The sequence below is a fragment of the Exiguobacterium sp. Helios genome (genome assembly GCF_014524545.1).
Classification (GTDB): Bacteria; Bacillota; Bacilli; order Exiguobacteriales; family Exiguobacteriaceae; genus Exiguobacterium_A.
Genome location: NZ_CP053557.1, coordinates 2,288,966 through 2,346,636, shown reverse-complemented (window position 1 = coordinate 2,346,636; position 57,671 = coordinate 2,288,966). Strand labels below are relative to the sequence as shown.

Here is a 57,671-nt window from a genome sequence, read left to right as displayed (position 1 = left end):
TATGAATGGCACAAATCGAATTGAGTTGCTGAGGTGATTCAATGATTTGGTAATAAGCAGCTGGAAGTCTTTTTTTTAGCATACCACGAAATCTTTTGCTCGATGCCTGGATCTGCTGATTTTCCTCAAGATAACGATGACACGCCATCAGGAAAGCAGCGATGCCGGGGACGTCGACAGTTCCGGGACGAATTCCGAACTCATGGTGCGCCTCATAATAGGGGCTGAACAGGGGACGTCGCAAATAGACGGCTCCGAGTCCTTTCGGTCCATAGACCTTGTGGCTACTGATGGTATAGGCCTCGACGTCCGTTAAATCAACCGGATCTTTCAAAAAACCTTGAATCCCGTCGCAGTGAAACAAAATGCCTTTTTTTCGGCAAAAGGCAGCGATGTCAGAAACCGGAAAGATAAAACCTGTTTCTGAATTGACGTGTTGGATTGAAACGACGCCGATTTCTTCCGTACACGCTTTTTCGAACAACGCCCAATCGAATTCGCCAGTCGTTTGTAAATCGATTGCCTGCCAGTCATGCTGCCACCGTTTCAAGGGTAACAAGACAGAATCGTGTTCCGATTTAAGTGTCAAGACAGTTGTCTTATTGGTTTGACGGAGGAGATGACTTAAAGCGATGTAGTTGGCTTCAGATCCGCTCCCCGTAAAGACAATTGTTCCTTCGGTCACACCAAGCCATTCCATTAATTTATTCCGTGCCTGCTCTAACAATCGGAGGGCGGTATCTCCCGTGTCATGAAGCGACGAACTGTTGCCATATGCATGTTCTGCCGTGTATCGATACTGTTCAAGGGCGTCCGGGTGCATGGGGGTCGTTGCCGCGTGATCTAAATAAATCATTCATTATCGTATCCTTTCGTCTTGTCACTCAGCTAAAAATATGCCAAACTTATTGTCAAGTCAATAGTAAATATTTAAGTATAGAGGTGTTTATCATATGTCTTTACATAATGTAGAGGAAGTTGATGTCTTAATCATCGGCACAGGATTAGCAGCCGTTTCAGCTGCCCTGCATCTCCCGTCTCACTTGAAGGTCATCCTTGTCTCAAAAGGGACGAAGACGGAAACGAATTCGATGCGGGCACAAGGCGGGATTGCGTCGGCATATCTGGAGGAGAACCATTTCAGTCATCAAGTTGACACGGAGCAGGCCGCGAAGGGACGGACAGATGAAACGATGATTTCATTTATCACCGCGACCGGCAGGCAGGTCATTCAAGAACTTGAAACATTTGGTGTCGTGTTTGACCGTGAAGTGACGGGCGAATATGCCTTAGGTCAAGAAGGGGCGCACTCAAGACCCCGTATTTTTCACATTGGAGGAGACCGGACAGGTGAACGAATGATGACACAACTGCTTCAGCAATTGGATCATCCTGTCATCGAGGATACCGTCATTACGGAATTGTTGATGAACAGACAACAGGTCGTCGGCGCACGCGGGTATCGCGGTCAAACGCCGGTCGTCTTTTCTGCTCGGGCTGTCATCCTGGCGACAGGCGGAATCGGCGGCTTGTTCACGGCTTCGACGAACGAACCGGACCTGACGGGTGACGGTCTGGCACTCGCGGCGCAGGTCGGAGCACGTCTATCCGATTTAGGGTACATCCAGCATCATCCGACCGTGCTTCTTCATGACGGTGTCAGTCAAGGCTTGATTACGGAGGCATTACGCGGAGCGGGTGCGTATTTGATGACAACAGACGGTCGCCGTGTGATGGCGGATCATCCGCAAGGAGACTTGGCCGCCCGGGATGAAGTCGCAAGGCGCATCACGACAGTACGCGAACAAGAACCGGTTTATCTCAATACGACGTCTGTCGAACAATTGCACCGACGCTTTCCGACGTTTGTTAAGAAATGTGAAACGTTGAACATATCACCTGGTATCGTTGAAGTGACGACCGGTGTTCACTTTTTAATGGGCGGGATTAAAACAGACCGTCTCGGGCGGACGACCGTTCCGGGACTGTATGCAGTTGGTGAGACGGCATCAACAGGATTGCATGGAAAAAATCGATTGGCCTCAAACTCGCTGCTCGAATGTTTCGTAATGGGCAAGGAATTGGCATTACGGCTTCAGTTGCCGACACGCCAGCCGTTACCGGACATAGAGATCGTACAGGAGAGAGAGCCGGAACCACTCGATTCCTCCTGGGCAGAAGCGTTAAGCGTTCAGCTCGATGAACGCCTGCTTAAACAAACGCTGGAAACCTTCCAACATCAACCGGATGAACAAGGATCCGGACGGGACGCTGAACTGAGGCGTCTGCATCGGATGACGGCAAAGCTGTTACTTGAAGGAGCAATTCAACGATTAAAAGGAGAACAACCACATGAACAGATGGTACCTACGACGACAACTTGAAGATTTTTTAGTGGAGGATATCGGTCATCAGGACGTGACGAGTGAAGTATGTCTGATTGGCGATGAACAAGGAACCGGTCAATTCATGGCGAAAGAGTCCGGTATTTTTTGCGGTGAAGCTGTATTGGGCGAATTAGCCCGACTGCTCGAAGTCGAACACGAAACGATCGTCCGGGACGGACAACCGATTTCCCGAGGACAAGTGGTCGCGAAATGGTCCGGTCGCCTGCAGGCGATTCTGACGGGAGAGCGGGTCGCTTTAAATCTCATACAACGAACGTCGGGAATCTCGACCTTGACGCACCAGGCAGTAAATCTTGTCGGTGGGAAAGTCCGGATTGCCGATACACGGAAAACAACACCGGGTCTCCGGATGCTTGAAAAACATGCAGTTCGGATCGGGGGCGGATTTAATCACCGCGGTCGACTCGATGATGCCGTCATGATCAAAGATAATCACATCACCGTCGCCGGTTCAATTACAGCTGCCGTCAGTCGGGCGAAGGCACAAGTCGGTCACACGACACCGATTGAGGTGGAGGTCGAGACAAGTGAAGAGGTCAAGGAAGCAGTCGCAGCCGGTGTCGATATCATCATGCTCGACAACCGAACACCGGAAGAGATCAAGTTGTTCCGGTCATGGATTCCGCGAACGATTACGGTCGAAGTATCAGGCGGAATCACACTGGATACGTTACCGGCATATGGTGAGTGCGGAGCAGATTATATCTCACTTGGTGCATTGACCCATTCGGCACCGGCGTTAGACATCAGTATGAAAATTGCGGGAGGAAAAAAAGATGAGTCTTAATTTATTTACAGAGCAAGGGATTCCGAGAACATACTTAGAAAAAACAGATGCAGAATTAGTGGCAATCATCGAAGGGGTCAAACAGCGGATGGGATCAAGGCTATTTTTACCGGCGCATCATTATCAAAAAGATGAGGTCGTTCAGTTTGCGGATGCAACAGGAGATTCACTCCAACTCGCGCAAGTGGCGAAACAGATGACGGATGCCGACTATACAGTTTTTTGCGGTGTTCATTTCATGGCAGAGACGGCGGATATGCTGACGGATCAACAGCATACGGTCGTCTTGCCGGATATGCGGGCCGGCTGTTCAATGGCTGATATGGCGAACGGCTTTCAGACGGAACGGGCATATGGCGTGTTGACGAACCGGTTGGGGCGATCGATTCTCCCGTTGACGTATGTCAATTCAACAGCTGAAATCAAAGCGTTTGTCGGTCGTCACGGCGGAGCAACCGTTACTTCCTCGAATGCAGTTCGAATGGTCGAGTGGGCACTTGCTGAACGCGACATCCTCTTCTTCCTGCCCGATCAACATCTCGGACGGAATACGGCGCATGCCTTGGGAATTCCGCTCGAACAGATGGCTGTCTGGGATCCGATTACCGATCAGTTGGTGTTTGACGGAGCGGATGAGGACATCCGGGTCGTACTGTGGAAGGGACATTGTTCTGTTCATGAGAAGTTCACGGTCGAACAGATTGAGCAGTTCCGTAAAGCAGATCCCGAACGGAAAATTCTTGTTCACCCGGAATGTTCCTTTGAAGTCGTCGCAGCGTCAGATTTGAATGGTTCGACAGCGTATATCATTGATCAAATCAGACAGGCGGAACCTGGAACGAAGTGGGCCATCGGGACAGAAATGAACTTAGTCCAACGGCTGGCAAAAGATTATCCGGAACTCGACATCGTGTCCTTGAATCCATTCATGTGTCCGTGTCTGACGATGAACCGGATTGATTTACCGCACCTCGCCTGGTCACTCGAACAAATTGAATCCGGTCAGCCGGTCAATGTCATCACCGTCGATCCGGAAACGACACGCTATGCAGTCCTCGCACTCGAACGGATGCTGGAACGCTCGTAACAGTACGAAAAGTAAAGCGGACTCGAACAATTCACGCACTACGAAACAGGGCAACGGAATGCGACATCCGTTGCTCTGTTTCATTTTTTTGAGAGAAGTAGAATACGCAAATTTCCATCGTGACAGTCTCAGTTATGGAGAATTACGTTTTGAAGAGCCTCCTCGTTATATGCTACAATAACACGAGAGTTTGTTAATGGATGGGAGCGTGCAAAAGTGATAGAATTCGTACGCGGCGAAGTCGCTTATGTCTGTGCGGAATTCGTGACGATCGAGGTCGGGGGGATTGGCTACAAAATCGTAGCACCGAACCCGTTTTTTTATCGGACCGGAGACGAACAGGTTATCGTATATACGTATCATTATGTCAGAGAAGACCAGGAAGTCTTGTTCGGATTCCGTTCAAGACGTGAACGGGCGCTGTTTACGAAATTGCTTGGCGTAACAGGGATTGGTCCTAAAGGATCACTTGCCATCGTGGCGTCAGGAGATGTCGATGCGCTTGTTGAAGCAATCGAGCAGGAGAAGGAAAGTTATTTGATTAAGTTCCCGGGTGTCGGTAAAAAGACAGCGAAGCAGATGACGCTTGATTTAAAAGGGAAACTGGCTGAGCTCGCACCTGACTATATTCCAAGTGAAGGATTATTTGCCCAGGGAAATGCGGAATTGAATGAAGCATGTGAAGCCTTGACGGCACTCGGATACAGTGAACGGGAAGTCGAGAAAGTCAAAAAAGCACTTCAAGGTGAAGTGTTGTCGACGGACCAATATGTGAAGCGGGCGTTGCAGTTGTTATTGAATGTGAGGTGAGAACGTGGAAGAACGGATTTTGTCAGAATCCGCACATGCGGAAGATCAGGAAGAGTGGAGTTTACGTCCTCAGACACTGGATCAGTACATTGGTCAGGAAAAGGCGAAAGGCAACTTGAGTGTCTTTATCCAAGCGGCAAAAATCCGTCAGGAAACACTGGATCACGTGCTTTTATACGGTCCTCCCGGTCTTGGGAAGACGACACTTGCGACAATCATTGCCAACGAGATGGGCGTCGGCATCAAGACGACAGCTGGCCCGGCGATTGAACGGCCGGGGGATCTCGCGGCAATTTTGTCTTCGCTCGAACCGGGAGACGTCTTGTTTATTGACGAAATTCACCGGTTGAGCCGGTCGATTGAGGAGATTCTTTATCCGGCTATGGAAGACTATTGTCTTGATATCGTCATCGGTCAAGGGGAGTTGGCACGCAGCGTACGGATTGATTTGCCACCGTTTACGCTAGTCGGAGCAACGACACGGGCAGGCATGTTGTCGGCTCCGCTTCGTGACCGCTTTGGTGTGACGCTGAAACTGGAGTACTATACGATGCCGGAACTGTCGGCGATTGTCACACGGACATCCCGTTTGTTTGGCTTTGAAGCAGACCGGATGGCAGCAGAAGCCATTGCGCTTCGTTCCCGCGGGACACCACGGGTTGCCAACCGGTTGTTACGACGTGTCCGTGATTTTGCGCAAGTCGCGCATCAGACCGCAATCGACGCGACACTTGCGACGAGTGCACTCGATCGTTTGCATGTCGATGCGCTTGGACTGGATGATGTTGATCACCGTCTGTTACGTTCGCTTGCCGAACGGTTTGCCGGAGGACCGGTTGGTCTTGAGACGATTGCAGCGACGATCGGCGAAGATGCGCAGACGATTGAAGACGTCTACGAACCTTATTTACTACAACAAGGATTTTTACAACGGACACCACGCGGTCGTGTCTTGACGCCGTTTGCGCGGCAACATTTAGGATTGAAAGAAGGAAACTAAAGATGGATGTAAATTTATTTGATTTTCATTTACCGGAAGAACAGATTGCCCAAGTGCCATTGCTCGATCGGACAAGTTCAAAGTTGATGGTCGTCAATCGGGAAACAGGCGCCCTTCGTCATGAAAAATTTCATGATATCGTCTCGTATTTTAACGCAGGAGATACGCTCGTCATCAATGATACGAAGGTCTTACCGGCCCGACTGTTTGGTGTCAAAGAAGAGACCGGCGGTAAAATTGAACTGTTATTGCTCAAGCAGACGAGCGAAGATGTCTGGGAGACGCTCGCAAAACCGGCGAAACGCGTTAAACCGGGAACTGTCCTGTCATTCGGTGACGGATTGCTCCGGGCGGAATGTGTCGAAGCACTCGACGATGGCGGGCGAATCCTGAAGTTCTCGTACACCGGCATTTTTTATGAAGTACTCGATCAGCTCGGGACGATGCCTTTGCCACCTTATATCCATGAACAACTCGAAGATCAGGACCGTTACCAGACGGTCTACGCCCGGGAACGGGGGAGTGCGGCAGCCCCGACGGCAGGTCTGCATTTTACACCGGAACTGTTGCAGGCACTGACGGATAAAGGCGTTCAGCTTGCACCGTTAACATTACACGTCGGACTCGGGACATTCCGTCCGGTCTCCGTCGATGACGTGGACAGTCACAAAATGCACAGTGAATACTACGAATTACCGGAGTCCTCTGCGAAGATTTTACGGGAGACCCGTAAAAACGGCGGACGGATCATTGCCGTCGGAACAACTTCGACCCGGACACTTGAAACCGTCATCCGGGATCACGGGGATTTCGTCGAAGCATCCGGTTGGACGGATATCTTTATCTATCCGGGGCAGGAAATCAAAGGAATCGACGGCTTGATCACGAACTTCCACTTACCGAAGTCGACTTTGATCATGCTCGTATCCGCTCTATCGACCCGTGAACACATATTACATGCCTATGAAGAAGCTGTTGCGCAAAATTACCGATTCTTTAGTTTCGGAGACGCAATGTTCTTAACGAGAGAGGAATTAAACCGATGACAAAACATGCAGTAACGTACGAACATATCAAGACTTGTAAACAATCTGGTGCGCGGTTAGGAATCGTCCATACGCCGCACGGCAGCTTCGAGACACCTGTTTTCATGCCGGTCGGGACACAAGCGACAGTCAAGACGATGGCGCCGGAACAGATTAAAGACATGAATGCGAACATCATTTTGTCCAATACCTATCACCTGTGGGTCCGTCCGGGCCATGATGTCATTAAAGAAGCCGGCGGTCTGCATAAATTCATGAATTGGGACGGCGCCATCTTAACCGATTCCGGTGGATTCCAAGTCTTTTCTCTCGCTGATTTACGTAACATCACAGAGGAAGGTGTCCATTTCCGGAACCACTTGAATGGAGATAAACTGTTCCTGTCACCGGAAAAAGCAATGGAAATCCAAAATGCCCTTGGTTCTGACATCATGATGGCGTTTGACGAGTGCCCACCGTTCCCGGCTTCTCATGAATACATGAAAGCTTCTGTCGAGCGGACAAGCCGCTGGGCGGAACGTTGCCTTGAAGCACACGAACGGCCGCAGGATCAAGCATTGTTCGGTATCATTCAAGGCGGCGAGTATGAAGACTTACGCCGTCAAAGTGCCCGTGATCTTGCATCACTTGATTTCCCGGGTTATGCGGTCGGTGGTCTTTCAGTCGGAGAACCAAAAGACGTCATGTACCGCGCCCTTGATTTTACGACACCACTCATGCCGGAAGACAAGCCGCGTTACTTAATGGGCGTCGGTTCACCAGATGCCTTGATCGAAGGTGCCATTCGCGGTATCGACATGTTTGACTGTGTCTTGCCGACTCGAATTGCACGCAACGGTACGTTAATGACATCAAGCGGACGTCTTGTCGTCCGGAATGCGAAATATGCCCGTGACTTCCGTCCACTCGATGAGAAATGTGATTGCTATGCGTGTAAGAATTACTCACGTGCTTATATCCATCACTTGATCCGGGCACAGGAAACATTTGGTCTTCACCTCTGTTCGACACACAATCTTCACTTCCTCGTCAAGTTGATGGAAGGCGTCCGTCAAGCGATTCGCGAAGACCGTCTGCTTGATTTCAAAGACGAATTCTTTGAAGAATACGGTTATAATTTACCGAACGCAAAGAATTTCTGATAAATGGTCTGACAATTCCATTCTTTTTACGGTATAATGAACGTGATTTGAATGAAAAGGAGCTGACTCAGATGCAACAACTATTGACTTTCCTCCCGATGATCTTGATCTTCGTGGTGTTTTATTTCTTGTTGATTCGTCCACAGAACAAACGCCAGAAGCAAGTGCGTGAGATGCAAACCCAATTATCACGCGGTGACTCGATCGTAACGATCGGTGGCCTTCATGGGGTCGTACAAAAAGTAGATGAGACAACCGTCACATTGAAGTCGGGTAACGCGCAATTGACGTTTAACCGTAGTGCGGTCGCAGAAGTTACGAAAAAAACTACGACTGTCATGGACGACGAAATCGTCGAATAAGGCTCGAAAAAGACGCTTTCCGAATTCGGAAGCGTCTTTTCTGTTTATATATGAGAAAAACGATTGCTAAGATTACCAATTCTTATGTAAGCTAGGATAGGATAAGAAAGTTGTCTGAAAATATACAGGGATTGAGAGAAAGGACAATGTAGCATGATTAAGAAGGGAAAACTGGCCACGTTCTTCATTATCGTCGCCGCGCTGCTCGTTTTGATTGGCACGACATCGAATTGGCTCTTAAAAGACACCAAACTCGGTCTGGACTTAAAAGGCGGATTTGAAGTCTTGTATGAAGTACAACCACTAAAAGAAGGCGATGTCATCGATTCCAATGCGATGAGCGCGACGCTGACGGCAATCGAAAACCGGGTTAACGTACTGGGTGTTTCGGAACCGGACATCCGGATCGAAGGAGACAACAGGATTCGTGTTCAACTGGCAGGTGTCAAAAATCAAAGTGAAGCCCGTCAGATTTTATCCTCGACTGCCGAACTGTCATTCCGGGACATCAACGACAAAGTGTTACTTGATGGATCAGACTTAAAGGCAAAAGGAGCGAAAGTCGGATACGATCCGCAAACAAACGCACCGCTCGTCGAACTGACAATGAAGTCGAAAGAAAAATTTTATGAAGTGACACAACAAGTGTCTAAAATGCAACCTCCTGCAAATCGTCTTGTCATCTGGCTCGACTATGAAAAAGGGGATACGTACGAAAAAGAGATTCAAAAAGAAAATTCAAAAATCGTCTCCGATGCTTCGGTCCAACAGCCGATCAACTCGGATAAAGCCATCATCTCTGGTGGTGACATTACAGCAGAATACGGAAAACAACTATCGTCAATCCTAAATGCCGGAGCACTACCCGTCAAACTGGATGAAATCTATTCGACGTCTGTCTCGGCCGCGTTTGGTCAAGATGCCCTCGATCAGACATTGTTTGCGTCAATGATCGGTGTTGCAGCCGTCTTCCTCTTCATGTTGCTGTTCTACCGGGTATCTGGTTTAGTGTCGATCATTACATTGTTGTTCTATATCTATCTCGTCATGATTTTCTTTAACGGGATCAATGCAGTCTTGACATTGCCGGGTATCGCTGCGCTCGTACTGGGTGTCGGGATGGCAGTTGATGCGAACATCATCACGGCAGAACGGATCAAAGATGAACTCCGAAGCGGGAAATCCGTCTTGTCCGCCTTTAAAGCCGGTAACCGCCGCTCATTTGGTACGATTCTTGATGCCAACTTGACGACGTTGATTTCAGCAGGCGTGTTGTATTACTTCGGAACAAGTACCGTCAAAGGATTTGCCATCATGCTGATGGTCTCGATTGCCGTTACGTTCATCACGAATGTTTTCATCTCACGTTACTTGATGCAACTTCTCGTCAGCAGCCGCTGGTTTGATAAGAAAAAAACCTGGTTTGGCGTAAAGGAGGATGAAATTCGTGAACTTTAATCCAACGAAATTTGATTATGTGAAGCATCGGAAAGTTTACTTTGCAATCACGATTGCGCTTGTAGTCATTTCGATTCTACTGTTGGCCTTCCGCGGCTTGAACCTCGGAATCGACTTTACAGAAGGAACACGCGTTGAAATTTCTTCAACGAACACGATCAAAGAAGCAGAGGTTCGTTCCGTCATTGAAGAGGCCGGAATTGATGCCGCTGAAATCAATGGTGTGCAATTCGCGCAAGGCGGAAAGCTCGCGAACGTGACGTTCGTCGGAGAATTCGATCAGGAGCAAATCTCGAAAATGAAACAAACGATTGAAGCAAAATATAAAAAAGAACCAAGCATCTCGACAGTGTCGGCACAAGTCGGTCAGGAAATCGCCCGTAACGCGATTTATGCCGTCTTGCTGGCTTCACTTGGAATCGTTATTTACGTCTCGTTCCGTTTCCAACCGCTATACGGGATTGCGACTGTCCTTGCTTTGCTCCATGATGCGTTGATGATCATTGCCTTCTTCTCGTTGTTCCAGATTGAAGTTAATCTGTACTTCATCGCAGCGATTTTGACGATCATCGGTTATTCGGTCAATGATACGATTGTTACCTTTGACCGGGTCCGGGAAAACTTGGGTCTTGCTGAAAAAGGTGGCCGTCAAGTGACGTTCAGTGAATTGTCGCATATCGTCAATGAATCGATTCAACAGACAATCATTCGTTCAATCAACACGGTCGTCACAGTCATCATGACGGCAGCGGCACTCTACATCTTCGGTAGTGAAGCGATCCGTGGATTCAGTCTTGCCTTACTCGTTGGTCTGATCATGGGCATGTATTCTTCGATTTTCATCGCAGCCCAACTGTGGCTCGTCATGAAAGGTCGGACACTGAAATCAACAAAACAAGCCTCATAACCTGACCCGTGTTAGCTATCGCTAACGCGGGTTTTGTTCTATAATGATGAAGTTGATTGGAGGGATTAGATGTATCATTCAAAGAAAACATGGATCGATAAGCAAGTCGATTCCGTTAAAATAGACGAACTGGCTGGCCAGGTGAACGTTTCCCATCAAGTCGCACACTTGCTCGTGCAACGTGGCTTTGAGACAGCGGATCAAGCTAAAGCGTTTTTGGAAACCGATCAAATGGCGTTTCATGATCCGTTCTTGTTCCAGGACATGAACAAAGTAGTCGCCCGGATCCAGCAAGCGGCTGATGAAGGTGAGATGATTTTGATTTACGGAGACTATGATGTCGACGGCGTCAGTTCCGCTGCGATTTTATGGCATGCGTTGATTGAAATCGGTGCGATGGCGGAATGCTACATTCCGAATCGGTTTACAGAAGGTTACGGACCAAACGAGGCAGCGTTCCGCTGGGCGGCAGAAGAAGGATTCGGTCTCGTCATCACGGTCGACTGCGGAATTTCCGGTATCGAGGAAGCCGCCGTCTTAAAAGAACTCGGCGTTGATTTAATCATTACCGATCACCATGAAGCAAAAGACGTCTTGCCGGACGCTTTCGCCATGATTCATCCGGGTGTTGATTCCAATTACCCGTATTCGAAGCTTGCCGGTGCCGGTGTTGCCTTTAAGGTCGCCCATGCGTTACTGGGACGTGTGCCGGAAGAATTGCTTGATTTGGCTGTACTCGGAACGATTGCCGACTTAGTGCCGCTCGTCGGTGAAAACCGGTTGCTTGCAGCGAAAGGGATTGAAGCGTTAAATGCCAGTGAACGACCGGGTATTTTAGCGTTACGGAAAGTCTGCAGTCTCGTCGAAGACGAGTTGACGGAAGAGTCGGTCGGGTTTGCCTTTGGTCCCCGGATCAATGCAGCCGGTCGACTCGACTCGGCGATGCCGGCGCTTGAGATGTTACTCGCGGAAACAATAGAAGAAGCCAGCCTGCTTGCAGAACAACTCGACCAACAAAATAAACAACGGCAGGATATCGTCAAAAAGATTGCCGAAGAAGCGACCGACCTCGTGGAACAGCATTATCTGGCAGACCGTGTCTTAGTCGTCGATTCGGATCAATGGAATCCGGGTGTCGTCGGAATCGTAGCGTCCCGGCTTGTTGAAAAGTATCATCGACCTGTGATTCTTTTGTGTCATGATGCAGAAAAAGGGACGGCAAAAGGTTCTGGCCGTTCGATTGCCGCATTTGATCTCTTTGCCGAGTTGAATCAGTCGGCTGATATACTACCGCACTTCGGAGGACATCCGGCTGCTGCCGGAATGACATTGTCATCAGAAAACGTCAGTGTTTTACGGGAACGATTGAATGCCCAAGCGGCAAGTTTGCCGGAAGAAGCGTTCATCGCGACGACAGAAATTGATTTACGCCTGAATGTTTCGGATGTCTCCATCGGCTTGATTGAAGAGATGGGACGACTCGCACCGTTCGGTATGGGGAATCCGTCACCGCGTGTCGTCGTGGAAGATGCCAGCATCCGAGACTTAAAACGGATTGGCCGTGATTTGACCCACCTGAAGGTTCTCGTGACCGACGGAAAGACCGAACTGGATGGAATCGGATTCGGTTTTGGTGACGCCGTCGACGAAGTGTCATCACTCGCAGAAGTGTCGTTAATGGGGAGTCTGAATATCAATGAATGGAACGGTTTCCGTAAACCGCAACTGATGATTCAGGATTTAGCAGTCGTCGATTACCAACTGTTTGATTACCGTGGTGGCAAGAAACCGTTGACGGATGTGTTTGAACTTCCGCATGATACGACGACGTTTGTCGCCTTCTCGGAAGAAACACAAACCAAATATGCCGAGCGTACGCTAAATGGATCTGCTAAGGCAAACGTCGTCTTTTTGGATCTGCCGGAAGAAGAATCGGCCTTCTTGCCTTATTTGAACGAAGCCGAACGGATTTACTGTGCGTTTAAAGACGAAGGATACTATTTCGAGACGATTCCATCCCGGGAAGAATTTAAGCATTACTTTAATTACTTTGCGAAATGCCCCCGTGATGAGCTCCGAATTGGACTTGTTCGTTTGTCGAAATCGCGAAAATGGTCGAAACGTTCGATTAACTTTATGCATTCAGTGTTTTCGGAACTTGATTTTCTTGTTACAATGGAGGACGGGCTGCCGGGTGTGAACCCGAACGCTGAAAAACGAGACTTGACGGAAGCTGCGACGTACAAGCGTCATGAGGAACGTCAACGTCTTGAGCAACAATACATTTATTCGTCACTCGCTCAGTTGAAAGAGCGTTTTGATACTTTGGTAGAAGCGGCGAAGCAGGAGGAAATGACATGGAGTTCAAACAGCATATAAAAGAGGTCGAAAACTGGCCGAAAGAAGGAATCAGTTTCAAAGATATCACATCCCTGATGCAAAACGGTCCTGCTTACAAGCAGTCGGTCGATGCCTTGATCGATTATGCCCGTAAACAAGGAGCGGACGTCATCGCTGGACCGGAAGCACGCGGATTTGTTGTCGGCTGCCCGGCAGCATACGCGATGGAAATCGGATTTGTACCTGTCCGTAAAGAAGGGAAATTACCACGTGAGACGGTCCGTGTCGAGTATGGTCTTGAGTACGGAAAAGATGTCTTGACGATGCATCACGATGCGATTCAACCAGGACAACGCGTCGTCATCCTGGATGACCTACTGGCAACAGGCGGAACAATCGAAGCGACAATCAAAATGATCGAGCAACTTGGTGGAACGGTTGCCGGAATCGGATTCTTGATCGAGCTCGACGGTTTAGGTGGACGTGAAAAATTAGAAGGATACGATATTCTTTCCTTAATTCGTTACGCAGATTAATGAATCGCAAGTACCTTCCCGACAGTGGTCGGGGGGGTATTTCTTTTTATTTTGACATATTATCAAAATTTCACGATAATAGAGGATATATATTAGGGATTCAGCGTAATCAATCCCGGGGACTGGGTGAGGATAAGGGATGACAAATAAACAAATCGTAAATGTAGAAGACCTTCTCGCTCGATGTGCGGAGTACATGACAGAGGCAGAAGTTAAAGATATCGAACGCGCCTATCAATTCGCAAAAGACGAGCATGACGGACAATTTCGTCGATCGGGTGAACCTTACATCATTCACCCCGTTCAAGTAGCGGGGATACTAGTGGATATCGGTTTGGATGCGACAACGATTGTTGCCGCGCTTCTTCATGATGTCGTCGAGGACACCGATATTACGCTGGAACAACTGACGGAACGATTTGGAGCAGATGTTACGATGCTCGTCGATGGTGTGACGAAGCTTGGTAAAATCAAATACAAGTCGAAACGGGAAGAACTGGCCGAGAATCATCGGAAGATGTTCATCGCGATGGCCGAGGACATTCGGGTCATCTTGATCAAGCTGGCCGACCGTTTGCACAATATGCGGACTTTGCAACACATGGTCAAAGAGAAGCAAGTACAAAAAGCGGAAGAGACACTTGAAATCTTTGCCCCGCTTGCTCATCGTCTCGGGATTTCGACGATCAAATGGGAACTGGAAGACATCAGTCTGCGTTATATCAACCCGCAACAGTACTACCGGATCGTCTCGATGATGAAACAAAAGCGGACCGAACGGGAAGCACTCGTCACGTCTGTCATCGATGAAGTCAATGAGGTCCTGGAAGAAGTTGAGATTGCAGCTGAGGTCGATGGTCGTCCAAAACATATTTATTCCATCTATAACAAGATGCAAAACTCGAAAAAAGAGTTCAGTGAGATTTATGACTTGATGGCGGTCCGAATCATCGTCGATTCGATCAAGGATTGTTATGCGGTGCTCGGAATTATTCATACGCAATATAAACCGATGCCCGGTCGCTTCAAGGATTATATTGCGATGCCAAAACCGAATATGTACCAGTCGTTGCATACAACGGTCATCGGCCCGAAGGGTGAACCGCTTGAAGTGCAAATTCGGACACGCGATATGCATTTCATCGCCGAGTACGGAATTGCCGCTCACTGGGCGTATAAAGAAGGAAAAGAGCAGGAAGCCAAATCAGGTTTTGAAGATAAAATTGCTCATTTCCGTGAAATCTTGGAACTCCAAAAAGATACGGCGGACGCGGAAGAATTCATGGAATCAGTCAAAGTCGATTTCTTCAGTGATATGTTATACGTCTTTACGCCAAAAGGAGACGTCATCGAGCTGCCGAAAGGTTCGGTCCCGATTGATTACGCGTACCGGATTCATACAGAAATCGGTCACCGGACAATCGGTGCCAAAGTCAACGGACGGATGGTGCCGATTGACTATAAATTGAAGACCGGTGACATCATTGAAATCGTCACATCCAAACACAGTTATGGTCCAAGCAAAGACTGGCTGAAAATTTGTGTGTCGAGTCAGGCGAAAAATAAAATCCGTCAATGGTTCAAACGCCAGCAACGGGAAGAAAATGTCTCAAAGGGCCGCGAATTAATTGAGGCGGAAGTGAAGAAACTCGGTTTCGAGCCAAAAGACGTCATCAATGAAAAGACGCTCGAAGACGTGACACGGAAGTTTAACTTCGGTCAGGAAGAAGATATGTATGCGGCAGTCGGCTATCATGGACTGACCGCGGCTCAAGTCGCCCATAAATTGACGGAAAAATTGCGCAAAGACAAAGAATCGAAGAATATGGAATTAAACGAAGCCATCAGCGGGATGAAGACATTTGACCGGCCGCAGAAACAGAATCCGGAAGGGGTTCGCGTCAAAGGGATCGACAATATGTTAGTCCGCATGAGTCGTTGCTGTAATCCGGTTCCGGGTGACGACATCGTCGGCTATATCACCCGTGGCCGCGGGGTTTCGATTCACCGGTCCGATTGTCTGAACGTCATTCATGAACAGAATCCGGAACGGTTGCTTGAAGTCGAATGGGAACACGAAGGAAAAACAGTCAAGAGTTATAACGTCGAAATCGAAATCTCCGGTTTTGACCGGGCAGGTCTGTTAAATGACGTTCTCCAATCGGTATCCGCGATGAATACGAATATCGTAGCCGTCAGCGGGAAGGGAAACGACAGCAAACAGGCGAAGATTTCAATGACGATTGCAATCGACAACGTCAACCATTTGCAAAAGGTCGTTGATCGGATTAAACAAATATCAGACGTCTATGCGGTGCATCGCGTCATGATGACATAAGGAGCGGATAGAAATGCGAGTCGTATTACAACGGGTCAAAGAAGCAAGTGTGACGGTCGAAGGGGCAGTTACCGGTCAAATCGATCAAGGATTTCTTTTACTCGTCGGGATCACGCATGACGATACGCTAGAGCAAGTCAACTGGTTGGCGGACAAAATTGCCGGTTTACGGGTGTTCGAGGATGAAGAAGAGCGGATGAACCGTTCGTTGCAGGATGTCGAAGGTAAAATCTTATCGGTGTCCCAGTTCACCTTATACGGAGACATCAAAAAAGGCCGTCGTCCTGCCTTTACGGAAGCGGCAAAACCGGATCTTGCGAACGAGTTGTATGAAGCGTTTAACGCGCGTTTACGTCAGCAGGGAATTGTTGTTGAAACGGGACAGTTCGGAGCGATGATGGACGTCGCACTCGTCAATGACGGACCGGTCACGCTGATTTTAGAAAAGTGACCAAAGTCTTGACAGGATCTTTTGAACGAGGCAATATAAAGGATAACAGAACGAATTAAGAACCGATGACGAAGAAGAGTAATTTAGATCTCGGCTGCATAGAGAGTCGCCCCCCGGCTGAAAGGGTGATCAGACGAACTAGATGAAAGACCCTTTTGAGGTATTTTCCTGAAACGAACAGAGTAGGGAAAATCGTAGGCAGGCGTTAACTGCACCGAGTGGCTGAGAATTTTCAGCAACCAGGGTGGTACCACGGGATCTTCAGGTTCTCGTCCCTTTGCGGACGAGGACTTTTTTTGTATTCAAAAAGGAGGAATTAGGATGAAATTACCACGCGGAACGTTTGATGTACTTCCGGGTACAGTAGAACGTTGGCAGTATATTGAAAACCAATTGCGGGAGATCAGTAAACGGTACAACTATAAAGAAATCCGGACACCGATCTTTGAAGAAACAGAGTTGTTCAAACGGGGTGTCGGTGAGACGACGGACATCGTTCAAAAAGAGATGTTCATGCTTGAAAAACGCGGGAAGGAACAATTTACGCTTCGTCCGGAAGGGACAGCAGCCGTCGTTCGTTCATTCGTGACGAATAAACTCTACGGCGCCGCCAATCAACCGGTCAAACTCTTTTATATCGGACCGATGTTCCGCTATGAACGTCCGCAAGCCGGTCGTTTCCGCCAGTTACACCAATATGGCGTCGAGGCACTCGGCAGCGAAGAACCGGCAATCGATGCAGAAGTCATCAGTCTTGCGATGAGTATTTACCGCTCGTTTGGTCTGAAAAAACTGAAGCTCGTCATCAACTCGCTCGGAGACAGCGAAAGCCGCGCCGCGCACCGGGAAGCACTGGTCAATCACTTCAAACCGGTCGCCCACGAGCTATGCCAGGATTGTCAGAACCGTCTCGAAGCGAATCCGCTCCGGGTACTGGATTGCAAAGTCGACCGTAATCACCCGAGCATGGCGACAGCGCCGTCGATCCTCGACTTCCTGAACCCGGCTTCGAAAGACTATTTCGATCAAGTCCTGTTGCACCTGGATGCGCTCGGCATCGAATACGTGATTGATCCGACACTGGTCCGAGGACTTGATTACTACAATCACACGTCGTTTGAAATCATGTCGGAAGCAGAAGGATTCGGCGCAATCACGACGCTTTGCGGCGGCGGACGTTATAACGGACTCGTCGAACAAATCGGTGGACCGGCTACACCGGGAATCGGATTTGGAATCGGGATCGAACGTCTGTTGATGGCGCTTGAAAATGAAGGTGTCCTGCCGGAAATCGATGATGCGATTGATGTCTTCATCGTCGCGCAAGGCAACGAAGAAGTTGAAAAAACGGCAACACGCCTGTTGCAATTGATGCGTCTCGAAGGACTTGCCGCTGACCGTGATTATCTCGGACGGAAGTTCAAAGGACAATTCAAAGCAGCCGATCGGATGAAAGCCCGCTTCACTGTCATTTTGGGAGACGAAGAAGTCGAACGTGGAGCAGCAGCGTTAAAAGACATGTCGACCGGTGAACAGATTGATGTGCCATTATCAGCTGTTGCCGATACGATTGTCGCGAAATTAAAGGAGGAAGCATAATGATCGGACGTACACACATGAACGGAACCGTAACAGAAGAAACAATCGGCCAAGCCGTTCAATTAAAAGGATGGGTCCAAAAAAGACGTGACCTCGGAGGATTAATTTTCCTTGATCTTCGTGACCGGACCGGGATCGTCCAAGTCGTCTTCCAACCGGAAAACGAACAGGCGCACCGCCTGGCGGAATCGATTCGTTCGGAATACGTGCTCGATATCAAAGGGACGGTCGTCCAGCGTGAAAATCCGAACCCGAACATCCCGACCGGACAAGTCGAAGTCGTCGCAGACGAAGTCATCATCTTAAACGCTTCAAAAATGACGCCGTTCCCGATCAGTGAGGAAGCGGAACAGACATCAGAAGATTTGCGTCTGAAATACCGTTACCTCGATCTTCGTCGTCCGTCGTTACAAGAGACATTCCGTCTGCGTTCGAAAGCTTCGAACATCATGCGGAACTTCCTTGACGAACAGGATTTCCTCGAAGTCGAGACACCGATCTTAACAAAATCGACACCGGAAGGCGCACGGGATTATTTGGTTCCGAGTCGTGTTCACCCGGGTGAGTTTTACGCCTTGCCGCAATCACCGCAATTGTTTAAGCAATTGTTGATGGTTTCGGGCTTTGAGCGGTACTTCCAAATTGCCCGTTGTTTCCGTGACGAAGATTTACGGGCCGACCGTCAACCGGAATTCACACAAGTCGATATCGAAACGAGCTTCATGGATGTTGAAGATTTATATGCAATGATGGAATCAATGATGACACGTGTCATGAAAGAAACGCTCGGAAAAGACATCACGACACCGTTCCCGCGGATGCCGTATGCAGAAGCGATGAGCCGGTTCGGTTCAGATAAACCGGATACGCGTTTTGGTCTTGAATTGATTGATGTCGCAGAAGCAGTCACAGGAGCCGGCTTTAAAGTCTTCGACATGGCGCTAGAATCAGGCGGCGAAGTCAAAGCGTTGAATGTCAAAGGCGCAGCCGATCAGTTCTCCCGCAAAGACATCGATAAATTACAAGAATTCACAGCGATTTATGGAGCGAAGGGTCTTGCCTGGGTCAAAGTGACAGCAGACGGACTGAACGGTCCAATCGCGAAGTTCTTTGACGAGACAGCAACGGCCCGACTCGTGGAAGCGACGGCAGCTGAAGCCGGTGACTTACTTGTTTTCGTCGCAGCAAAAGCTTCGATCGTTGCCGACAGCCTCGGTGCACTGCGACAAAAACTCGGGAAAGAACTCGGTTTGATTGACGAAACCGTCTTCAACTTCCTGTGGGTAACAGACTTCCCACTCGTAACGTTCGAAGAAGCGGACGGCCGTTTTTATGCGAACCACCATCCGTTCACGATGCCGCGCCGGGAAGATCTCGAGAAACTCGAGACAGACCCGGGCAGCGTCCTTGCCGTAGCCTATGACCTCGTCTTGAACGGGTATGAGCTCGGTGGCGGATCACAACGGATTTACGAACGTGATATCCAGGAGCGGATGTTTAAACTGCTTGGCTTCACGGAAGAAGAAGCAAATGAACAGTTTGGTTTCCTGATGGAGGCGTTCGAGTACGGCACGCCGCCGCACGCAGGTATTGCACTCGGTCTTGACCGTCTCATTATGCTGCTTGCTGGCCGGACGAACTTACGTGATACGATTGCATTCCCGAAAACAGCTTCGGCAAGCGATCTGCTGACAGCGGCACCAAGCCCGGTTTCAGACGCACAACTGAACGAACTGTCGATTCGGACAGCTGTCAAACAATCATAATACCAACAGATTTCCTTCAGTCATGAGGGGAATCTGTTTTTTTAATGGAGGAGGATTCGTGATGGAGCGCACTTTTTTTGAACGGTCACCGGTTGAGGTGGCGCCGGAACTGTTAGGGAGTCTGTTGACGGTTGATGAGGTCACGATGCGGATTGTCGAAGTGGAAGCATATCTCGGACCGCACGATCAAGCCGCCCATTCTTACAGTGGACGACCAACAAAACGGACGGCACCGATGTTTGGACCGGCCGGTCATATTTATGTGTATTTTACCTACGGCATGCATCATTGTTTGAACATCGTCTGCGGGGAAGTAGGGGAAGGATACGGAATTTTGTTGCGCGGGGCGGAAGTCGTCCACGGACATGATCTCGTTGCGACCCGCCGTTTCGGAAAACCGTATGCGGAACTGACGAAAACCGAACAAAAAAATCTTGTCAATGGTCCCGCCAAATTATGCCAAGCGTTCGGGTTGATGACGGAGGATTCCGGAACGGATCTCTATACGGATCACCGTTTTCAGATTGAAGCCGGTCCAGTTACTGACGTCATCCAGACAACCCGGATCGGGATTCCGAATGCCGGAGAAGCGACAGCCTATCCGTGGCGGTTTTATGAAGCGGGAAGCACCGGGGTCAGTAAAAAATAAATGGATCGGCAGATAAACTTATCGCTGACGGACACATCCTTCACACACAAAAAAACGTGTTTCTCAAAAAAGAGAAGCACGTTTTGCTGTTTTATCGTTTTGGTGTATTGATTGATTTTTTAGATTGCTGTTTTTTATAGAATTTGTAGACGATTGGTCCGACCGTCGTAGCAAGCGTGATTAATGTTCTTAATTTACCTTTTTTAGCAGCCATGAAATAATTCACTCCTTAGTAAGTTGTACTAATCATATTCCACGAAAGCAAAAAGTTAAAACCTTTCCGGCACATCGGTTCTTTGCGAAAGGAAATAAGATTGAGATAGTACGGGTAGAAAAGAGAAAGGAGCTGATGACGTGGCAGGAGTCGTATGGTATCGAAAAGATTTGCGGGTCGACGATCATGAAGCATTGATGCGTGCATGCAACGAACAAAACACGGTCCGTGCAGTATTTATCCAGCAGGAATCCGGAGACCGTGGAAAACAGCAAGTAAGGTTTGAACAGGAAACGCTTCAGTCCTTGCGGGAACACTTAGAACAACTTGGCGTCGAACTGACGATTTTACAAGGGGAGACAGTCGAACAACTGACATCGTTTGTTCAACCGGAGGACATCGTTTACTTTCACCGGATGACGGGTGAGTACGAAGCACGACAGGAAAACGCAGTGCAAAAACATTTTACCACGCGAATGTATGAGACCCAGACGCTTCATCTCCGGGAAGATATCGGCAGTGACGAACTGAAACGTGTCTTCACGGCGTTCCGGAAAAGAGTTGAGCATGACGGCCGCTTTGCGGATCCAATCGAAGCACCGGGGGAAGTTCGGTACATCGAATCACCGCAAACGAGAGCAGGCTACGACCCGCGAACTGCGTTCCCGTTTACGGGAGGCGAGTCGGCAGGACTGGACCGATTAGCCGCATATTTGGAACGGCCGATTTTTACCTACAAAGAAACACGAAACGGCTTTGACGTTGATGACTCTTCGAAATTATCCGCCTGGCTGGCAAACGGTTCGCTGTCCCCGCGACGGGTCATGGCAGAACTTCAACGGACCGAACGCGAGCATGACGCTAATGAATCAACATACTGGTTGTATTTCGAATTGTTATGGCGCGACTTTTTCCACTTGACGATGCGTGAGACAGGATACCGGCTGTTCCGTTCCAATGGGTTACGGGACGGACACTTGACCTGGAAGACGGATCCAGCGGCGATTAATTCCTGGATTGCAGGGGAGACGGGTGAACCGTTTGTCGATGCGTTCATGCGGGAAATCAAGGAGACCGGCTGGATGTCGAACCGTGGACGGCAGATTACGGCCAGTTATCTGATTCATGACTTAAAGCAGGATTGGCGGATCGGTGCGCGATACTTTGAACAGCAGTTGATTGATTACGATGTAGCCTCCAATTACGGGAACTGGGCTTATATTGCAGGCGTTGGAAATGCGACCCGGACACCACGGTTTAATCCTGAATTTCAACAACAAAAATATGATCCGGCCAAAGCATTTATCCGGCGCTGGATGTCAAGCGAAACGACTGAAAAATGACCAAATTTTAAGAGTCAGAACCAGTTGCATTTCGATAAGGGGAATGCTATATTAAATGCAACAGATGGGGTTCCTGAGATGTACGAGAGCCGCCTTTTATCTTTGAGCCACTCTTTTTTGATAGGGAGTTTGACGTTCCAACTAGTAGTACATGCCTCGTAACACAGCAGGAGGACGTACGAATAGGAATCGGATAAGACACCCACCTGCGCAGCAGGTTCAAAAATAAGGTATCGACACGGCACTTCGGGTCCCATCGTTTCTTTTTTTAGATGAATCACACCATACGTCGCATGACGTTTTTTTTTATGATATAATTCCGAGTAAAACAGTATGAGTATTGTGAGGTTATGAGATGTTAAATCAATTTTCACGTAATGAATTGGCAATCGGTAAGACCGGACTTGACGCATTGGCATCCAAGTCTGTTGCGATTTTAGGAATCGGCGGCGTCGGTTCGTTTTCGGCGGAAGCCCTGGCCCGCAGCGGCGTCGGTCGTTTGATTCTTGTTGATAAAGATGATATCGATATCACAAACGTCAACCGTCAGATCCATGCCTTGTTACCGACAGTCGGTCAGCCGAAAGTCGATGCAATGGCGGATCGTTTGATGCAAATTAATCCGGATTTAGAAATTGTCCGCTTGAAAATGTTCTACAACGAAGAAACGTTCGAAGCCTTTTTTGCAGAAAATCCAGATTATGTGATTGACGCTTCGGATACAGTATCGTTTAAGATTCATTTGATTAAAGAGTGTAAACAACGTCAGATTCCAATTATCTCGAGTATGGGAATGGCGAACAAGATGGATCCGACACGAATCAAGATCGTTGATATTAAAGATACGAGTTACGATCCGCTTGCAAAAGTGATCCGGACGCGCCTGCGTAAGGAAGGAATCCATAAAGGAGTCCCGGTCGTCTTTTCGGATGAACCACCGGTCAAAATCATCGAAGAAGTCCGTCAAGTCGTCGGTAACGATGAAGCGTTTATTCGGAAAGCTAAAATGCCGCCGAGTTCAAACGCGTTTGTTCCATCGGTTGGTGGATTGATTGCGGCAAGTTATGTCATCAATGAGATTGTCCGGGAAGCTGGCGTCATCATCGAACGTGTCCGTTAAAAAAGCGACCTCAGCAGGTCGCTTTTTCTAATCGTTTACGGTTGTTTTTTCCAAAAATCGAGCCGTGCCTGTAATTGTTTTTCGAATCCGCGTGGACTCGGCTTATAAAAAACCGGTTTGGTTCGTGCCAGGTTTTCCGGCCAATAGTTCTGTTTGACATACGCATGCGGAAACTGGTGCGGATACTGATATTCGACACCATTGCCGAGTGCTGCGGCACCGGCATGATGTGCATCCCGTAAATGCGGAGGGACCGGACCACCATCTGATCGACGGACGAGTTCAAGTGCCTGATCAATCGCTGTAATGACAGTGTTTGATTTCGGAGCAGTCGCGAGATACAGCACAGTTTCAGCAAGCGGAATTCGTGCCTCCGGAAAACCAATGTACTCACAGGCCCGGGCACACGCATCAACGATCAGTAGCGCTTGTGGATCGGATAATCCGATGTCTTCTGCTGCATGGACATAGAGGCGGCGGACGATGAAGCGTGGGCTTTCCCCGGCTTCAATCATGACAGCAAGCCAGTAAAGGGCAGCGTCGGGATCCGAGCCGCGAATCGACTTGATGAAGGCCGAGATGACATCGTAATGCCGGTCTCCGTCTTTATCGTATTTCAAAGCTTTTTGCTGAATCGATTCTTCGGCTACAGCAAGGTCAATCGTGATTTCACCGTCAATTTCCGGTGTTGTCAGAACGGCGAGTTCGAGGGCGTTGAGCAGTGCCCGGTAATCACCGTCCGAAAGCTTCACATAATGCTCGACGGCCTCCTCGGTGACAGTGACCGGATACTTGCCGAGACCGCGGTCCGGGTCTTCTAAAGTCCGGTGCAGAACAACGCGCAAATCGTCTGTCGTCGGTGTCTCGAACCGGAAAACAGTCGCCCTGGATAACAGGGCAGCATTGACTTCAAAACTTGGGTTTTCCGTCGTTGCGCCAATCAACGTGATTGTTCCGGCTTCGAGTGCCGGCAGTAAGGCATCCTGCTGCATTTTATTGAAACGGTGGATTTCATCTAAAAATAAAATGGTTTTTTGTTGGTCAAACTGCAAACGGGATTCCGCTGCTTTTAAGACTTCACGCAACTGATCCAGTTTTGCCGTGACGGCATTCAACTGTTCAAATGCTGATTTCGTATAACTGGAAATGACACGGGCGAGCGTCGTTTTTCCGGTTCCAGGGGGTCCGTAGAAAATAACGGTTCCGAGCCGGTCAGCCAAAATAGCCCGGCGTAACAGGGTCGATTCTCCAATCAAATGGCGTTGGCCAACGATTTCATCCAGTGATTGAGGGCGCATCCGATTGGCAAGTGGCCCGGCCGGAGAATGTGATTCAAATAAATTAGCCATAGGTAGCGTTCCTTCTTTCAACTTTTAGCTACTACTATACTAGAAAGGATGTCTTTTCGCATGATGAAAATCTCGACAAAAGGCCGTTATGGTCTGACAATCATGATTGCACTCGCCAAAGGAGGCGAGGCAAAGCCATTGTCTTTAAAAAAAATTGCGCAGATGTATGATCTGTCCGAGCACTACCTGGAGCAATTGATTGCCCCGCTCCGTAACGGCGGTCTCGTCAAAAGTGTTCGCGGAGCATACGGTGGATATAAATTAGGCCGTTCAGCCGAAGACATTACCGCAGGGGATATCATCCGTCTGCTCGAAGGTCCGCTTGTCGTCGTCGAAGGCGACAATTGTGACGAAGTGACGAAACGGAAATTGTGGGATAAAATTCAAAGTGCCGTGGATCAAGTACTTGATACGACGACATTAAAGGATTTAGCGGAAGAAGACGATACAGGTTATATGTTTTATATATGAGAGGTGAAAAACGATGATGTATTTTGATCACGCTGCAACGACGCCGATGCGGCCCGAAGTGCTCGAGAAGATGACACCATACATGCTTGAACAATTCGGAAATCCGTCAAGCGTCCATGCATTCGGACGAACAGGGCGGGCTGCGATTGACACGGCACGACGAATGATGGCGACGGAATTAAACGCCAGACCGACGGAAATCATCTTTACGAGCGGTGGCACGGAATCCGATAACTATGCCATCCTCGGTGCTGCCATCCAGTATCAATCGAAAGGGCGTCATGTCATCACAACGCGGTTTGAGCACCATGCCGTACTTCATGCTTTCGAGGAACTGGAGAAACGTGGATTTGACGTGACGTATCTTGATATTCCGGAGTCGGGCATCGTGACGGAAGAGGCTTTACGTGCAGCAGTTCGACCGGATACGATTTTAGTATCGATGATGTTCGGGAATAACGAAGTCGGAACGGTCCAGCCGATTGCGGCATGCGGTCGTTTCTTGCGTGAACAACAGATTGTGTTCCATACGGATGCTGTTCAAGTATTTGCGAAGTCGCCCATCGATGTAGAAGCGATGCACATTGATTTGCTGTCGGCATCGAGTCATAAAATCAATGGACCAAAAGGCGTCGGAATATTATATGTCCGGTCTGCTATCAAGTTAGCGCCTCAATCGTATGGTGGGGAACAGGAACGCAAGCGTCGTGCCGGAACGGAAAACGTCGCCGGAATTGTCGGGTTTGCGGAAGCTGTCCGGCTGACGGCAACGGAGCGGGAAGAGCAGACTCGACAGTACCGGCTGTTACGGACGATGTTGCTCGAACGGCTGCGAGCCTCAACGATTGATTTTGAAGTCAACGGGGCGGAAGGATTGCCGCAAGTCCTCAACCTGTATTTCCCAAACGTCGAAATTGAACCGTTTTTAATTATGCTCGACATGCGGGGGATTGCCGTTTCAAGCGGAAGTGCCTGTACGGCAGGATCGGTTGAGCCGTCGCATGTCCTGTCGGCGATGTACGGTGAAAATCCGCGAACGAAACAATCGGTCCGGATCAGCTTCGGCCGTGGAAACGATGCGGCACAAGTCGAACTGCTCGCACAAGGCCTGATAGATGTCGTAAAATCGTTTCAGAACAATTAAGAGGTGAAAACAATGAATACACGCGCAAAAGCACCGGAGGAAACAACGGTCGTCGTCGGGATGTCCGGCGGCGTCGATTCGTCCGTTACGGCTTATTTATTAAAAGAACAAGGATACAACGTCATCGGAATCTTCATGAAGAACTGGGACGATACCGACGAAAACGGATTTTGTACAGCAACGGAAGATTACGAAGATGTCATCGCTGTCGCCAATCAAATCGGCATTCCGTATTACGCAGTCAATTTCGAAAAAGAGTACTGGGACAAAGTCTTTACGTACTTCTTGGAGGAATATAAACTTGGCCGGACACCGAATCCGGATGTCATGTGTAATAAAGAAATTAAATTTAAAGCATTTCTTGACCATGCGATGCGCTTAGGGGCAGATTTTGTTGCGACGGGCCATTATGCGCGGGCTGTATATGAAGACGGTGAGCATAAATTATTACGCGGCGTCGATACAAACAAAGATCAAACGTATTTCTTGAACCAACTGTCGCAGGATCAAATCGCTAAAGCGATGTTCCCGATTGGACACATGGAAAAATCAGAAGTGCGGAAAATCGCCGAAGAAGCGAACCTCGCGACGGCGAAGAAAAAGGATTCGACCGGTATTTGTTTCATCGGGGAACGGAATTTCAAACAGTTCCTCAGTCAGTATCTGCCGGCGCAACCGGGTGAAATGCGGACACTTGACGGTACAACGATGGGACGTCATGACGGTCTGATGTATTACACGATGGGACAACGCCACGGTCTCGGGATTGGCGGAGACGGAGAACCATGGTTCGTCGTCGGGAAAAACCTCAAAGAGAATATCCTGTTCGTTGAGCAGGGATTTCATAATGAATTGCTTTATTCAGAGGGGTTATATGCGTCTGATATCAGCTGGACGGCAACGATGCCGGTCGGGACAGAATTCCGTTGTACAGCGAAGTTCCGTTACCGTCAAACGGATACACCTGTGACCGTTCGTATTCTGGACGGCGGACGGTTAGACGTCGCGTTCGACGAACGGCAACGGGCAATCACACCGGGACAAGCTGTCGTTTTCTATGACGGAGATATCTGTCTTGGCGGGGCGACGATTGACGATGCATACAAAGCGGGCAAACAGTTAACGTATCTTGCGTAAGGGAGAGAATGAAATGAACTACAACGAAGTCGGGTTCCGACATCTGGAGTCCGGGAATTATGAACTGGCGGCTCAAGCTTTTAACGATGCCATCGAAGAACAACCAAATGATCCGACAGGTTACGTCAATTTAGGGACATTGCTCCAATCAATGGACGATGCTGACCGGGCACTCCGGTTTTACGATAAGGCATTGACGATTGATCCAACGTTTGCCAGTGCCCATTATGCCAAAGGGGCATTATATTTCTCGGCGGATTTACTGGTGGAAGCCGAAGAATCATTGCGCCTTGCTTTGTTACATGGACTCGATGACGCGGATCTTCATTTCATGCTCGGTCTGACATATCAAAAGCTGGGTGATCCGGTCCGGGGAATTCCACGTTTGAAGCAAGCCACGGAACTGAACGGTGTAGATGTTGAAATCGCCTTCCAGTACGGTCTTGCCCTTGCTCAGAACGAACAGATTGAAGAAGCGGCTGAAATCTTCGAGCAGGTATTATTGCTGGAAGAGACACACACGGATGCCCGTTATAACTATGCCATTGCACTGGCTTTTTTAGGTCAGCAGGAAGCATGTTATACGGAACTCGAAACTGTTCTTGCTTATCAGCCGAACCATACGATGGCACAGGATGCGAAAGCGAAGATGGATGCCTTATTGAACTAAAAAAAGCGTTGCGACCGATGAACATCCCGGTTTCGCAACGCTTTTTTCATTAATGTCCGACTTCACGTACGATTCGTAACGGTGGACCGGAAAAGTCTTCATACGCTTCGTCCATGTTTTTCGTATACAGTTCGATGACATTTTGTTCCGTATCTTTAAAGTAAGCGGAGTACTCCTTATCATTCGATGTCTCCTGTTCATCCCATTCACGAATTTTGACATCAATTGAAGCAGTACGCAACAGATCAAGGGCTTCTTTGAATTCATTTTTCTCGACATAAAAGGCGCAATGGACATGGACTCCGCCTTCATCGTACAAGCTGTCCCACTCTGTGACAGGAAGGTGTTTGACTGTCCGTTCTTCCATTGTAAAGTCACGTTTGAGCCAAAGGCCGAGACGGGTGTTTCCGCCAATGTACAACCACGTTGCCCAAACGCCGTCCTGCTTTTCCTGTTCATGACTCGGCTCGGCATCTTCCGGTGCCCACTGTTCAACAATCGGAATACCAAGCGTCCCGTTCCAAAAGGCAACAGCCCGTTCCATATCTTCCACTTCCAGCACTAATTCACACAATCCGGCAACTGGCAATCGTCCCATGATTTGTTCCTCCATTCAATTATTGATTCAAGAAATGTTTCCCTCATTTAAAATCCCTTAAACGAATGCTATGATTGGAACAGCGTAATGGAGTTCAGACAGAAAGCAGGTGGAGTGATGGAGCACCCCCATCAAGTAGTCGGCCGCATTAAACGTGTGCTTTTTTCCTCCGAAGAAGAAGCCCATTCCATCGTTTTGATGGCAATTAAAGAAAAGAACTTTGAATTAAAAGAAACAGAACTCGTCGTCACAGGAACCGGTGTCGGAATCGAACTCGGCGGAACGTATCAAGCATTCGGACGATTGATTGATCATCCGCGATTCGGTAAACAACTAAAAGCAGAGTTGATCCGCCGGTCGGTTCCGATGACGAAACACGCAGCCGTCCGTTTTTTGACGAACGGTTCGTTTACCGGCATTGGTCCGAAAACAGCGAAAAACATCGTCGATGCTCTTGGTGAAGATGCAATCGATATCATCTTAAAAGACAGCAAGGCACTTGACCGTGTCCCTGGACTGAAACAAAAACAGGCCGATGTCATCTTCAGCCGACTCGCAACCCTATACGGTGTTGATCAATTGATGCTTTTTTTAGCCCCGTTTGATGTTACTCCGAAACTCGCGGCGAAGATTTATGCGGCATATGAAGGAGACGCGATGGCGAGAATTCGGGAAAATCCTTATTCTTTAATGTACGAAGTCAGTGGCATCGGTTTTAAGACAGCTGATCAAATCGCCTCGCATCTGGGGCTTATCGGCTTGCATCCGGAACGGGTCGCAGCCTCCATCATGCATATACTCGAACAGGAGGCGGGAGAGGGGCATGCGTTTGCAACCGTCGAATCACTGTTGCAACGGGCACCCCGTCTACTCGGAGAAGATCCCGGCGACCGTCTCGAACAAGCCATCGAACTGTTGTTGAACGAAGATAAGGTCAAACTCGAAGAAGGCTGTTTGTATTTGCCGACGATTTTTTATGCGGAAGTCCGGGCGGCAAAGGAACTGGCCCGTGTCATGGCGAACGGAGCGGAGCAGGAAGTTGATGTCGCGACGATTTTGTCGGCCATCGGTCAGCTCGAAGAACGGTTCGGGATGGAATATGCAGTCCAACAACGGGAAGCCATCGAACTGGCGGTCAAAGCGCCGTTGATGGTCTTGACGGGTGGACCGGGTACCGGGAAGACGACCGTCATTAAAGGGATTTTGCACGCGCTGCAGGAAATTCATGATTGGCCGCTTGAAAAAAGTCAGGTCAAGTCGGGTGAGGTCTATCCCTATGTCCTTGTTGCTCCAACCGGACGAGCGGCAAAACGCTTGTCGGAAGCGACGGATGTTCCGGCGATGACCATCCATCGTTTGTTAAAATATGACGGGTCAAATTTTCAATTGGACGAAGACCAACCGATCTCGGGCAAGGTTTTGATCATTGATGAATCATCGATGATAGATATCTACCTGTTATCGAGTTTGTTACGAGCGGTACCGAATGGCATGAAGATTTTATTTGTCGGCGATCGTGATCAACTGCCGTCGGTCGGACCGGGACAAGTCCTGGCCGACTTAATGGACACAGACGGAATTCCGGTCGTTCGGCTCAATGTCGTTCACCGGCAAGCCGAGGATTCCTCGATTCTTCGGCTGGCTCACGATTTGAAAAACCGGGTCACGTCAGCTGACTTGCTTGCTCCGTTATCTGACCGGCGATTTTATTCGCTCGCCCCGCAAGAGTCGTTACGCGGTATCGCCGCCTTCGCGGAAAAAGCACTGGCGAAAGGCTATTCGAAGTTTGACGTCCAAATCCTGGCGCCGACGTATCGTGGACAGGTAGGAATCGATGAACTGAACATCGTCCTGCAACAGGTCTATAATCCGGAAGCGCCCAAAAAACGGGAAGTCAAACAAGGGACACGAATTTACCGGAGTGGAGATAAAATTCTTCAGCTCGTCAATAATGCGGAAGAAAATGTCTATAACGGGGATATCGGCGAAATCGTCAACATCTTTTTTGCAAAGGAAAATGTCGACAAGGTGGATAAAATCATTGCCCGGTTCGATCAGACAGAAGTCGAATACAACCGGAGTGAGTGGGATCAATTCACGCATGCGTATGCGATTACGATTCATAAAGCACAAGGGTCGGAGTTTCCGATTGTCCTGATGCCGGTCTTTTTCACCGGAGCCTTTAAACATTCCCGTAATCTCATCTATACGGCCGTCACACGGGCAAAAGCCAGTTTGTTGTTGTTCGGAGATCCCCGTGCCTTTTATAAAGCTTCCCAAGAGGAAGAACCACGCCGGCGGACCCGGCTGATTGAACGGCTCGGCGGTATGACAAAGACTTGACTGAATGCACCAGATAGGTAATAATCACGGTAGATGAATGGACGCAAAACGTTGATGGAAGATAAGTAAGTCGTAATCTTCATGACCAGAGAGAGATGGATCTGCTGCAACCATCTTCATGACGATTCGATTGAAGCTCCTTCCGGAGTCGAGTGCAAACACTTGCGGGTAATCTCCGTTAACGGATTTTTCGAGGTAAAGAGAGCACATGTCTTTACGAACGAGGGTGGTACCACGAAAGCGATGCTTTCGTCCCTTTTCAGGGATGAATGTATCGTTTTTTTGCGTTCAGGACAAATTAATCAATGGGGGTATTTTCGATGAAACCATTAAAACCGTTGACGGGTGCACAAATCCGTCAGATGTATCTCGACTTTTTCCAGTCTAAAGGACATGCAATCGAACCAAGCGCATCGCTCGTTCCAATCGAGGATCCAACATTACTGTGGATCAACTCGGGTGTCGCTACGTTAAAAAAATATTTTGATGGACGAGTCATTCCGCAAAATCCGCGGATTGTCAACGCGCAGAAATCGATCCGGACGAACGATATCGAAAATGTCGGAAAAACAGCACGTCACCATACATTCTTTGAAATGCTTGGAAACTTTTCTGTCGGCGACTACTTCCGTGAAGATGCAATCAAATGGGGCTGGGAACTCTTGACGAGTGACGAGTGGTACGGACTTGATCCGGACCGTCTTTCCGTGACGATTCATCCGGAAGACGACGCAGCACGTCAAATCTGGCTTGAACTCGGTGTGCCGGCTGAACGTATCATTCCGCTGGAAGATAACTTCTGGGAAATTGGTGAGGGTCCTTCAGGTCCGAACACAGAGATTTTCTTCGACCGCGGACCGGCTTTCGGCGACGATCCGAACGATTCTGAATTGTATCCGGGCGGCGAAAACGAACGGTATCTCGAAATCTGGAACATCGTGTTCAGTCAATATAATCATGATGGACACGGCAATTACACAGAATTACCGCGTAAAAACATCGATACCGGGATGGGTCTTGAGCGGATGGCGAGCGTCATGCAAGATGTGCCGACGAACTTTGACACGGACTTGTTCATGCCGATCATCCATAAGACAGAAGAACTCAGCGGTAAACTTTACCGTGAAGACACAAAACTGGATGTCGCGTTCAAAGTCATTGCTGATCACATCCGGACGGTTGCCTTTGCAATCGGAGACGGTGCGTTGCCTTCGAACGAAGGACGCGGTTATGTCTTACGCCGCCTGCTTCGTCGTGCTGTCCGTTATGCAAAAATGCTCGGAATCGAACGTCCGTTCATGTACGAGCTCGTTGATACAGTCGGTAGCGTCATGGTCGATTTCTATCCACAAGTTCCAGAAAAAGCAGATTTCATCAAACGTGTCATTAAAAACGAAGAAGAACGATTCCACGAGACGTTACATGATGGTCTTGCCATCTTAAACACCGTGGCACAAGCAGCGAAGAGTAACGGTGAACACGTCATCAGCGGAGAAGATGCCTTCCGTTTGTATGATACGTATGGTTTCCCGCTCGAATTGACGGTTGAATATGCGGAAGATCATCAGATGTCTGTCGATGAAGAAGGATTTAAACGGGCAATGGATGAGCAACGGAAGCGTGCTCGTGCTGCCCGTGAAGACGGCGGTTCGATGCAACAACAATCAGAAGTGTTAGCAACGTTGACTGTTCCGAGCCAGTTCATCGGTTATACGGACCTTGAGACGGATGCTAAAATCATTGCTTTGTTGCATGATGGAGAACGAGTGACAGAAGTCGCTGCCGGCGAAGAAGCACAATTGTTGCTTGATATTACACCGTTTTATGCAGAAAGCGGTGGAGAAGTGGCGGACACAGGAACCATTACAGGTCCTGATTTCGTCCTTGATGTCAAAGATGTTCAAAAAGCACCGAACGGTCAAAACCTGCATACCGTTATTGTTCGGACGGGGATTGCTTTGGCAGATGCGACAGTTCATGCAACAGTCGAAGCGTCGTCACGTCAAGCCATCACAAAGAACCATACTGCAACCCACCTGTTGCACAAAGCATTAAAAGATACACTCGGGACACACGTCAACCAAGCCGGTTCACTCGTTTCGGCAGATCGTCTCCGGTTTGACTTCTCGCACTTCGGAGCAGTCACGGCTGAAGAATTGACAACTATCGAACAGGATGTCAACCAAGCAATCTGGGCATCACTTGCAGTCGACATTGAAGAGATGAACATTGCTGATGCGAAAGCAAAAGGTGCAATGGCTCTGTTTGGTGAAAAATACGGTGAGACGGTTCGTGTCGTTTCGGCTGGAACATATTCCATCGAATTATGCGGTGGAATCCATGTTCGAAACACGGCAGAAATCGGTCTGTTCAAGATTGTTTCCGAATCAGGAATCGGAGCTGGAACACGACGGATTGAAGCAGTCACAGGCGCTGGAGCATATCATGTGATGAACGGTCACCTGCAGACACTCGAGCAGGCAGCACGCGTACTGAAAACGAAGACGACTGAAGTACCGGGACGGATTGAAGCACTTCAAGTCCAGCTCCGCGAAACGGAACGTGCACACGAATCCCTACAAGCAAAACTGGCAAACATTGAAGCAGCATCATTGAAAGAGGATGTCGAGCAAATCAATGGAGTCCAAGTCCTTGCGAAGCAAGTCGACGTCTCGGATATGGATGCGCTTCGCGGTATGATGGATGAATTGAAGTCGAGTCTCGGTTCGGCAATCATCGTCCTCGGCAGCGCGCAGGGAGACAAAGTCAACCTCGTTGCAAGTGTCTCGAAAGACTTGATTGATCAAGGATACCATGCCGGTAAACTGATCAAGGAAGTAGCGACGCGTTGCGGCGGTGGCGGTGGCGGCCGCCCGGACATGGCACAGGCTGGCGGAAAAGATCCTGCAAAATTAAACGAAGCTCTTGCGTTTACTTCACATTACGTGCAATCACTGGCATAATAGAGAAGTAGTGTAAATGAAAGAGGTGATTAACGTGAGTCAGATGGATCAAACGATGAAATTTAATTTTCCAGAAGACGATAGCCAGGCGGCAACACGCGAAGTATTGCTGACGGTCTATCATGCTTTAGAAGAAAAAGGCTATCATCCGATCAACCAAATCGTCGGATATCTACTTTCCGGTGATCCTGCTTACATTCCTCGTCATAACGATGCACGTAATATGATCCGAAAGATTGAGCGTGATGAACTACTGGAAGAACTCGTGAAATCTTATCTATCGGAGAGTGGAGACAAAAAATGAAGCGTGCCATCGGACTTGATGTCGGTTCGAAGACGATCGGTGTTGCGGTGAGTGATTTGATGGGCTGGACAGCACAAGGCATCGAGACCATCAAATGGACAGAACCTGAATATCCGGTCGCCTTCAAGCGACTCGAGGCAATTATTAAGGAATACGGTGTCGAAATCATCGTCATCGGACATCCGAAAAACATGAATGGATCAATTGGTCCCAGAGCTGAGGCGAGTGAAGCGTTCGCGCGTGAAATCGAGACGCAGACAGGCCTTTCGACCGTTCTTGTCGACGAGAGATTGACGACGATGCAGGCAGAACGTATGCTGATCGATGCCGATGTCAGTCGAAAAAAACGGAAACAAGTCATCGATAAGATGGCAGCAGTCATGATCCTACAATCTTATTTGGATCGGGCAAATCGATAAGGAGGAAATGAGATGTCTGAAGAAAAACGGCAGTATCTCTTTCCTGATGAAGACGGTGGCGAACATCTTTTCGAAGAATGGTACCGTTATGTCAGTGAGCGAACCGGCAAGACCTATCTATTTCTCGAAATGATTGGTCATCCGGAAGAGGGCGCAGATGATTTGATCATTTGTGAAATCGACGAGTTTGGCGAAGGCGAAGATGATTTTGAATTGAGCCTGATTGATGAAAACGATGAGCAGACTTGGGATGAACTTGAGGCTGCATTAAAGGAGCGGATGAATGATGCAACAGAATGAACCTACACATTACGTAATTCCCGATGGAGAAGGTAATGAATTTAAATTTGCCGAGCGTTTACGGTATGAAAGCCCGCGCTCAAGCAAAACGTATATTTTCCTTGAGCCAGTCGGAGCGGATTATGATGAAGCAGAAGAAGTCGATATCTTTGTTTATGAGTTAGAAGAATATGGTGATGGTGATGATGACTTCAACCTAGTTCCGATCGCAGAAGACGATGCAGAAACTTGGGATGAAATTGAAGAAGTCTTTAATACATTAGAAGACGAGCTTGACTAAACCGACTCGTGTATAAGGTGGTGTCGTCAGAGCAGCAGCTCTTTCGATATCACCTTGTTTTAAGAGAAGAAGGAGGAACCGATGGAGAATGAATGGAAGAAAAATGCTGAAATCGAACAGAAACGTCGCCGGACATCGCGCCGGATTACGTTAATCATCCTTTCAGTATTATTCACGATTTTCTTAGTAGCAGGAGCAGCCATCTACATCTTTTTAAAGAGTTCACTCGAGCCGGTCAACGAAGAGGCGACGAAGTCCGTCAAAGTCGAAATTCCCTTAGGCGCCGGAACAAGTACGATTTCAAGCATTCTCAAGGAAAAAGATTTAATCGCGAACGAAACGATTTTCCGCTATTATGTCCGCTATAAGAATGAATCGTCATTCCAAGCCGGGACATACACATTGACGCAAGCGATGGCACCGGATGAAATCATCAATGAGTTAAAGACCGGAACGATCATGAAAGCAGCAGATGTTAAAATTACGATCCCTGAAGGAATCACGATGGATCGTCAAATTGCCATCATTGCGAAAGCAACCGGTTTTAAAGCTGACTCGATCCGAAAATCATTGACGGATGAGGCGTATATCAAGACATTAATTGACAAGTATCCGATGTTAACGGATGAAGTGACGAAGCAGGGAGTCCTTTATTCACTCGAAGGATACCTCTTCCCGGCGACATACGAATTCGACAAAGGAAAAAGTATCAATCAAATTGCCGAAACGATGTTAGATGAGACGGAAAAGATTTATGATGAGAACACCGATGCGATTAAGAAATCAGGCATGACCTTCCATGAAGTGTTGAGTCTCGGATCGATGGTCGAACGGGAAGCCGCAACACCAGACGATCGTCGTGAGATTGCCGGTGTCTTTACGAATCGCCTCAACGACGGGATGAAACTCCAATCGGATCCAACGGTCTGGTACGGTACAGGAGAGAATACAGCACTGACGACATTGAAGGATCTTGAGAACAATTCGAAATACAATACGTACAAGTATGAAGGTATTCCGATTGGTCCGATTTCAACGGTCAGTAAAGATTCAATTCTTGCCGTCCTTAATCCGAAAAAGACGAAATATGTTTATTTCTTTGCCCGACCACCAAGTGATAAAAATCCACGGGGGCAAATTCTTTATGAGGAAACCTATGAGGAACATCAACGAAATGTTGTGAAGTATAAACCGGAATGGGTCGAATACGAAGCAAGTAAAGAGCAATGAACAGGGGGTTGATCGGGAACGGTATGTTCGTTCCCGGTCAACCTGTTTATGCGCAGAAGGAGTGAATTCCGAATGAATGATTTTACAGCGTATGTCGAAGGGATGATTCGACCGCGTGATCCCTTGTTACAGGAAATGGAAGCATACGCGAAAGAGCGCCATATTCCAATCATTGAACTGACGGGATCGGAAGTTTTGTTATCGTTGTTGACGTTACAACAACCGAAACGAATTCTTGAACTTGGAACAGCGATTGGTTACAGTGCGATTCGGATGGCTCGTGCCTTACCGGATGCCCGGATCACGACAGTAGAACGAAATGCGAAACGATACGCCGAAGCCAAGATGTTCATTGAACGATCAGACGTCGCGGACCGGATTGACATCGTTTTTGCTGATGCAGTAGAATTAGCCGAAACCCTTGAACAGAAGTTCGATGCCGTATTCATCGACGCAGCGAAAGGACAGTATAAAAAATTCTTTAACGGTTATGGGCGATTGGTGCCAATAGGCGGAGTTTTATATACGGATAACCTGTTTTTGCACGGAGATGTCCTTGAGACAGATCCGAAGACCTTTGACCGGAGAAGGCGGCGCCTTGTCCGTCTGGTTAAAGAATTCACGGCATGGATGATGGAGCAAGATCAATATGATACGACGATTTTCCCACTTGGAGACGGTGTGTCCGTCAGTCGGAAAGTAAAGTCGGAATGAATGATGGAGGTAAGAATTCAATGCAAAAACCGGTTGTAATTGGTGTGGCTGGAGGAACAGGTTCAGGAAAGACGACGGTCGCACGGTCACTTGTCGACGCGTTCCCGAGTGAATCCATCGTCATGATCGAGCAGGATGCTTACTATAAGGATCAAAGTGAATTATCGATGGAAGAGCGTTATCAAACGAACTATGATCACCCGTTTGCCTTTGATAACGATTTGCTGATTGAACACATTAAGGCACTGCGAGAAAATCAGGCGGTTGAAAAACCGGTCTATGATTACGTTGCGCACACACGGGCAACGGAGACGATTCCGCTTGATCCACGTGACGTCATCATCGTCGAAGGTATTTTAGCGCTTGAAGATGAACGTTTACGGGAATTGATGGATATTAAAGTCTTCGTGGATACAGATGCCGATGTTCGGATTCTGCGCCGGATGCAACGTGATATGAATGAACGGGGACGTTCGATTGATTCTGTCGTCGAGCAGTATACGAAAGTCGTCCGTCCGATGCATCTTCAGTTTTGTGAACCAACAAAACGATATGCCGACATCATTGTTCCCGAAGGTGGCGAAAACCACGTGGCAATCGATTTACTCGTCACGAAGATCCGGGCGATTCTCGATTATCGGTCTTCACTTGATCAAAGAGGATATTGATTCCAAAAAAGATGTGAATATACTATACTAGTGGAATAAAAAGGAGCGTGACAAAAATGGCAGAAAAACAGTATTACATGACGCTTGAAGGTAAAGCGAATGTTGAAAACGAATTAAACGAACTGAAGTCAGTCCGCCGTAAAGAAGTTGTCGAAAACATTAAGATTGCCCGTTCATTTGGTGACTTGTCGGAAAACGCGGAATATGATTCAGCGAAAGAAGAACAAGCAATGGTCGAAGGCCGGATTGCTCAATTGGAAGAGATGTTACGCAACGTCGCCATCATCTCGGAAGATGAGAAGGATATCTCGGTTGTTGGTATCGGGACAACAGTTACATTCTTGATCCTTGAAGACAATGAAGAAGAAACGTATACGATTGTTGGTAGTGCAGAAGCCGATCCGTTCACTGGGAAAATCTCGAACGAATCACCAATCGCTAAAAGTCTGTTCGGTCACAGCGTCGGTGAGCAAGTATCCGTTCAAGCACCCGGCGGAGATTTCGCTGTAAAAATTACATCAATCAAGTAAATAAGAACGGACAGCAGCCGGAGCAATCCGGTTTTCTGTTTGAACGGGGGGAAAAGACATGCCAATCGCAATCATCGGAGCGATGGAAGAAGAAGTAAACTTACTTCGAAATGAATTATCGGAACGAAAAGATACCGTCATTGCCAATTATCATTTTTATGAAGGATTGTTGAACAGTGTCCCGGTCGTCATCTTAAAATCCGGTATCGGAAAAGTAAATGCCGCAATCGGAACGACATTACTGCTTGATCATTTCAAGCCAAGTGCCGTAATCAATACCGGTTCAGCCGGCGGATTCAGAGCCGGTTTAAAAGTCGGTGATGTCGTTGTTTCGACGGAAGTCCGTCATCACGACGTCGACGTGACAGCGTTCGGTTACGAGTATGGTCAAGTACCGGGAATGCCGGCTGCCTATACAGCTGATCCAAAACTGATTGCAACAGCGGAAGCTGTCATTGAACGAATGGATGCGATTCGGGTCGTCCATGGTTTGATCGTGACAGGTGATTCGTTCATCCATGATACGGAGCGTTCAAATCTCATTAAAACGAACTTCCCGGATGTCGCGGCAGTTGAGATGGAAGCGGCACCGATTGCACAAGTTTGCCATCAGTTCGATGTTCCGTTCGTCGTGACACGTTCGATTTCTGACAGTGCCGATGAAGAAGCATCTCTGTCATTTGATGAATTCTTGGAGATTGCTTCGATTAATTCAGCGAAGATGGTCATGGAAGTCGTCCGCACATTAGCTGATTCAGAGTAATCTGGATTACGTGAAAGAAGGTCTCTCAACGGGAGACCTTCTTTTCTCTTTGACAAAATGTGTTTAACGCTTTATATTAGTACCAGATACTAATTTCAAAGGAGCAATCATATGAATATCGGAATTGTAGGACTCGGTACATCATTACCCGAACATCGGATGACAAATGATGATTTAGCAGCGACACTCGATACGAGTGATGAATGGATTCGGACACGTACAGGAATCGGCGCGCGACGGATTGCAGATGATGCAGTCGATGTCACTGATTTAGCGACGGAAGCAGCGGAAAAAGCATTAGCGGATGCTAACTTGACAGCAGACGACATCGGATTGATTGTTGTCGGAACGGCAACCGGACGTGCTTTCCCGTCAACTGCCTGTATCGTTCAGGAGCGGATCGGCGCACTCGGTGCGACAGCTTTTGATATCAGCGCAGCCTGTAGCGGATTCATTTTTGCCCTACAGACGGCTTCGAGTATGATGACGGCAACGGAATCGAAGCATGCACTGGTCATTGGTGCAGAGAAGATGTCCAGCATCGTTGACTGGTCAGACCGGTCGACAGCCATCTTGTTTGGTGATGGCGCTGGAGCGGTTGTCCTCGGTCCAACCGAGCAGCAAGGATTGAATGCCTTTGAACTTGGCACGGATGGCCGCGGAGCACATCTGTTATTTAAAAACCTGGATGGTCCGATTGAAATGAACGGTCGGGAAGTCTTTAAGTTCGCAGTCCGCAAGTTACCGGACATCGTGGAAAAAGTCATTCAAAAAGCGGACGGAACACTGGCCGAACTTGATTTACTGATTCCGCATCAAGCGAATTTACGGATTATTGATGCAGCACGTGAACGGCTTGGAATTGAAGAAGCGAAAGTGATCGTGACGATTGACGAACATGCGAATACATCTGCTGCGTCAATACCACTTGCACTAGAAGAGGCACGGCGACAAGGAAGATTGTCACCGGGGACGACACTTGTCCTCGCCGGATTCGGCGCAGGTTTGACATGGGGGGCAGCTTACATTACTTGGACTAAAGGGGAGAACACATAAAATGATGAGAAAACGTGTAGTAGTAACAGGTATGGGCGCACTGACGCCAATCGGTAATGATGTCGATACATTCTGGAATGCGTTAAAAGCCGGTGAAAACGGGATTCGTCCGATGGAACGTCTTGATATCGATGAGTATCCGACGAAAGTAACAGGAGAATTACAGAATTTTGATGTCACGGAATTCATCGAAGCAAAGGAAGCCCGGAAAATGGACCGTTTTGTTCATTATTCGCTCGTCGCAAGTATGGAAGCCGTCAAAAATGCTGAACTGGATGTTAAAGCCAATGCTGAACGTATCGGCGTCTGGATCGGATCAGGAATCGGCGGCGTCGAGACGATTGAAAAACAGGCGAAAATCTATTTTGAACGGGGACATCGTCGTGTCAGTCCATTCTTCATTCCAATGATGATTCCAAACATGGCAAGTGGCCAAGTTTCGATTTATACAGGAGCAAAAGGACCGAATAACTGTTCCGTCACTGCATGTGCTTCCGGTACAAACGCGATTGGTGAAGCGTTACGCGTCATTGAACGCGGCGACGCGGACGTCATGATTGCCGGTGGAGCAGAAGCACCGATTACCAATCTTGCTTTTGCTGGTTTTTGTGCCAATAAAGCGATGTCGACGAACCATGATCCAAACACGGCAAGCCGTCCGTTTGATGAAGGCCGTGACGGATTTGTCATGGGAGAGGGTGCCGGAATCCTGGTACTTGAAGAGTATGAACATGCGATTGCCCGCGGTGCCAAAATCTATGCAGAAGTCAGCGGATACGGATTAACAGCCGATGCTTACCATATCACAGCACCAGATCCAGACGGCGACGGCGGAGCGCGCGCAATGGCGATGGCGATTCAAGATGCAGGTATTGAACCGGCCGCCGTTCAATATATTAATGCTCATGGAACAAGTACGCCGATGAATGATGTACTTGAAACGAAAGCGATCCATACCGTATTTGGAAATCATGCTGAAAAATTAGCCATCAACTCGACGAAGTCGATGATTGGTCATTTACTAGGCGGTGCCGGTGGAGTAGAAGCCATCGCGACAATTAAATCGTTGCAAGAACAAATCGTTCACCCGACGATTCATTTGGAACAACCGAGTGAAGGGTGTGATCTTGATTACGTGCGCGAGGGAAGCCGGTCATGGGATGTGGAGTATGCTCTCAGCAACTCGCTTGGGTTCGGTGGTCATAATGCTTCACTCGTCTTTAAACGCTATCACGCGTAATATCGCATAGGAATAGAATAAGGAAAAGCGATTTAACGGTTCGGATGACCGTTAAATCGCTTTTTTTGAATAAAGAAATTTAGCTTTATTTTATAAAAAGTCACACAAAAAACTAAAAATTCCACTTATTTTCAAATTGTTTTGAAAAAATATTTAGAAAAATCGGATAAAAGGTTTGCAAAATTATCAGAACATTGTAAACTATTTGTAACGAGAGGTTTTGGTCGAATAAAAGTAACGACTTTTTTTTTCGCTCAAAAACCTTAGATTACTAGCTTTGGAAATTTTAGGGGGGTCATCGTATCATGAAAAAGAAAAGTTTTGCACTGGCTACATCTGTAGCCCTCGTTTCAAGCGCGTTCCTTGCAGCTTGTTCGACGACTGATTCAAATGACACATCATCGGGCGACAAAAGTTCAGACAAAAAATCAAGTGAGCAAACGCTAAACTTGATCGAAAGTGCTGATATTCCGACGCTTAACCCAACAACTTCTACGGATGCCGTGTCGTTCAACGTCTTGAACAACACGATGGAAGGTCTTTATCGTTTAGATGACAAGCAACAGCCGACACCAGGTATTGCTGAAAGTCACACAGTTTCTGACGATAAATTGACGTACACATTCAAGCTACGTGATGCTAAATGGTCGGACGGTACACCAATCACAGCAAAAGACTTCGAATATGCTTGGAAAGAAGTCTTGAACCCGGAAAATGCTTCGCAATACGCGTATGTCTTCTACAACATCGAAGGTGCTGAAGAATACAACACGAAAAAAGGCGAGCGTGATGCGGTTGGCGTCAAAGCAGTTGACGACAAGACATTCGAAGTCAAATTGAAAGCACCAGCGGATTACTTCCTTGGTTTAACTGGATTCGGTCCATTCATGCCGAAATCGGAAGAACTTTCGAAAAAAATCGGTAAGGACTTCGGTTCGACAGCAGATAAATCACTTTACAACGGACCATTCAAGTTAACAGAATGGACACGTGAACAAGGCTGGAAAATGGTCAAAAACGACAACTATTGGGATAAAGATAGCGTCAAGTTGAACACAATCAACGTCAAGGTCGTTAAAGAAACTTCAACAGCAGTTAACCTTTACGAAAAAGGCGATATCGACCGTGCTGGTCTCTCTTCAGAATTCGTTGCTCAGTATCAAGATAATGACGAGTTCAAAACAAAGGGTGAATCTACAATCTTCTACCTTTACTTGAACACGAAAGTCAAAGCATTAAACAACGAAAAAATCCGTCGCGCAATCGACATGGGTTACAATAAAAAAGGAATCACGGACGTCATCTTGGCGAACGGATCACTTCCTGCAAACTATCTCGTACCAAAAGATTTCGCGAAAGATGCTGACGGAAAAGACTTCCGTGAAAAGTACCCGACATTCAACGAGTACAATGCAGACGAAGCGAAAAAACTATGGGAAGAGGGCTTAAAAGAAATCGGTCAAAAATCGGTTGAACTTGAGCTTCTTAACTACGATAGTGATGACGCGAAGAAAATCGGTGAGTTCTTGAAAGGTGAGCTTGAGAAGAACCTTCCAGGCATGAAAGTCACAATCAAGCAACAACCGTTCAAAAACAAACTTGATCTCGAAAACAAAGGCGACTTTGAGTTCTCATTCGCCGGCTGGGGTCCTGACTACCAAGATCCAATGACGTTCCTCGATCTCTTCTTGACTGACGGACCATACAACCGTGGTAAGTGGTCAGATAAAGAGTACGATAAACTCATCAACGATGCAAAAACACAAACGGATGCTACAAAACGTTGGTCAGAGCTTCAAGAAGCAGAGAAAATCCTTCTTGATTCTGCAGCCATCTCGCCTGTTTATCAGCGTGGACGTGCATTCATGGTTAAACCATACGTTAAAGGGATTGTCGAACATAACTTCGGCGCAGATTTCTCGTACAAATGGGCTTCAATCGAAGGTAAATAAGTATAAAAAGCGTTCCCTTAACTGGGAGCGCTTTTTTTGTTGCGCAAATAAAAAAACCTTTCTTCTAAAAAAATAAGAAGAAAGGCAAGAATCGTTGAAAGACACCTAAAATTATTTCTTTACTTTTGCGCGTTTCCGTTGGAGTCCCATCGCTTTTTCGACTTTCGCCAATTTACGTGAAGCAACCAGATCTGCTTTGTCGCGACCATTGTCAAGAATCAAATCGAGTTCTTCTGAATCAATTAAGTCGTAATAACGTTGCTGGATCGGTTCTAGTTCAGCAACGATGACTTCTGCGACATCTGATTTAAATACACCATAGTTCAATCCATCATACTTTGCTTCCAAGTCTTTGATTGAAATACCAGCCAGCAATGAATAAATTTCGAGCAAGTTTGAGACGCCCGGTTTGTTTTCCCGGTCAAATCGAACGATCCCCTCGGAATCCGTTACGGCAGACTTGATTTTTTTGCGAATCACGTCCGGAGCGTCGAGCATCGAAATATAGCCTTTTGGATTTGTATCCGTTTTTGACATCTTTTTATCGGGAGACGTCAAGCTCATGATACGGGCACCCGTTTCGGCGATGACCGGCTCCGGCATTTTAAATGTTTCGTAATAGCGGCTGTTAAAACGTTGCGCTAAGTCACGTGTCAACTCGATATGTTGTTTTTGATCGTCGCCGACTGGAACAAGCTCTGCATCATATAAGAGAATATCGGCTGCCATCAAGGTTGGATAAACAAATAATCCAGCACCAATCCGGTCTTTGCCTTGCGACTTATCTTTATATTGTGTCATACGTTCCAGTTCACCCATACCGGACAGACATGTCAGCATCCACCCGAGCTGAGCGTGCGCTTTAACTTCCGACTGGACGAAGATTGTTGATTTTTCAGGATTGAGTCCGCTTGCGATATAAAGTGCAGCAAGCGCCCGTGTATTGTTCATAAGTTCAATCCGGTCAATTTCGACCGTGATGGAATGTAAGTCGACGATACAGTAATATGCATCGTGTTCGTCCTGCAGATTAACAAAGTGTTTCATCGCGCCAATGTAGTTACCAAGCGTCACCGTACCCGTTGGCTTAATGCCTGAAAAAATCGTTTTCATGAGAATCCCTCCAAAAAATGAAATAAAAAAGATGACACATCCCTTGAATCATTCAAGGGACGAGTCATCGCGTTGCCACCCAAGTTGCTAGAAAACTAGCCGCTCATTTGCTGTAACGGGCAGACCCGTCTGATTCTACATCATTTCGAATCAGCCACTCCGAAGTCCATTCCATCTGCGCCGACTGTCCATTTCCACCATCCATGGACTCTCTATAAGTGGTTATCAGATGTACTACTCTCCATCACTGTGTTCTCGTATAACGTTATCTCCACTTTAGCACATGTTTCTTCTAATCGTCATCAAAATTCCGTCAAATGAACGATAAGAGTAAAGAGACGACGATACAAATAAAACCACTCGAGAGATAAGGAACCGTCCGGTTAGAAGCCCGCTTTTGTTTTGCTTCTAAAAGTTCACTTTCTTCATCCTCGTCCTCGTAATAATCCCCATCGACTTCCCGTAACTTCGCTTCCCGTTGCTTTTTAAAGCCTGCAGTGATGCCTTTAAAAAATCCATTGGCAGACATATTGGAGAAGAATCCGATAGCAAGTAACAGGAAGCCGGCAATGAACAAGCCGCCTGACAAGTGATAAACAAATGAATGGGTAGCGTCGGTGGCGACGGCCCAAATCGTGTAGACAGTTGTTAAAATCAAAGCAATCAGAAGCGGGCGTAATAGTTTAGCAGACATGATGAACCTCCTACGGCAAGATGATGATTTCATTATACGCAAAGTCAAGGATTGTTACGACTCTGTACTATTCAGGACGTATAAAATAGCAAATAGTGTGACTATTCACTTGACGATATTGTTATTCTCACATAAAATCAATTTATCACTTCGTTTAAGTTTTTGAAACTAGGTCAATGCGTTTTGGGGAACGTTGAGGCAGTTTCGACGAGATGTCCAAAAATCGTTTATATTAAGCGGTTTTGAAAATGAAAAGGAGATGACTCACCGATGAATAAAAAAACAGTCGGTCTCGCGTTATCAGTTATGCTTGCAGGAAGCGTTGTACTTGCAGGTTGTTCAACAACAGGTGACGGAGATAAAGATGCAGGTTCTTCTAAAGGCAAAAAAGTTTTACGATTAACGGATACTTCTGATATTACGACGGTCGATCCGGCACAAGCAACAGATGCAGTTGCGTTCAACATGATCGGAAACACGATGGAAGGTCTTTACCGGTTAGACAAAGACGGGAAAGCGATTCCGGCACTTGCTGAAAAAACAGATATCTCAAGTGATAACCTCACATATACGTTTACGCTTCGTGATTCTAAATGGTCAGATGGTACACCAGTCAAAGCACAGGATTTTGAATTTGCATGGAAACGTGCCGTCGATCCAAAAACAGCTTCCGGTTATGCATACATCTTTGATACGGTCAAAAATGGTGCTGATGTCTCACAAGGAAAAAAACCAGTCGACGAGCTAGGTGTCAAAGCGATTGACGACAAGACACTTGAAGTTAAACTCGAACGTCCGGCACCATACTTCCTTTCACTCACATCATTCGGAACTTATACGCCAATCAGCGAAGATTTCTATAACAAAAACAAAAAAGACTTCTCGCTTAAACCGGATAAACTTCTTTACAACGGTCCTTTCGTTTGGACATCTTGGAAAACGGATTCAAAACGTATTCTGACGAAAAACGAAAACTATTGGGATAAAGATGCCGTTAAACTCGATGAGGTCTCGATCAGTGTCGTTAAAGATAACTCTACCGTTGTAAACCTGTATGATACGGACGAAATCGATTATGCCGGCCTCACGTCAGAGCAAGTTGCGACATATGAATCAAAACCTGAATTCAAGACCGCACTCCGTTCATCGATTGCTTACTTGAAGTTCAACAATGAAGACGCCACAATGAAAAACGTCAATGCGCGTAAAGCGATCGCACGGGCAATCGATCCAAAAGGGATCACGGATACGTTACTTGCGAACGGTTCGATTCCGACTACAAGCTTCATTCCGAAAGAATTCATCAAAGATGACGCAGGTAAAGACTATACAAGCGACATCAATTGGTTCGACCGGGATGCGAAAGAAGCAGCTGATCTTTGGAAAAAAGCAAACGGTGATAAGAAAGCAACGATTGAACTCTTGTCATTCGATAGCGAAGACGCGAAGAAAATCAGTGAATACATGAAGGGACAGATTGAGAAAAACCTTCCGAATGTCACTGTTGCGATCAAACAACAACCGTTCAAAAATAAACTGGATTTAGAAGCAAAAGGCGATTACCAAATGTCTTATGCGCTTTGGGGTCCGGACTATCAAGATCCAATGTCGAACTTATCGATCTTTGAATCGACAAACAGTCAAAATGACGTCAAATACAAATCGTCTGCCTACGATAAATTGTTGAACGCTGCCAACGAAGAATCAGATGTCGCAAAACGTCTTGATCTCTTTAAACAAGCAGAGTCACAATTGATCGAAAAAGACCAAGCGATCGCACCGATTTATCAAGCGGGTGCTGCATTCCTGAGTCGTCCGACGGTCAAAGACTTTAACCGTCAAGTTTTTGGTGCTGACTTCCAGTACAAATATGTTGATGTGAAGTAATTGAAAATGGGAGCGTCCTTGAGAACGTTTTCAAGGAACGCTCCTGTTTTATACGATTTTTTCTGAATGGAAACTCATTTTGTTAGCAGAAATGTGAAATTTTCGTAAAAAATAGGTTCTAATTACTTTGTTAGCAAAGTATAATGGAATCAAACGAAAAATTCTGAAATATTGGTTAACTGTGAAAAAACAGCGGCCAGGGGGGCGTCAATCAGTCCAAAATAAAAAAGAATTTTAATTTTTACGACAAAATTCTTGAATGTTCCGACAATTTTGGGTCATACTGATTTTATTGATGTTTCGAAAAAAACAGAAAATCTTTATAGGGGGTGCCATCTATGGGCCGTTATTTAGCTCAACGCCTTGTTTACGGCGTACTGACGTTTTTACTCATCGCTTCGTTCACTTTCTTCCTAATGGATCTGTTACCAGGTTCACCGTTCCAAAACCAGGAGAAACTTTCTCCTGAACAGTTAGATATCCTGCGGGATAAGTACAACTTGAATGATCCGCTTCCACAACGCTATGCAGCGTACATGGTCAACTTAGTTCAAGGAGACCTCGGTGTATCATTTAAATATGACAGCCGTCCAGTAACAGATTTGATTATGGAACGAATTGGACCATCCGCTCAATTAGGTATTCAAGCCCTTATTCTCGGTGTAGTTCTTGGTCTTGTCCTCGGTGTTGTCGCGGCTCTTCGCCACAATACAGCAGTTGATTACGGTGCGATGTTCATTTCGGTACTAGGGATTTCCGTGCCATCATTCGTATTTGCGTCACTTCTTCAATATTATATCGGAGTGAAATGGGGCGTATTGCCAGTAGCCTTCTGGGAAAGTCCAGCACATACGATTCTTCCGACCGTTTCCTTATCGCTTGGAGTAACAGCCTCAATTGCCCGTTTCGTTCGAACGGAGATGCTTGAAGTCACCGGTCAGGATTACGTGACACTTGCTAAAGCAAAAGGCCTAGACGGTCAATCGATCACTTGGAAACACATGGTGCGTAACGCCTTGATTCCAGCCATCACGATTCTTGGACCAATGACAGCAGCCTTGATTACAGGAACATTCGTTATTGAAAAAATCTTTGCCGTACCGGGTCTTGGTGAATTGTTCGTTTCGTCCATCACACAAAATGACTATACGGTTATCATGGGGACAACGCTGTTCTTCTCGGCAGTCTTTATCTTTATGATCTTGCTCGTCGATATTCTGTACGGTGTCGTCGATCCACGGATTCGTTTGGGGGGTAGCAAATAATGGCAGAACAAAATTCAAACGCAAAAGCAGAACAGTTCGACTCATCACTGTTCCAACCAGTAGAATTTAATGAACAAGCGGGTGAGCGGATTGCCGGAAAAAGCTTAAACTTCTGGCAGGATGCCTGGACACGCCTTCGTAAAAACAAAGCGGCAATCCTGTCGCTCGTCATCATCGTCATCATCGCACTGTTATCACTCTTCGGACCGATGTTGTCCGGTAGAGATGCTTATACCCAAACGATTACTCAAGCTAAACTACCGCCAAAAATTACAGGTCTTGAGTGGGCTGGTTTTGACGGAATGGCAACACTTGGTGAAAAGCCAATCGATTTTTATGAAACGAAACAAGTCAAAGATACATTTTGGTTTGGTACGGACCATCTCGGTCGTGACTTATGGTCACGTGTCTGGGAAGGAACACGAATTTCACTCTTCATCGGTCTTGTCGCAGCAATCATTGATGTTCTAGTCGGTGTCACGTATGGCGGAATTTCTGCTTACTACGGTGGACGCGTCGATAATATCATGCAACGGATTGCGGAAATCCTGACAGGGATTCCGAACTTGATTTTAATCATCTTGTTCATCTTGATTCTTGAACCCGGAATCACGACCATCATCCTCGCGATGACGATCACCGGCTGGATTGGGATGAGTCGACTCGTCCGCGGACAGATCCTGAAACTTAAGAACCAGGAATTCGTTCTTGCAGCACGCACACTTGGTGCTTCTAGCGCACGTTTAGTATTCAAGCATTTGATTCCAAATACACTCGGTACAATCATCATTTCATTGATGTTCACGATTCCAGGTGCAATCTTCTTCGAGGCTTTCCTAAGCTTCATCGGTCTTGGTCTTGCTCCACCACAACCATCACTGGGTACATTGATCAATGAAGGGTACAAAGAATTAAAAACATTCCCTTACTTGCTCGTCATCCCATCGACAATCCTCGTACTTGTCATGATCAGCTTTAACATGCTAGCCGATGGATTACGTGATGCGTTCGACCCACGTCTGCGTCGCTAACGGAAATAAGAGAGGAGTTCATCCACAATGGAAACTATTTTATCAGTACGCGACCTGACTGTCGCTTTCCATACGTATGCTGGGACGGTTCAAGCCGTCCGCGGCGTATCGTTTGATTTAAAGAAAGGCGAAACACTTGCCATCGTTGGTGAATCCGGCTCAGGTAAATCGGTTACATCAAAAGCTATCATGCGTTTGATTCCGAATCCTCCCGGTGAAATCACAAAAGGTGAAATCATGTTTGACGGCCGTGATCTGGTCAAACTCTCTGATAAAGAGATGCAAAAAGTACGTGGTCGTGATATCGCGATGATCTTCCAGGATCCGATGACATCATTAAATCCGACGATGACCATCTTCAAACAGATTGCCGAAGGTTTGAAACGCCACCAGGGATTGACAGGCGATGCAGCTAAAAAACGGACGTTAGAATTACTGACACTCGTCGGAATTCCGAACCCGGAAGCACGTCTGAAACAATATCCGCACCAACTATCAGGCGGGATGCGTCAACGGATTGTTATCGCGATTGCACTGGCTTGTAATCCTAAAGTCTTGATTGCCGATGAGCCGACGACAGCACTCGATGTTACGATTCAGGCACAGATTCTTGAGTTGTTAAAAGACATCCAGCAAAAAACAGGTACAGCTATCATCTTCATTACACACGATCTTGGTGTCGTAGCGAACATGGCAGACCGTGTAGCGGTTATGTATGCTGGGAAGTTGATTGAAAAAGGAACGGTCGATGAAATTTTCTATGAGCCACGTCACCCTTACACATGGGGACTGCTTGGATCAATGCCACGACCGTCTGACGATCGTTCGCAAGACTTACCGGCAATTCCTGGAACACCACCGAACTTATTGCACCCACCAGTCGGTGATGCATTTGCACCACGTAATCAGTACGCAATGAAAATTGATTTCGAGAAAGAACCTCCGTTCTTCCCGATCACAGATACTCATGAAGCGGCAACTTGGTTATTACATCCACAAGCACCGTATGTAGAGCCACCGGTAGCCATCCGCGATCTTGCGCTGAAATATCGTCCAGATAGCACATTCGCGAAATCGCTTCTGAAAGGCGGTCTAAAGTAATGGAGAATCGTAATAAACTACTTGAAGTAAAAAACTTAAAACAACACTTTAATATCGGACGAGGACGCGTCGTCAAAGCCGTCGACGGCTTGTCATTCGATATTTATGAAGGTGAAGTACTTGGTCTTGTTGGTGAGTCCGGTTGCGGAAAATCGACGACTGGGCGTTCAATCATCGGTCTTTACGATGCGACAGACGGTGAAGTTCTCTTCAAAGGTGAAAATGTGCATAATAAAAAGTCTCGCAAAGAAAAACTGAAATTCAACCGGTCGATGCAAATGATTTTCCAAGATCCATATGCATCATTAAATCCACGGATGACAGTCGGAGACATCATTGCTGAAGGAATCGATATTCACGGTCTCGCCAAGTCGAAAGACGAGCGGAACAACCGGGTATACGATCTTCTGGAAACAGTTGGTTTGACGAAAGAACACGCAAGCCGTTATCCGCACGAATTCTCTGGCGGACAACGTCAGCGGATCGGGATTGCCCGTGCCTTGGCTGTTGAGCCGGATTTCATCATCGCCGATGAGCCGATTTCTGCGCTTGACGTATCGATTCAGGCACAGGTCGTCAACTTGATGAAACAACTGCAACGTGACCGCAGCCTGACGTACTTGTTCATTGCCCACGATTTATCAATGGTTAAGTACATTTCTGACCGGATTGGTGTTATGTATCAAGGTCACCTTGTTGAATTATGTGATGCGGATCGTCTGTATGAGAATCCTGTCCATGCCTATACAAAATCGCTGTTATCTGCGATTCCACTTCCAGACCCGGAGCACGAGCGGACACGGAAACGGATTATTTATGATCGGCCGACAGGCGGAGCGGTTGGAAAATCGAATGAAGATTCGAGCATTCCACCGTTACGTGAAATCGAGCCGGGTCATTACGTCTCGATGACGGATGCCGAGCTTGAAGCATATCAAGCCCAACTGGTATAACGTCACATGAAAAGGCATTCCTGAATGAATTCGGGAATGCCTTTTTTTAATTTTCGGAAGCAATGCGGGGAAGGTTGTTGAAACGGTGGACAACCGAGTCAAGAGCATGCAGACGGCTGACGGCTTCTTCGAATGGAATTTTCTCATAATGATGAAGACCACCTGGTTGTTCTTCTAACGTATCTGCTTCATGAACCAATTGCTGCAACGGAGTACGATTGATTGTACCTGGTGGTAAATAAGAATCCGTATGCAACAGGACAGCAAGAGCAATTTCTTTTGCTCGTTCAGGTTCCTCACCAAGACGGATCAGTAGTTTGTGTGCCCGTTCTGCGCCTTTGATGGCGTGAATATCATTTTGACGGTAGAGATCATAATTCCATGTGCCGTCTGTATACCATTCATAATGACCGATATCATGAAGCAGGGCAGCCTTCGTTGCTGTATCTGCATCCAGACCACGCTGGGTAGCGAGTCTCAACGCCTGTTCTGCTACAGAAATGGCATGATTCAAGCCAGACCGTTCTAAATATTTTTGAGCGATTGGGTGTTCGATGATCGTAACAAGAGTGACTGACATAATGAAATAACTCCTTCCACGAGTAAGTATTTCTATAAACTTTACGTGATGTTGCAAGCAATTGCAACTGTTTACTTTGAGATAATCGACAATCTCACATAATTAATTGCTTCAAGTAGGAATAGAAATCAGGTAAACGTGGTATACTAATTAATGTAGAAGATGATAATTTAGCTTTCGTTGGTTAACAGTTCTTTTTTCGGACCGAGTGAGGTGTCGGAGCATGAAAGAACGTGATAAAAAGAAAAAGTTGAAAAAACGCCTTTTGCGGGACATTTTCGAAAAAAAATTAAAAGAGATTAAACTCCCTAAAGCAAAAGAGACGATTTCTCAACCCTTTGATCACACACCAGCTTGCTGAAGCCACCTGGTGGCTCTAGCAAGCTTTTTACGAAAAGTTCTTTCATCTCAAAACATATATCGGGTTTTATTTTTAATGAAAATCAAAGTAAACTGTCAAGTAATAGAATCATCAACTACTGGGTAATAAATTTACGCAGGAGAAATGATGTGAAATCAGGGGGAGGATGTTTTTCAATGGTAACACTCTATACTTCACCAAGCTGTACTTCTTGTCGTAAAGCGCGCGCGTGGCTTGAAGAACATGAAATCCCATTTGTGGAACGTAATATTTTCTCAGAGCCATTATCGCTTGATGAAATTAAACAAATACTTCGTATGACAGAGGACGGAACAGATGAAATCATCTCGACACGTTCGAAAGTCTTTTCCAAATTAGATGTATCGGTAGAAAACTTATCGTTACAACACTTGTATGATTTGATTCAAGAATATCCAGGTTTATTACGCCGTCCAATTCTGATTGACGAAAAACGTCTTCAAGTTGGATACAATGAGGATGAAATCCGCCGCTTTTTACCGCGAAAAGTCCGTACCTTCCAGTTGTTGGAAGCTCAGCGCCTTGTCAACGAGTAAATTGTCATGAGCACGCTGCTTTCTGAGCAGTGTGCTTTTTGTTACCGCCTAAAAAGGTTAAAATAGAGATAACAAAGGAATATACCCTATATGTTTAATGATTCTTTTGAATCTATGTGAAGTGCTCGTTCGTATACTAGATAAGAGCGAGAGGAAAGGAGTGGACATATTGAAAATCGAACGCGTCAATGACAACACCGTCAAGTTCTTCATTACGTACACGGACATCGAACGCCGCGGCTTCGCCCGAGACGAGATTTGGTACAACCGTGAACGTGGAGAACAGTTATTCTGGCAGATGATGGATGAAGCGAATGAAAAAGAGTCCATCTCCTTCGAAGGTCCACTATGGATACAAGTACAGGCATTTGAAAAAGGTTTAGAAGTCACCGTTACAATCGCTAAAACAACGATTGACGGAGAACAAGTTGACGAAGATGAGTTGGATTCGTTACTTCGTTCCGCAATGTCTGATGCGGAAGAAAAAGAAACGGAACTCAGTCAAGATGTCTTATTTGAAACAACAGATTTCGAGCATATCATTGCCCTTAGCCAATATGCAGAAGCACCGATCTTCGAAGAAGTGAAAACGTCTCTTTATCAAAAAGACGGACTCTACCTGTTGCACCTTCACTTTAAAGAAGAAACAGAAGTGGAAGAACAGGAAAATGTAATGAGTCTGATTGCAGAGTACTTGAGCTTTAGTGAACAGACGATTCATCCTGTAGCAGAGTATGGAAAAATAATCGTACCTGGCGATGTCTTTACGTTCATTCGGAAGCATTTTCCGAATTAACAGAATCAAACGGTACAATCAAAAAGGACTGCTCCAATTTGTTTGGAAGCAGTCCTTTGTTGTGTAGAATAATCAAGTGAGGGTGTAACCGCCATCGACGACTAAGGTTTGTCCATTGATGTAACTTGCTTTATCGGATAATAAAAAGCAGACGACTTCTGCGATTTCAGACGGTTGAGCCGCTTCACCACGTAAATGATGTTTCATCGCTAAATCAAACTTATCTTTTCCACCATATAAGGAATGACTTAACTTCGTGTCGACAGGACCGGGACAGATAGCATTAAAACGATATTTTCCGTGAAACCGAGCAGCATATGTTTTCGTAAGCGTAAGAAGAGCACTCTTGGAGGAAGCATACGGCAAGAGCATGGCAGGGAATTTAACATGTCCGACAATTGCACTGTTATTAACGATGGAAGCACCACGACTCAGCCGTTTGACTGCATGTTGAATGATCTGCTCCGGTGCATGATAATTGACTTGAAAGACTTCGCTCTGTTGGTCAGTCACCCGTTCTGGTGCAACCGGCTTTCCGAAGGTTCCGGCATTGTTGAAAATCCCGTCAAGTATTGGGAATTGTTCTTTTGTGTCTTCGAAAAATCGATCGATGTCGGATGGAATCGACAAGTCGACTGGAAAGAAGTTGATCCGTCCTTCACCGCGACGTTCCAAATCGTGACCACGTTCCTCATTTCGTCCAAGCGCAAGGACAGTATGTCCTTCTTGTGCCAGTTGTAAGGCGGTAGCTTCACCAATTCCGCTTGTTGCACCAGTCACTAGATACGTTTTCATTTTGAATCGTCCCTTCTACATAAAAGTATGTCATTCATAACAAATTACAGGAGGGGATACCATGTTGCGACGTGTCCAATTACTTATGACGCTGCTGTTGACAGTCAGTCTGATCGGATTTCTTTCTTATTACTGGAGTGTGTACATGGTAGGATGGCTCTCTCTCGTCATCATTCTCGTCGTACTGAGTGTCTTCGTCATCATCTTGCTTGAGAACCGGAATCCGGAACGAACGCTTGTCTGGGCACTTGTCATGATGGCATTACCGGTCGTCGGTGTTTTCGTGTATTTCACCTTTGGTCAAAATTATAGACGAAAAAGAATGTTTCGTCTGAAAGCGATGCTCGATGAAGAGTCTTACATTAAATATCGTACCCAGTTTGATCATGGGATACACAATCGGGTGTTCCGACATGGACATTACACGAAAGTTGTTAAACTTATCGATTCGATCAGCCGCTTGCCGATTTCGTATAATAGCCATACGAAAGTATTGACGAACGGACAAGAGAAATTTCCGTTATTGTTAGCAGAAATCCGTCAAGCAGAACGCCATATCCATTTGGAGTACTATATCGTCCGGGATGACGCACTTGCGCTAGAATTGCAAGAAGCATTGATTGAACGTGCAGAAGCGGGAGTAGAGATTCGTTTTTTATATGATGCTGTCGGTTGTTTCTCAACGGACAAAACCTACTTCAAAAAGATGGAGGCGGTCGGAATCGAAGTGCGCCCATTTTTCCCTGTCGTCCTTCCTTTTATCTCGAGTAAATCAAATTACCGGAATCATCGGAAAATCGTTGTCATTGACGGTACAGTTGCTTTCACCGGTGGAATCAATGTCGGAGACGAGTATATGGGAAAAGATAAGATGTTTGGATTTTGGCGAGATACCCACCTGTTGGTCAGGGGAGAAGCAGTCTCGGAGTTGCAACTGATTTTCCTTCAGGACTGGTACTACATGACGGGAGAACGGTTGTTTACACCGTATTACATGAAACCGCTCGAAGTCATGGAGGAAGCGACAGGGGGTGTTCAAATCATTGCGAGCGGACCGGATGAACCACATGAAACAATGAAGTCTTTATACTTTGGTTTAATCACGGAAGCCCGCAGTTCGGTTTACATCGCTTCTCCGTATTTAATTCCGGATGAGGACCTGATGACAGCTTTGAAGACCGCCGCCATGTCTGGTATTGATGTCCGAATCCTCTTGCCGAGTTTTCCGGACCATAAAGTTGTTTTTTATGCCAGCCGCTCTTATTTTGACGACTTATTATTAGCAGGTGTAAAGATTTACGAATACAACAAAGGATTCATGCACTCGAAAGTCATCGTAGTCGATGATGCGATTGCGACGATCGGCACAGCGAACATGGACTTAAGAAGTTTCCATTTGAACTTTGAAGTAAACGCCTTTTTGTACGGGACAAATTCAGTCCATGAATTGACACGTGATTTTTATGAAGATTTTTCGAATTCTTCACAGGTCGAACGGAGTGTCTTTATTCAAAGAAGTTTTAGTCAACGTTTGATTGAATCCATTTCGCGGTTATTTTCACCGTTGCTCTAATGAGGAGGAGTAAGATGTTTGAGGCGATGGATGAGCAAGGAAATCGAATCAACAGTCAGCTTGAGACCTTACAATCGTTAGCAGGTAAAATACTGTACTGTCCGTATTGCCAAACACGCCTTCGGATCCGGCAAGGGAAAAAACGGCTACATTTTGTTCACGTAACGGCCTGTACCGGTGAATCGTCAGAACATCAATTTTGGAAAACACGACTTGCTGCCCATTTTGAAAATTTACGATTTAAGGTTGAAATTGAGGCGGTACGGGGGCGAAGACGATTTGACCTTTTAATATGGCCCGGAGAAATCGGGATTGAGATTCAGCGCTCGAAAATGAGCGCTGAAGAATGGCGACGAAGATGGTCGATCGATCAACAAGGCGGATATCAAGTACGGTGGATCGGGTTTCATGAGTCGAGCGGTCAGTTTCTTAAGCTCGATGGCTGGATGAAACCGGCATTTATGAAGAATGGTTATATTGATTTAATCGAGCAGGAACGAATTATCCGCTACATGCATCCACTTCCGTTCGCACAACGTTTTGTAATCTGTCAGCGCGTGTCCTTGTCAGTGGAGCAATTTCTTTTCCCACGTCCGGTTCCGCGACAATTCCTCGAACGACCATGGACGACACTGATAAAACACTATCGGCTTCGTCCGTTTTTTTCTTCGTTACCGCATCGTTATGTACGCTTTCCTCTTTATCACTCCAATCTTTATGTCTCTACACTTCCATCCTGGTGTTTTTTGCCCTTATCTGCGTTACTTTCCGTACCCGTCCATCCTTTTGAAATTCAAATAGCAGTTTACCTGCGTTTAAAAGGAAATTACTCCGTGCCCAATCTCCTTTCATTTCTCACAGAATGTCTGACACAGATGAAGATTCGATTTGAGCTAGCTGATTTATATGCTCTGATTGAAGAATGGATGGCGATTATCAACTTTCTTCAATACCACCTGTCTGAACTTTTTCAAAACCGTCCTGCTGATTTATCGGCTCGTTTGGAAGAAGATCAAAGGTTAGCAGGAGCGCTTCGTTTGTTTGTCGAAAGGGAAACAGGTATAAATGAAGTAAAGGAGTGATTCATATGGCAGAAGTATTAACACGGAAAGACGTCAAGAACGAAGAAACGTGGAATTTAGAATCGATTTATGAAACGAACGAAAAATGGGAAGAGGAGTTTGAGTCAGTGAAAGCAATGCTTCCACTACTTGTCGAGTATAAAGGGCGTCTTGCACAGTCGGATGCAACTTTATATGAAGGACTTCAACTTCGTGACGAAATCTCAAGACGGCTGCATAAGCTCTATACATATGCACATATGCGTTACGATGAAAATACGGCGGATAGTTTTTATCAGGCGATGAATGACCGTGCCCGGACGCTGGCTTCGCAAATTGGTGCAACATTAGCCTTCATGACACCTGAGCTGTTGGAAGTTCCAGAAGAGACG

The 57,671-nt window shown here is 46.9% G+C and carries 54 protein-coding genes, 1 other RNA gene, 1 pseudogene and 3 other annotated features (2 of these 59 running past the window's edge); of the genes and pseudogenes, 48 read left to right on the top strand and 8 right to left on the bottom strand.

The annotated features are described in order from the left end of the window. Positions 1-856, bottom strand: partial view of a cysteine desulfurase family protein gene (locus HNY42_RS12290; RefSeq protein WP_131972433.1) — the 5' portion only. Its footprint begins 248 nt before the window's first position; only the first 856 of its 1,104 coding nucleotides appear in the window; its start codon is at positions 854-856; its stop codon lies beyond the left edge, outside the window. 97 nt (positions 857-953) lie between these two features. Here HNY42_RS12290 and HNY42_RS12285 point away from each other — a divergent pair, with 97 nt between their 5' ends. The 16 genes and pseudogenes from HNY42_RS12285 (at position 954) to HNY42_RS12205 (ending at position 20,686) form a co-directional block, all read left to right on the top strand. Continuing rightward, positions 954-2,384 carry an L-aspartate oxidase gene (locus HNY42_RS12285; RefSeq protein ID WP_131502721.1) on the top strand — a complete coding sequence of 477 codons (1,431 nt, stop codon included), beginning with the start codon at positions 954-956 and terminating at the stop codon, positions 2,382-2,384. Further along, positions 2,353-3,195 (top strand): carboxylating nicotinate-nucleotide diphosphorylase, encoded by an 843-nt coding sequence (gene nadC, locus HNY42_RS12280; protein WP_188004555.1) that lies wholly within the window; start codon positions 2,353-2,355, stop codon positions 3,193-3,195. The genes HNY42_RS12285 and nadC overlap by 32 nt, the downstream gene beginning before the upstream one ends. Next, positions 3,185-4,282 (top strand): quinolinate synthase NadA, encoded by a 1,098-nt coding sequence (gene nadA, locus HNY42_RS12275; protein ID WP_188004554.1) that lies wholly within the window; start codon positions 3,185-3,187, stop codon positions 4,280-4,282. Before nadC ends, nadA begins: the two co-directional genes overlap by 11 nt. Positions 4,283-4,498: 216 nt before the next feature. Further along, positions 4,499-5,092: a Holliday junction branch migration protein RuvA gene (gene ruvA, locus HNY42_RS12270; protein WP_012370967.1), complete on the top strand. Its 594-nt coding sequence runs from the start codon at positions 4,499-4,501 to the stop codon at positions 5,090-5,092. 4 nt (positions 5,093-5,096) lie between these two features. Continuing rightward, complete coding sequence (gene ruvB / locus HNY42_RS12265; protein WP_026832440.1) at positions 5,097-6,092, top strand: Holliday junction branch migration DNA helicase RuvB; 996 nt, start codon at positions 5,097-5,099, stop codon at positions 6,090-6,092. Between the two features lie 2 nt (positions 6,093-6,094). Next, positions 6,095-7,138, top strand: coding sequence for a tRNA preQ1(34) S-adenosylmethionine ribosyltransferase-isomerase QueA (gene queA, locus HNY42_RS12260; protein ID WP_114595335.1), 1,044 nt, complete (start codon positions 6,095-6,097; stop codon positions 7,136-7,138). Beyond that, a complete protein-coding gene (gene tgt / locus HNY42_RS12255) occupies positions 7,135-8,280 on the top strand; it encodes a tRNA guanosine(34) transglycosylase Tgt (protein WP_114595336.1) in 1,146 nt (381 codons plus the stop codon). The genes queA and tgt overlap by 4 nt, the downstream gene beginning before the upstream one ends. Before the next feature lie 71 nt (positions 8,281-8,351). Continuing rightward, positions 8,352-8,642 (top strand): preprotein translocase subunit YajC, encoded by a 291-nt coding sequence (gene yajC / locus HNY42_RS12250; RefSeq protein ID WP_012370963.1) that lies wholly within the window; start codon positions 8,352-8,354, stop codon positions 8,640-8,642. 153 nt (positions 8,643-8,795) lie between these two features. Further along, positions 8,796-11,007: pseudogene (gene secD, locus HNY42_RS16295) on the top strand (protein translocase subunit SecD). Between the two features lie 69 nt (positions 11,008-11,076). Next, a complete protein-coding gene (recJ, locus tag HNY42_RS12235; RefSeq protein WP_114595339.1) occupies positions 11,077-13,386 on the top strand; it encodes a single-stranded-DNA-specific exonuclease RecJ in 2,310 nt (769 codons plus the stop codon). After that, positions 13,365-13,883, top strand: coding sequence for an adenine phosphoribosyltransferase (locus tag HNY42_RS12230; RefSeq protein ID WP_012370959.1), 519 nt, complete (start codon positions 13,365-13,367; stop codon positions 13,881-13,883). Before recJ ends, HNY42_RS12230 begins: the two co-directional genes overlap by 22 nt. A gap of 139 nt (positions 13,884-14,022) precedes the next feature. Then, on the top strand, positions 14,023-16,221 hold the full coding sequence (locus tag HNY42_RS12225; RefSeq protein WP_114595340.1) for a RelA/SpoT family protein: 2,199 nt from the start codon (positions 14,023-14,025) through the stop codon (positions 16,219-16,221). A 13-nt stretch (positions 16,222-16,234) separates the two neighbouring features. Further along, positions 16,235-16,672 (top strand): D-aminoacyl-tRNA deacylase, encoded by a 438-nt coding sequence (dtd, locus tag HNY42_RS12220; RefSeq protein WP_188004553.1) that lies wholly within the window; start codon positions 16,235-16,237, stop codon positions 16,670-16,672. Positions 16,673-16,728: 56 nt separating this feature from the next. Continuing rightward, positions 16,729-16,952: a binding site (T-box leader), on the top strand. A gap of 41 nt (positions 16,953-16,993) precedes the next feature. Then, positions 16,994-18,271 (top strand): histidine--tRNA ligase, encoded by a 1,278-nt coding sequence (gene hisS, locus HNY42_RS12215; RefSeq protein WP_114595342.1) that lies wholly within the window; start codon positions 16,994-16,996, stop codon positions 18,269-18,271. After that, entirely contained in the window at positions 18,271-20,037 is a 1,767-nt protein-coding gene (gene aspS / locus HNY42_RS12210) for an aspartate--tRNA ligase (RefSeq protein ID WP_188004552.1), read from the top strand. Before hisS ends, aspS begins: the two co-directional genes overlap by 1 nt. Before the next feature lie 61 nt (positions 20,038-20,098). After that, positions 20,099-20,686 (top strand): DNA-3-methyladenine glycosylase, encoded by a 588-nt coding sequence (locus HNY42_RS12205; protein ID WP_131502712.1) that lies wholly within the window; start codon positions 20,099-20,101, stop codon positions 20,684-20,686. 91 nt (positions 20,687-20,777) lie between these two features. Here HNY42_RS12205 and HNY42_RS16290 read toward each other — a convergent pair whose 3' ends face one another. After that, positions 20,778-20,900: a hypothetical protein gene (locus HNY42_RS16290; protein WP_012370953.1), complete on the bottom strand. Its 123-nt coding sequence runs from the start codon at positions 20,898-20,900 to the stop codon at positions 20,778-20,780. Positions 20,901-21,040: 140 nt separating this feature from the next. On the opposite strand from HNY42_RS16290, the gene HNY42_RS12200 reads away from it, so the two are divergent. From HNY42_RS12200 to HNY42_RS12190, 3 genes are all read left to right on the top strand, one after another. Beyond that, positions 21,041-22,243, top strand: a complete 1,203-nt coding sequence (locus HNY42_RS12200; protein WP_188004551.1) for a DASH family cryptochrome — start codon at positions 21,041-21,043, stop codon at positions 22,241-22,243. Between the two features lie 67 nt (positions 22,244-22,310). Next, positions 22,311-22,500, top strand: a non-coding RNA gene (gene ssrS, locus HNY42_RS12195) — 6S RNA. A gap of 98 nt (positions 22,501-22,598) precedes the next feature. After that, complete coding sequence (locus tag HNY42_RS12190; RefSeq protein WP_131502710.1) at positions 22,599-23,363, top strand: tRNA threonylcarbamoyladenosine dehydratase; 765 nt, start codon at positions 22,599-22,601, stop codon at positions 23,361-23,363. Positions 23,364-23,398: 35 nt separating this feature from the next. Here the strand turns inward: HNY42_RS12190 and HNY42_RS12185 are convergent, their stop codons facing one another. Further along, on the bottom strand, positions 23,399-24,712 hold the full coding sequence (locus HNY42_RS12185) for a replication-associated recombination protein A (RefSeq protein WP_131502709.1): 1,314 nt from the start codon (positions 24,710-24,712) through the stop codon (positions 23,399-23,401). A gap of 63 nt (positions 24,713-24,775) precedes the next feature. On the opposite strand from HNY42_RS12185, the gene cymR reads away from it, so the two are divergent. From cymR to HNY42_RS12165, 4 genes are read left to right on the top strand one after another with little or no spacing between them, the layout of a single operon-like run. Continuing rightward, positions 24,776-25,183, top strand: coding sequence for a cysteine metabolism transcriptional regulator CymR (gene cymR, locus HNY42_RS12180; protein WP_026827839.1), 408 nt, complete (start codon positions 24,776-24,778; stop codon positions 25,181-25,183). Between the two features lie 13 nt (positions 25,184-25,196). After that, a complete protein-coding gene (locus tag HNY42_RS12175) occupies positions 25,197-26,327 on the top strand; it encodes a cysteine desulfurase family protein (protein WP_188004550.1) in 1,131 nt (376 codons plus the stop codon). Between the two features lie 12 nt (positions 26,328-26,339). Beyond that, positions 26,340-27,464, top strand: coding sequence for a tRNA 2-thiouridine(34) synthase MnmA (gene mnmA / locus HNY42_RS12170; protein ID WP_131972448.1), 1,125 nt, complete (start codon positions 26,340-26,342; stop codon positions 27,462-27,464). A gap of 13 nt (positions 27,465-27,477) precedes the next feature. After that, complete coding sequence (locus HNY42_RS12165; protein ID WP_131502706.1) at positions 27,478-28,134, top strand: tetratricopeptide repeat protein; 657 nt, start codon at positions 27,478-27,480, stop codon at positions 28,132-28,134. Between the two features lie 49 nt (positions 28,135-28,183). Here HNY42_RS12165 and HNY42_RS12160 read toward each other — a convergent pair whose 3' ends face one another. Next, complete coding sequence (locus HNY42_RS12160) at positions 28,184-28,732, bottom strand: VOC family protein (RefSeq protein ID WP_131502705.1); 549 nt, start codon at positions 28,730-28,732, stop codon at positions 28,184-28,186. A gap of 87 nt (positions 28,733-28,819) precedes the next feature. Here HNY42_RS12160 and HNY42_RS12155 point away from each other — a divergent pair, with 87 nt between their 5' ends. From HNY42_RS12155 to HNY42_RS12090, 14 genes are all read left to right on the top strand, one after another. After that, positions 28,820-31,075 (top strand): SF1B family DNA helicase RecD2, encoded by a 2,256-nt coding sequence (locus HNY42_RS12155; protein ID WP_255508349.1) that lies wholly within the window; start codon positions 28,820-28,822, stop codon positions 31,073-31,075. 42 nt (positions 31,076-31,117) lie between these two features. Then, positions 31,118-31,335, top strand: a binding site (T-box leader). Positions 31,336-31,395: 60 nt separating this feature from the next. After that, a complete protein-coding gene (gene alaS / locus HNY42_RS12150; RefSeq protein ID WP_131502703.1) occupies positions 31,396-34,038 on the top strand; it encodes an alanine--tRNA ligase in 2,643 nt (880 codons plus the stop codon). Between the two features lie 34 nt (positions 34,039-34,072). Beyond that, complete coding sequence (locus tag HNY42_RS12145; RefSeq protein ID WP_026827846.1) at positions 34,073-34,342, top strand: IreB family regulatory phosphoprotein; 270 nt, start codon at positions 34,073-34,075, stop codon at positions 34,340-34,342. Next, on the top strand, positions 34,339-34,761 hold the full coding sequence (ruvX, locus tag HNY42_RS12140; RefSeq protein ID WP_026827847.1) for a Holliday junction resolvase RuvX: 423 nt from the start codon (positions 34,339-34,341) through the stop codon (positions 34,759-34,761). Before HNY42_RS12145 ends, ruvX begins: the two co-directional genes overlap by 4 nt. Before the next feature lie 12 nt (positions 34,762-34,773). Next, positions 34,774-35,061 (top strand): DUF1292 domain-containing protein, encoded by a 288-nt coding sequence (locus HNY42_RS12135; protein WP_012370940.1) that lies wholly within the window; start codon positions 34,774-34,776, stop codon positions 35,059-35,061. Beyond that, positions 35,048-35,341, top strand: coding sequence for a DUF1292 domain-containing protein (locus HNY42_RS12130; RefSeq protein WP_026827849.1), 294 nt, complete (start codon positions 35,048-35,050; stop codon positions 35,339-35,341). The genes HNY42_RS12135 and HNY42_RS12130 overlap by 14 nt, the downstream gene beginning before the upstream one ends. Positions 35,342-35,422: 81 nt before the next feature. Further along, entirely contained in the window at positions 35,423-36,571 is a 1,149-nt protein-coding gene (gene mltG / locus HNY42_RS12125; protein ID WP_188004549.1) for an endolytic transglycosylase MltG, read from the top strand. A 72-nt stretch (positions 36,572-36,643) separates the two neighbouring features. After that, entirely contained in the window at positions 36,644-37,285 is a 642-nt protein-coding gene (locus HNY42_RS12120; protein ID WP_188004548.1) for an O-methyltransferase, read from the top strand. A gap of 20 nt (positions 37,286-37,305) precedes the next feature. After that, on the top strand, positions 37,306-37,953 hold the full coding sequence (udk, locus tag HNY42_RS12115) for a uridine kinase (RefSeq protein WP_012370936.1): 648 nt from the start codon (positions 37,306-37,308) through the stop codon (positions 37,951-37,953). A gap of 56 nt (positions 37,954-38,009) precedes the next feature. After that, the gene (gene greA, locus HNY42_RS12110; RefSeq protein WP_012370935.1) at positions 38,010-38,483 is read left to right on the top strand and encodes a transcription elongation factor GreA; all 474 of its coding nucleotides are present in this window, start codon (positions 38,010-38,012) and stop codon (positions 38,481-38,483) included. A gap of 58 nt (positions 38,484-38,541) precedes the next feature. Continuing rightward, positions 38,542-39,246, top strand: a complete 705-nt coding sequence (mtnN, locus tag HNY42_RS12105; RefSeq protein WP_131502701.1) for a 5'-methylthioadenosine/S-adenosylhomocysteine nucleosidase — start codon at positions 38,542-38,544, stop codon at positions 39,244-39,246. Positions 39,247-39,357: 111 nt separating this feature from the next. Then, positions 39,358-40,302 (top strand): beta-ketoacyl-ACP synthase III, encoded by a 945-nt coding sequence (locus tag HNY42_RS12100; protein WP_131502700.1) that lies wholly within the window; start codon positions 39,358-39,360, stop codon positions 40,300-40,302. A gap of 1 nt (position 40,303) precedes the next feature. Next, the gene (fabF, locus tag HNY42_RS12095; protein ID WP_131972451.1) at positions 40,304-41,542 is read left to right on the top strand and encodes a beta-ketoacyl-ACP synthase II; all 1,239 of its coding nucleotides are present in this window, start codon (positions 40,304-40,306) and stop codon (positions 41,540-41,542) included. Between the two features lie 305 nt (positions 41,543-41,847). Continuing rightward, on the top strand, positions 41,848-43,494 hold the full coding sequence (locus HNY42_RS12090; protein ID WP_114595359.1) for a peptide ABC transporter substrate-binding protein: 1,647 nt from the start codon (positions 41,848-41,850) through the stop codon (positions 43,492-43,494). A 111-nt stretch (positions 43,495-43,605) separates the two neighbouring features. Here HNY42_RS12090 and trpS read toward each other — a convergent pair whose 3' ends face one another. Both trpS and HNY42_RS12080 read right to left on the bottom strand, forming a co-directional pair. Continuing rightward, positions 43,606-44,607: a tryptophan--tRNA ligase gene (gene trpS / locus HNY42_RS12085; protein WP_131972452.1), complete on the bottom strand. Its 1,002-nt coding sequence runs from the start codon at positions 44,605-44,607 to the stop codon at positions 43,606-43,608. 52 nt (positions 44,608-44,659) lie between these two features. Beyond that, positions 44,660-44,864, bottom strand: a binding site (T-box leader). 56 nt (positions 44,865-44,920) lie between these two features. Continuing rightward, positions 44,921-45,301 carry a DUF3899 domain-containing protein gene (locus HNY42_RS12080; protein ID WP_131502697.1) on the bottom strand — a complete coding sequence of 127 codons (381 nt, stop codon included), beginning with the start codon at positions 45,299-45,301 and terminating at the stop codon, positions 44,921-44,923. Between the two features lie 270 nt (positions 45,302-45,571). Here HNY42_RS12080 and HNY42_RS12075 point away from each other — a divergent pair, with 270 nt between their 5' ends. The 5 genes from HNY42_RS12075 (at position 45,572) to HNY42_RS12055 (ending at position 51,538) form a co-directional block, all read left to right on the top strand. After that, the gene (locus HNY42_RS12075) at positions 45,572-47,188 is read left to right on the top strand and encodes a peptide ABC transporter substrate-binding protein (protein WP_131502696.1); all 1,617 of its coding nucleotides are present in this window, start codon (positions 45,572-45,574) and stop codon (positions 47,186-47,188) included. A gap of 338 nt (positions 47,189-47,526) precedes the next feature. After that, positions 47,527-48,453, top strand: a complete 927-nt coding sequence (gene opp3b, locus HNY42_RS12070; RefSeq protein WP_188004547.1) for an oligopeptide ABC transporter permease — start codon at positions 47,527-47,529, stop codon at positions 48,451-48,453. Continuing rightward, positions 48,453-49,484: an oligopeptide ABC transporter permease gene (gene opp3C, locus HNY42_RS12065; protein ID WP_114595364.1), complete on the top strand. Its 1,032-nt coding sequence runs from the start codon at positions 48,453-48,455 to the stop codon at positions 49,482-49,484. Before opp3b ends, opp3C begins: the two co-directional genes overlap by 1 nt. A gap of 27 nt (positions 49,485-49,511) precedes the next feature. Then, positions 49,512-50,585, top strand: a complete 1,074-nt coding sequence (locus tag HNY42_RS12060) for an ABC transporter ATP-binding protein (RefSeq protein WP_026827862.1) — start codon at positions 49,512-49,514, stop codon at positions 50,583-50,585. Beyond that, the gene (locus tag HNY42_RS12055) at positions 50,585-51,538 is read left to right on the top strand and encodes an ABC transporter ATP-binding protein (RefSeq protein WP_147510738.1); all 954 of its coding nucleotides are present in this window, start codon (positions 50,585-50,587) and stop codon (positions 51,536-51,538) included. Before HNY42_RS12060 ends, HNY42_RS12055 begins: the two co-directional genes overlap by 1 nt. A gap of 46 nt (positions 51,539-51,584) precedes the next feature. On the opposite strand, the gene HNY42_RS12050 is transcribed toward HNY42_RS12055, so the two are convergent. Beyond that, positions 51,585-52,121 carry an HD domain-containing protein gene (locus HNY42_RS12050; RefSeq protein WP_188005448.1) on the bottom strand — a complete coding sequence of 179 codons (537 nt, stop codon included), beginning with the start codon at positions 52,119-52,121 and terminating at the stop codon, positions 51,585-51,587. A gap of 220 nt (positions 52,122-52,341) precedes the next feature. Between HNY42_RS12050 and HNY42_RS12045 the strand changes: the two genes are divergently transcribed. From HNY42_RS12045 to mecA, 3 genes are all read left to right on the top strand, one after another. After that, the gene (locus HNY42_RS12045) at positions 52,342-52,479 is read left to right on the top strand and encodes a hypothetical protein (RefSeq protein WP_012370921.1); all 138 of its coding nucleotides are present in this window, start codon (positions 52,342-52,344) and stop codon (positions 52,477-52,479) included. 176 nt (positions 52,480-52,655) lie between these two features. After that, entirely contained in the window at positions 52,656-53,054 is a 399-nt protein-coding gene (gene spxA / locus HNY42_RS12040; protein WP_012370920.1) for a transcriptional regulator SpxA, read from the top strand. 169 nt (positions 53,055-53,223) lie between these two features. Then, positions 53,224-53,850, top strand: a complete 627-nt coding sequence (gene mecA / locus HNY42_RS12035) for an adaptor protein MecA (protein WP_131502691.1) — start codon at positions 53,224-53,226, stop codon at positions 53,848-53,850. 72 nt (positions 53,851-53,922) lie between these two features. Here mecA and HNY42_RS12030 read toward each other — a convergent pair whose 3' ends face one another. Beyond that, positions 53,923-54,645: an SDR family NAD(P)-dependent oxidoreductase gene (locus HNY42_RS12030; protein ID WP_131972455.1), complete on the bottom strand. Its 723-nt coding sequence runs from the start codon at positions 54,643-54,645 to the stop codon at positions 53,923-53,925. Between the two features lie 61 nt (positions 54,646-54,706). On the opposite strand from HNY42_RS12030, the gene cls reads away from it, so the two are divergent. The 3 genes in view from cls to pepF are tightly spaced (at most 14 nt apart) and all read left to right on the top strand, a layout consistent with a single transcriptional unit that may run on beyond the window. Continuing rightward, on the top strand, positions 54,707-56,218 hold the full coding sequence (gene cls / locus HNY42_RS12025; RefSeq protein ID WP_188004546.1) for a cardiolipin synthase: 1,512 nt from the start codon (positions 54,707-54,709) through the stop codon (positions 56,216-56,218). A 14-nt stretch (positions 56,219-56,232) separates the two neighbouring features. Further along, positions 56,233-57,300, top strand: a complete 1,068-nt coding sequence (locus HNY42_RS12020) for a competence protein CoiA family protein (RefSeq protein ID WP_131502688.1) — start codon at positions 56,233-56,235, stop codon at positions 57,298-57,300. 5 nt (positions 57,301-57,305) lie between these two features. Next, on the top strand, positions 57,306-57,671 hold the 5' end (the start) of the coding sequence (gene pepF, locus HNY42_RS12015; RefSeq protein WP_188004545.1) for an oligoendopeptidase F. It continues 1,437 nt past the right edge of the window; the window shows 366 of its 1,803 coding nt (coding positions 1-366); its start codon is at positions 57,306-57,308; its stop codon lies off the right edge, out of view.

Excerpts from the sequence above, each read along its gene's own strand:
- HNY42_RS12225 (WP_114595340.1), top strand. The coding sequence starts at position 14,023 with ATGACAAATAAACAAATCGTAAATGTAGAAGACCTTCTCGCTCGATGT.
- recJ (WP_114595339.1), top strand. The coding sequence starts at position 11,077 with ATGTATCATTCAAAGAAAACATGGATCGATAAGCAAGTCGATTCCGTT.
- HNY42_RS12205 (WP_131502712.1), top strand. The coding sequence starts at position 20,099 with ATGGAGCGCACTTTTTTTGAACGGTCACCGGTTGAGGTGGCGCCGGAA.
- HNY42_RS12020 (WP_131502688.1), top strand. The coding sequence starts at position 56,233 with ATGTTTGAGGCGATGGATGAGCAAGGAAATCGAATCAACAGTCAGCTT.
- HNY42_RS12120 (WP_188004548.1), top strand. The coding sequence starts at position 36,644 with ATGAATGATTTTACAGCGTATGTCGAAGGGATGATTCGACCGCGTGAT.
- mltG (WP_188004549.1), top strand. The coding sequence starts at position 35,423 with ATGGAGAATGAATGGAAGAAAAATGCTGAAATCGAACAGAAACGTCGC.
- tgt (WP_114595336.1), top strand. The coding sequence starts at position 7,135 with ATGACAAAACATGCAGTAACGTACGAACATATCAAGACTTGTAAACAA.
- mtnN (WP_131502701.1), top strand. The coding sequence starts at position 38,542 with ATGCCAATCGCAATCATCGGAGCGATGGAAGAAGAAGTAAACTTACTT.
- HNY42_RS12190 (WP_131502710.1), top strand. The coding sequence starts at position 22,599 with ATGTTAAATCAATTTTCACGTAATGAATTGGCAATCGGTAAGACCGGA.
- hisS (WP_114595342.1), top strand. The coding sequence starts at position 16,994 with ATGAAATTACCACGCGGAACGTTTGATGTACTTCCGGGTACAGTAGAA.
- HNY42_RS12075 (WP_131502696.1), top strand. The coding sequence starts at position 45,572 with ATGAATAAAAAAACAGTCGGTCTCGCGTTATCAGTTATGCTTGCAGGA.
- fabF (WP_131972451.1), top strand. The coding sequence starts at position 40,304 with ATGATGAGAAAACGTGTAGTAGTAACAGGTATGGGCGCACTGACGCCA.
- HNY42_RS12165 (WP_131502706.1), top strand. The coding sequence starts at position 27,478 with ATGAACTACAACGAAGTCGGGTTCCGACATCTGGAGTCCGGGAATTAT.
- HNY42_RS12285 (WP_131502721.1), top strand. The coding sequence starts at position 954 with ATGTCTTTACATAATGTAGAGGAAGTTGATGTCTTAATCATCGGCACA.
- HNY42_RS12185 (WP_131502709.1), bottom strand. The coding sequence starts at position 24,712 with ATGGCTAATTTATTTGAATCACATTCTCCGGCCGGGCCACTTGCCAAT.
- HNY42_RS12030 (WP_131972455.1), bottom strand. The coding sequence starts at position 54,645 with ATGAAAACGTATCTAGTGACTGGTGCAACAAGCGGAATTGGTGAAGCT.
- HNY42_RS12055 (WP_147510738.1), top strand. The coding sequence starts at position 50,585 with ATGGAGAATCGTAATAAACTACTTGAAGTAAAAAACTTAAAACAACAC.
- HNY42_RS12230 (WP_012370959.1), top strand. The coding sequence starts at position 13,365 with ATGGAGTTCAAACAGCATATAAAAGAGGTCGAAAACTGGCCGAAAGAA.
- alaS (WP_131502703.1), top strand. The coding sequence starts at position 31,396 with ATGAAACCATTAAAACCGTTGACGGGTGCACAAATCCGTCAGATGTAT.
- opp3b (WP_188004547.1), top strand. The coding sequence starts at position 47,527 with ATGGGCCGTTATTTAGCTCAACGCCTTGTTTACGGCGTACTGACGTTT.
- queA (WP_114595335.1), top strand. The coding sequence starts at position 6,095 with ATGGATGTAAATTTATTTGATTTTCATTTACCGGAAGAACAGATTGCC.
- HNY42_RS12155 (WP_255508349.1), top strand. The coding sequence starts at position 28,820 with ATGGAGTTCAGACAGAAAGCAGGTGGAGTGATGGAGCACCCCCATCAA.
- HNY42_RS12045 (WP_012370921.1), top strand. The coding sequence starts at position 52,342 with ATGAAAGAACGTGATAAAAAGAAAAAGTTGAAAAAACGCCTTTTGCGG.
- mnmA (WP_131972448.1), top strand. The coding sequence starts at position 26,340 with ATGAATACACGCGCAAAAGCACCGGAGGAAACAACGGTCGTCGTCGGG.
- HNY42_RS12090 (WP_114595359.1), top strand. The coding sequence starts at position 41,848 with ATGAAAAAGAAAAGTTTTGCACTGGCTACATCTGTAGCCCTCGTTTCA.
- ruvX (WP_026827847.1), top strand. The coding sequence starts at position 34,339 with ATGAAGCGTGCCATCGGACTTGATGTCGGTTCGAAGACGATCGGTGTT.
- aspS (WP_188004552.1), top strand. The coding sequence starts at position 18,271 with ATGATCGGACGTACACACATGAACGGAACCGTAACAGAAGAAACAATC.
- cymR (WP_026827839.1), top strand. The coding sequence starts at position 24,776 with ATGAAAATCTCGACAAAAGGCCGTTATGGTCTGACAATCATGATTGCA.
- trpS (WP_131972452.1), bottom strand. The coding sequence starts at position 44,607 with ATGAAAACGATTTTTTCAGGCATTAAGCCAACGGGTACGGTGACGCTT.
- HNY42_RS12080 (WP_131502697.1), bottom strand. The coding sequence starts at position 45,301 with ATGTCTGCTAAACTATTACGCCCGCTTCTGATTGCTTTGATTTTAACA.
- HNY42_RS12160 (WP_131502705.1), bottom strand. The coding sequence starts at position 28,732 with ATGGGACGATTGCCAGTTGCCGGATTGTGTGAATTAGTGCTGGAAGTG.
- HNY42_RS12130 (WP_026827849.1), top strand. The coding sequence starts at position 35,048 with ATGCAACAGAATGAACCTACACATTACGTAATTCCCGATGGAGAAGGT.
- HNY42_RS12175 (WP_188004550.1), top strand. The coding sequence starts at position 25,197 with ATGATGTATTTTGATCACGCTGCAACGACGCCGATGCGGCCCGAAGTG.
- dtd (WP_188004553.1), top strand. The coding sequence starts at position 16,235 with ATGCGAGTCGTATTACAACGGGTCAAAGAAGCAAGTGTGACGGTCGAA.
- HNY42_RS12100 (WP_131502700.1), top strand. The coding sequence starts at position 39,358 with ATGAATATCGGAATTGTAGGACTCGGTACATCATTACCCGAACATCGG.
- cls (WP_188004546.1), top strand. The coding sequence starts at position 54,707 with ATGTTGCGACGTGTCCAATTACTTATGACGCTGCTGTTGACAGTCAGT.
- spxA (WP_012370920.1), top strand. The coding sequence starts at position 52,656 with ATGGTAACACTCTATACTTCACCAAGCTGTACTTCTTGTCGTAAAGCG.
- HNY42_RS16290 (WP_012370953.1), bottom strand. The coding sequence starts at position 20,900 with ATGGCTGCTAAAAAAGGTAAATTAAGAACATTAATCACGCTTGCTACG.
- nadA (WP_188004554.1), top strand. The coding sequence starts at position 3,185 with ATGAGTCTTAATTTATTTACAGAGCAAGGGATTCCGAGAACATACTTA.
- nadC (WP_188004555.1), top strand. The coding sequence starts at position 2,353 with ATGAACAGATGGTACCTACGACGACAACTTGAAGATTTTTTAGTGGAG.
- yajC (WP_012370963.1), top strand. The coding sequence starts at position 8,352 with ATGCAACAACTATTGACTTTCCTCCCGATGATCTTGATCTTCGTGGTG.
- HNY42_RS12135 (WP_012370940.1), top strand. The coding sequence starts at position 34,774 with ATGTCTGAAGAAAAACGGCAGTATCTCTTTCCTGATGAAGACGGTGGC.
- HNY42_RS12060 (WP_026827862.1), top strand. The coding sequence starts at position 49,512 with ATGGAAACTATTTTATCAGTACGCGACCTGACTGTCGCTTTCCATACG.
- udk (WP_012370936.1), top strand. The coding sequence starts at position 37,306 with ATGCAAAAACCGGTTGTAATTGGTGTGGCTGGAGGAACAGGTTCAGGA.
- opp3C (WP_114595364.1), top strand. The coding sequence starts at position 48,453 with ATGGCAGAACAAAATTCAAACGCAAAAGCAGAACAGTTCGACTCATCA.
- greA (WP_012370935.1), top strand. The coding sequence starts at position 38,010 with ATGGCAGAAAAACAGTATTACATGACGCTTGAAGGTAAAGCGAATGTT.